The organism is Nocardia asiatica NBRC 100129 (assembly GCF_000308415.1).
Taxonomy (GTDB): Bacteria; Actinomycetota; Actinomycetes; order Mycobacteriales; family Mycobacteriaceae; genus Nocardia; species Nocardia asiatica.
This window is the reverse complement of sequence record NZ_BAFS01000214.1, coordinates 1-53,272: the sequence shown is the minus strand read 5'-3', so window position 1 is coordinate 53,272 and position 53,272 is coordinate 1. Positions and strand designations below refer to the sequence as shown.

The 53,272-nt window shown below is 68.4% G+C and carries 53 protein-coding genes; 20 read left to right on the top strand and 33 right to left on the bottom strand.

Translation table 11 applies throughout. The features are described from left to right. The 3 genes from ON27_RS21510 to ON27_RS21500 all read left to right on the top strand — a co-directional run. Positions 1-673: rhodanese-like domain-containing protein (locus ON27_RS21510; protein ID WP_043730675.1), on the top strand; the 673-nt coding region annotated here is incomplete at its 5' end. A 714-nt stretch (positions 674-1,387) separates the two neighbouring features. Then, positions 1,388-2,239: a TIGR02569 family protein gene (locus ON27_RS21505; protein WP_043730672.1), complete on the top strand. Its 852-nt coding sequence runs from the start codon at positions 1,388-1,390 to the stop codon at positions 2,237-2,239. Between the two features lie 129 nt (positions 2,240-2,368). Continuing rightward, positions 2,369-3,565 (top strand): CHAP domain-containing protein, encoded by a 1,197-nt coding sequence (locus ON27_RS21500; protein WP_157227273.1) that lies wholly within the window; start codon positions 2,369-2,371, stop codon positions 3,563-3,565. 39 nt (positions 3,566-3,604) lie between these two features. Here the strand turns inward: ON27_RS21500 and ON27_RS39995 are convergent, their stop codons facing one another. Continuing rightward, a complete protein-coding gene (locus ON27_RS39995; protein ID WP_157227272.1) occupies positions 3,605-4,144 on the bottom strand; it encodes a hypothetical protein in 540 nt (179 codons plus the stop codon). A gap of 157 nt (positions 4,145-4,301) precedes the next feature. Beyond that, positions 4,302-4,619, bottom strand: a complete 318-nt coding sequence (locus ON27_RS21490) for a hypothetical protein (protein WP_157227271.1) — start codon at positions 4,617-4,619, stop codon at positions 4,302-4,304. A gap of 279 nt (positions 4,620-4,898) precedes the next feature. On the opposite strand from ON27_RS21490, the gene ON27_RS21485 reads away from it, so the two are divergent. Continuing rightward, positions 4,899-5,774, top strand: coding sequence for a helix-turn-helix domain-containing protein (locus ON27_RS21485; protein WP_043730632.1), 876 nt, complete (start codon positions 4,899-4,901; stop codon positions 5,772-5,774). Next, positions 5,771-5,986, top strand: a complete 216-nt coding sequence (locus tag ON27_RS21480; protein ID WP_043730629.1) for a DUF397 domain-containing protein — start codon at positions 5,771-5,773, stop codon at positions 5,984-5,986. Before ON27_RS21485 ends, ON27_RS21480 begins: the two co-directional genes overlap by 4 nt. Positions 5,987-6,104: 118 nt before the next feature. Here ON27_RS21480 and ON27_RS21475 read toward each other — a convergent pair whose 3' ends face one another. Further along, complete coding sequence (locus tag ON27_RS21475) at positions 6,105-6,524, bottom strand: hypothetical protein (RefSeq protein ID WP_043730624.1); 420 nt, start codon at positions 6,522-6,524, stop codon at positions 6,105-6,107. Between the two features lie 240 nt (positions 6,525-6,764). Here ON27_RS21475 and ON27_RS39990 point away from each other — a divergent pair, with 240 nt between their 5' ends. From ON27_RS39990 to ON27_RS21455, 4 genes are read left to right on the top strand one after another with little or no spacing between them, the layout of a single operon-like run. Continuing rightward, positions 6,765-7,280, top strand: coding sequence for a DUF3558 domain-containing protein (locus ON27_RS39990; protein ID WP_051046854.1), 516 nt, complete (start codon positions 6,765-6,767; stop codon positions 7,278-7,280). Positions 7,281-7,295: 15 nt separating this feature from the next. After that, positions 7,296-7,679, top strand: a complete 384-nt coding sequence (locus ON27_RS43040) for a hypothetical protein (RefSeq protein WP_157227270.1) — start codon at positions 7,296-7,298, stop codon at positions 7,677-7,679. After that, positions 7,679-9,037 (top strand): hypothetical protein, encoded by a 1,359-nt coding sequence (locus tag ON27_RS43035; protein ID WP_051046853.1) that lies wholly within the window; start codon positions 7,679-7,681, stop codon positions 9,035-9,037. Before ON27_RS43040 ends, ON27_RS43035 begins: the two co-directional genes overlap by 1 nt. Before the next feature lie 11 nt (positions 9,038-9,048). Further along, entirely contained in the window at positions 9,049-9,822 is a 774-nt protein-coding gene (locus ON27_RS21455; protein WP_043730617.1) for an ESX secretion-associated protein EspG, read from the top strand. 365 nt (positions 9,823-10,187) lie between these two features. Here the strand turns inward: ON27_RS21455 and ON27_RS21450 are convergent, their stop codons facing one another. Beyond that, on the bottom strand, positions 10,188-11,669 hold the full coding sequence (locus ON27_RS21450) for an MFS transporter (RefSeq protein WP_043730613.1): 1,482 nt from the start codon (positions 11,667-11,669) through the stop codon (positions 10,188-10,190). A gap of 194 nt (positions 11,670-11,863) precedes the next feature. Further along, entirely contained in the window at positions 11,864-12,535 is a 672-nt protein-coding gene (locus ON27_RS21445) for a FadR/GntR family transcriptional regulator (RefSeq protein WP_043730610.1), read from the bottom strand. Between the two features lie 65 nt (positions 12,536-12,600). On the opposite strand from ON27_RS21445, the gene ON27_RS21440 reads away from it, so the two are divergent. The 6 genes from ON27_RS21440 (at position 12,601) to ON27_RS21415 (ending at position 20,689) form a co-directional block, all read left to right on the top strand. Further along, complete coding sequence (locus ON27_RS21440) at positions 12,601-13,854, top strand: MFS transporter (protein ID WP_169334524.1); 1,254 nt, start codon at positions 12,601-12,603, stop codon at positions 13,852-13,854. 296 nt (positions 13,855-14,150) lie between these two features. After that, positions 14,151-15,671, top strand: coding sequence for a nitrate/nitrite transporter (locus ON27_RS21435; protein WP_051046852.1), 1,521 nt, complete (start codon positions 14,151-14,153; stop codon positions 15,669-15,671). 29 nt (positions 15,672-15,700) lie between these two features. Further along, positions 15,701-18,226, top strand: a complete 2,526-nt coding sequence (nirB, locus tag ON27_RS21430; RefSeq protein WP_043730607.1) for a nitrite reductase large subunit NirB — start codon at positions 15,701-15,703, stop codon at positions 18,224-18,226. Between the two features lie 64 nt (positions 18,227-18,290). Continuing rightward, positions 18,291-18,692, top strand: a complete 402-nt coding sequence (gene nirD / locus ON27_RS21425; protein WP_043730658.1) for a nitrite reductase small subunit NirD — start codon at positions 18,291-18,293, stop codon at positions 18,690-18,692. A gap of 6 nt (positions 18,693-18,698) precedes the next feature. Next, entirely contained in the window at positions 18,699-19,940 is a 1,242-nt protein-coding gene (locus tag ON27_RS21420) for a uroporphyrinogen-III synthase (RefSeq protein ID WP_043730604.1), read from the top strand. Continuing rightward, positions 19,937-20,689, top strand: a complete 753-nt coding sequence (locus ON27_RS21415; protein WP_043730601.1) for a sirohydrochlorin chelatase — start codon at positions 19,937-19,939, stop codon at positions 20,687-20,689. The genes ON27_RS21420 and ON27_RS21415 overlap by 4 nt, the downstream gene beginning before the upstream one ends. Positions 20,690-20,915: 226 nt before the next feature. Here the strand turns inward: ON27_RS21415 and ON27_RS21410 are convergent, their stop codons facing one another. Then, complete coding sequence (locus ON27_RS21410) at positions 20,916-21,908, bottom strand: GlxA family transcriptional regulator (protein ID WP_051046851.1); 993 nt, start codon at positions 21,906-21,908, stop codon at positions 20,916-20,918. Between the two features lie 141 nt (positions 21,909-22,049). On the opposite strand from ON27_RS21410, the gene ON27_RS21405 reads away from it, so the two are divergent. Continuing rightward, positions 22,050-22,961: an NAD-dependent epimerase/dehydratase family protein gene (locus tag ON27_RS21405; protein ID WP_043730599.1), complete on the top strand. Its 912-nt coding sequence runs from the start codon at positions 22,050-22,052 to the stop codon at positions 22,959-22,961. 11 nt (positions 22,962-22,972) lie between these two features. Here the strand turns inward: ON27_RS21405 and ON27_RS21400 are convergent, their stop codons facing one another. Further along, positions 22,973-25,132 (bottom strand): hypothetical protein, encoded by a 2,160-nt coding sequence (locus tag ON27_RS21400; protein ID WP_043730596.1) that lies wholly within the window; start codon positions 25,130-25,132, stop codon positions 22,973-22,975. Positions 25,133-25,650: 518 nt separating this feature from the next. Here ON27_RS21400 and ON27_RS21395 point away from each other — a divergent pair. Further along, positions 25,651-25,983, top strand: a complete 333-nt coding sequence (locus ON27_RS21395) for a TfoX/Sxy family protein (RefSeq protein WP_043730593.1) — start codon at positions 25,651-25,653, stop codon at positions 25,981-25,983. 6 nt (positions 25,984-25,989) lie between these two features. Here the strand turns inward: ON27_RS21395 and ON27_RS21390 are convergent, their stop codons facing one another. Beyond that, complete coding sequence (locus ON27_RS21390; protein ID WP_043730591.1) at positions 25,990-27,693, bottom strand: metallophosphoesterase; 1,704 nt, start codon at positions 27,691-27,693, stop codon at positions 25,990-25,992. A gap of 199 nt (positions 27,694-27,892) precedes the next feature. After that, entirely contained in the window at positions 27,893-28,600 is a 708-nt protein-coding gene (locus ON27_RS21385; RefSeq protein ID WP_063711357.1) for a TetR/AcrR family transcriptional regulator, read from the bottom strand. Between the two features lie 163 nt (positions 28,601-28,763). Between ON27_RS21385 and ON27_RS21380 the strand changes: the two genes are divergently transcribed. Continuing rightward, positions 28,764-29,210 carry a cupin domain-containing protein gene (locus tag ON27_RS21380; RefSeq protein ID WP_043730587.1) on the top strand — a complete coding sequence of 149 codons (447 nt, stop codon included), beginning with the start codon at positions 28,764-28,766 and terminating at the stop codon, positions 29,208-29,210. A 218-nt stretch (positions 29,211-29,428) separates the two neighbouring features. Here ON27_RS21380 and ON27_RS21375 read toward each other — a convergent pair whose 3' ends face one another. After that, positions 29,429-30,157 carry a TVP38/TMEM64 family protein gene (locus tag ON27_RS21375; RefSeq protein WP_043730584.1) on the bottom strand — a complete coding sequence of 243 codons (729 nt, stop codon included), beginning with the start codon at positions 30,155-30,157 and terminating at the stop codon, positions 29,429-29,431. Between the two features lie 304 nt (positions 30,158-30,461). Between ON27_RS21375 and ON27_RS21370 the strand changes: the two genes are divergently transcribed. Beyond that, positions 30,462-31,319: a hypothetical protein gene (locus tag ON27_RS21370; protein WP_157227269.1), complete on the top strand. Its 858-nt coding sequence runs from the start codon at positions 30,462-30,464 to the stop codon at positions 31,317-31,319. 283 nt (positions 31,320-31,602) lie between these two features. Here ON27_RS21370 and ON27_RS21365 read toward each other — a convergent pair whose 3' ends face one another. The 10 genes from ON27_RS21365 to ON27_RS21320 form a co-directional block, all read right to left on the bottom strand. Next, positions 31,603-31,908, bottom strand: coding sequence for a gas vesicle protein K (locus ON27_RS21365; RefSeq protein WP_043730579.1), 306 nt, complete (start codon positions 31,906-31,908; stop codon positions 31,603-31,605). Continuing rightward, positions 31,901-32,116, bottom strand: coding sequence for a gas vesicle protein (locus ON27_RS21360; RefSeq protein WP_043730576.1), 216 nt, complete (start codon positions 32,114-32,116; stop codon positions 31,901-31,903). The genes ON27_RS21365 and ON27_RS21360 overlap by 8 nt, the downstream gene beginning before the upstream one ends. Further along, entirely contained in the window at positions 32,113-32,904 is a 792-nt protein-coding gene (locus tag ON27_RS21355; RefSeq protein WP_043730573.1) for a GvpL/GvpF family gas vesicle protein, read from the bottom strand. The genes ON27_RS21360 and ON27_RS21355 overlap by 4 nt, the downstream gene beginning before the upstream one ends. Continuing rightward, positions 32,901-33,287, bottom strand: a complete 387-nt coding sequence (gene gvpJ, locus ON27_RS21350; protein WP_043730570.1) for a gas vesicle protein GvpJ — start codon at positions 33,285-33,287, stop codon at positions 32,901-32,903. Before gvpJ (ON27_RS21350) ends, ON27_RS21355 begins: the two co-directional genes overlap by 4 nt. Further along, complete coding sequence (gvpO, locus tag ON27_RS21345; protein WP_051046856.1) at positions 33,284-33,580, bottom strand: gas vesicle protein GvpO; 297 nt, start codon at positions 33,578-33,580, stop codon at positions 33,284-33,286. Before gvpO ends, gvpJ (ON27_RS21350) begins: the two co-directional genes overlap by 4 nt. A gap of 65 nt (positions 33,581-33,645) precedes the next feature. After that, on the bottom strand, positions 33,646-33,876 hold the full coding sequence (locus ON27_RS21340) for a gas vesicle protein GvpG (protein WP_043730564.1): 231 nt from the start codon (positions 33,874-33,876) through the stop codon (positions 33,646-33,648). 3 nt (positions 33,877-33,879) lie between these two features. After that, complete coding sequence (locus ON27_RS21335; RefSeq protein WP_043730561.1) at positions 33,880-34,641, bottom strand: GvpL/GvpF family gas vesicle protein; 762 nt, start codon at positions 34,639-34,641, stop codon at positions 33,880-33,882. After that, a complete protein-coding gene (gene gvpJ / locus ON27_RS21330; protein ID WP_174377863.1) occupies positions 34,641-35,051 on the bottom strand; it encodes a gas vesicle protein GvpJ in 411 nt (136 codons plus the stop codon). The genes ON27_RS21335 and gvpJ (ON27_RS21330) overlap by 1 nt, the downstream gene beginning before the upstream one ends. After that, positions 35,048-36,196: an SRPBCC family protein gene (locus tag ON27_RS21325; RefSeq protein ID WP_043730558.1), complete on the bottom strand. Its 1,149-nt coding sequence runs from the start codon at positions 36,194-36,196 to the stop codon at positions 35,048-35,050. The genes gvpJ (ON27_RS21330) and ON27_RS21325 overlap by 4 nt, the downstream gene beginning before the upstream one ends. Before the next feature lie 5 nt (positions 36,197-36,201). Beyond that, on the bottom strand, positions 36,202-36,867 hold the full coding sequence (locus tag ON27_RS21320) for a hypothetical protein (RefSeq protein ID WP_043730552.1): 666 nt from the start codon (positions 36,865-36,867) through the stop codon (positions 36,202-36,204). Positions 36,868-37,184: 317 nt separating this feature from the next. On the opposite strand from ON27_RS21320, the gene ON27_RS21315 reads away from it, so the two are divergent. Next, positions 37,185-37,640: a VOC family protein gene (locus ON27_RS21315; RefSeq protein ID WP_043730549.1), complete on the top strand. Its 456-nt coding sequence runs from the start codon at positions 37,185-37,187 to the stop codon at positions 37,638-37,640. A gap of 67 nt (positions 37,641-37,707) precedes the next feature. Here ON27_RS21315 and narI read toward each other — a convergent pair whose 3' ends face one another. The 13 genes from narI to ON27_RS21255 all read right to left on the bottom strand — a co-directional run. Further along, the gene (narI, locus tag ON27_RS21310; RefSeq protein ID WP_043730545.1) at positions 37,708-38,466 is read right to left on the bottom strand and encodes a respiratory nitrate reductase subunit gamma; all 759 of its coding nucleotides are present in this window, start codon (positions 38,464-38,466) and stop codon (positions 37,708-37,710) included. Then, positions 38,463-39,143: a nitrate reductase molybdenum cofactor assembly chaperone gene (narJ, locus tag ON27_RS21305; protein WP_043730542.1), complete on the bottom strand. Its 681-nt coding sequence runs from the start codon at positions 39,141-39,143 to the stop codon at positions 38,463-38,465. The genes narI and narJ overlap by 4 nt, the downstream gene beginning before the upstream one ends. Further along, positions 39,140-40,861 carry a nitrate reductase subunit beta gene (gene narH / locus ON27_RS21300; protein WP_043730649.1) on the bottom strand — a complete coding sequence of 574 codons (1,722 nt, stop codon included), beginning with the start codon at positions 40,859-40,861 and terminating at the stop codon, positions 39,140-39,142. Before narH ends, narJ begins: the two co-directional genes overlap by 4 nt. Before the next feature lie 71 nt (positions 40,862-40,932). Then, a complete protein-coding gene (locus ON27_RS21295; protein WP_043730539.1) occupies positions 40,933-44,643 on the bottom strand; it encodes a nitrate reductase subunit alpha in 3,711 nt (1,236 codons plus the stop codon). Between the two features lie 899 nt (positions 44,644-45,542). Continuing rightward, complete coding sequence (mtnC, locus tag ON27_RS21290; RefSeq protein ID WP_043730537.1) at positions 45,543-46,232, bottom strand: acireductone synthase; 690 nt, start codon at positions 46,230-46,232, stop codon at positions 45,543-45,545. Beyond that, complete coding sequence (locus ON27_RS21285) at positions 46,229-46,804, bottom strand: 1,2-dihydroxy-3-keto-5-methylthiopentene dioxygenase (RefSeq protein ID WP_043730533.1); 576 nt, start codon at positions 46,802-46,804, stop codon at positions 46,229-46,231. Before ON27_RS21285 ends, mtnC begins: the two co-directional genes overlap by 4 nt. Further along, the gene (locus tag ON27_RS21280; protein ID WP_051046849.1) at positions 46,801-48,447 is read right to left on the bottom strand and encodes a bifunctional S-methyl-5-thioribose-1-phosphate isomerase/methylthioribulose 1-phosphate dehydratase; all 1,647 of its coding nucleotides are present in this window, start codon (positions 48,445-48,447) and stop codon (positions 46,801-46,803) included. The genes ON27_RS21285 and ON27_RS21280 overlap by 4 nt, the downstream gene beginning before the upstream one ends. 78 nt (positions 48,448-48,525) lie before the next feature. Then, complete coding sequence (locus ON27_RS21275) at positions 48,526-48,867, bottom strand: DUF1330 domain-containing protein (RefSeq protein WP_043730525.1); 342 nt, start codon at positions 48,865-48,867, stop codon at positions 48,526-48,528. 172 nt (positions 48,868-49,039) lie between these two features. Continuing rightward, positions 49,040-49,210 carry a hypothetical protein gene (locus tag ON27_RS43030; protein ID WP_157227268.1) on the bottom strand — a complete coding sequence of 57 codons (171 nt, stop codon included), beginning with the start codon at positions 49,208-49,210 and terminating at the stop codon, positions 49,040-49,042. Positions 49,211-49,734: 524 nt separating this feature from the next. Beyond that, positions 49,735-51,477: an NTP transferase domain-containing protein gene (locus ON27_RS21270; protein WP_043730522.1), complete on the bottom strand. Its 1,743-nt coding sequence runs from the start codon at positions 51,475-51,477 to the stop codon at positions 49,735-49,737. Positions 51,478-51,559: 82 nt separating this feature from the next. Continuing rightward, on the bottom strand, positions 51,560-52,315 hold the full coding sequence (locus tag ON27_RS21265; RefSeq protein ID WP_043730646.1) for a VOC family protein: 756 nt from the start codon (positions 52,313-52,315) through the stop codon (positions 51,560-51,562). A 54-nt stretch (positions 52,316-52,369) separates the two neighbouring features. Further along, entirely contained in the window at positions 52,370-52,681 is a 312-nt protein-coding gene (locus ON27_RS21260; RefSeq protein ID WP_043730519.1) for an MGMT family protein, read from the bottom strand. 4 nt (positions 52,682-52,685) lie between these two features. After that, positions 52,686-53,272, bottom strand: a 587-nt coding sequence (locus ON27_RS21255; protein WP_043730516.1) for an alpha/beta fold hydrolase, incomplete at its 5' end; no start/stop codon positions are given.

Here is a 53,272-nt window from a genome sequence, read left to right as displayed (position 1 = left end):
GGGCCAGGTCTCGGTGTTCTGGGAGGACGCGCCGGACGGGCGCGGCATCAACTACCGCGACCTGTACCCGGAGGCCCCGCCGCCCGGCATGGTCCCGTCTTGCGCCGAGGGCGGCGTGCTGGGCGTGCTGTGCGCGTCGATCGGATCGGTGATGGTGACCGAGGCGATCAAGCTGATCACCGGCATCGGCGAGCCGCTGCTGGGCCGGCTGATGGTGTACGACGCACTGGACATGAACTACCGGACCATCAAGCTGCGCCGCGATCCGGAGCGTCAGCCGATCACCGAGCTGATCGACTACGAGGCGTTCTGCGGCGTGGTGTCCGACGAAGGTCAGGCGGCCGCGGCCGGGTCGACCATCACCGCGCGCGAGCTCGAGGAGCTGCTGAGTTCGGGCAAGGAAATCGAGTTGATCGATGTGCGCGAGCCGGTCGAGTGGGACATCGTGCACATCGCGGGCGCCAAGTTGATTCCGAAGGACCGCATCCTGTCCGGCGAGGCGCTGGCCGAGCTGCCGCAGAACCGCCCGATCGTGCTGCACTGCAAGACCGGCGTGCGTTCGGCCGAGGCCCTGGCCGCGCTCAAACGCGCCGGTTTCTCCGACGCCACCCACCTGCAAGGCGGCGTGATCGCCTGGGCCAACCAGGTGGACAAGTCACTGCCGGTGTACTGAGCCCGTGAAGGCCGCCGACGCCGCGCCGGGCGTCGGCGGTGCGATAGCGCCGTGAAGTCGCACGTCGCGGTTTCGGCAGACGGCTGAGCCCGGCGGATCGAGGGTTTGTCCGTCGGATCCTCGATCGGTGCTTATGCCCGGTATGGATGTAATCGAACGCAGCTGACTCCCCCGATCGTGCTGGGTGGCGTGATCGATGACGGTGGTCCGCAGGCAAGCGTGGGGTGCTGACGCGGACTGCCGAGCTTCGGACGTGTCCACACACGCCCAACCACGTCTTTCGAGCGAAGCGAGACCGAGCATGCGCCCTTCGCGGCCCGGCTCGCGTCCGAGCGGCCGCCGCGTCCGCGACGAAGCCGCCGGGGCGGTCGTTGGGAGGCGAGTCCTGAGAGGCTGTGATCCGCAACCCGGAGGCGCTGTCAGATGGTGCGGCGGCGGTACGGCGTGCACCCGAGTAGCAAGTTCCGCACCTACGTGCCCAGCGCACCGCAACCACGTCTTTCGAGCGAAGCGAGACAGTGCATTGCCCGTTCGCGGCCCGGCTCGCGTCCGAGCGGCCGCCGCGTCCGCGACGAAGTCGCCAGCGGCGGCCGCTCGGACGCGAGCCACAAGGGGGCCGTGAACACGCCGCGACGCAGTCGCGGCCAATCCAACACCGCCGCGAACACGGCGCGCCGCAGGTGCGCCAAAATGCGCGCAGCGTACGGTACGGCCGTGACTTCTGTAGAACCTCCCGAGCACGTGCGTGCCACGTTCGGTCTGCGCGAAGTGACTCCGGTTTCGCTCGGCGACTGGGAAGGTGGCTGGCGCTTCGGTGACGTGGTGCTCAGCCCGGTCTCCGATCACGCGCGCGCCGCGTGGTCGGCGAAGACCCGGGAGGCGTTGCAGGTGGACGGTCTGCGGCTGGCCCGGCCGGTGCGGGCGACCGACGGCCGCTACGTGGTGTCCGGCTGGCGTGCCGACACCTACTTGGAGGGCGCTCCCGAACCGCGGCACGACGAGGTGGTCTCGGTTTCGCTGCGCCTGCATCAGGCGACGGCGAATCTGGAGCGGCCGCGTTTTCTCGCGCAGCCGCCGGTGGTGCCGTGGGTGGACGTCGATGTGTTCGTCGCCGCCGATCGCGCCGCCTGGGAGCCGGTGCCGCTGCGCAGTCTGCGCGCGGGCGGCGCGGCTCTGTCGACCTCTCCGGACGGGCGGCGCAGCTTGGAACTGATCGGTCAGCTGGCCACCCTCCGCAAACCCGTGCAGACACCGCCGCAGCTGGTGCACGGCGACCTGTTCGGCACCGTCTTGTTCGCGGGCGGGCAGATCCCCGGTCTCACCGACATCACCCCGTACTGGCGGCCCGCGCCATGGGCGGCGGGCGTGATCGTGGTGGACGCGCTGGCCTGGGGCGGCGCGGACGACGGGTTGCTCGAACGCTGGGCCGACCTGCCCGAGTGGCCGCAGATGTTGTTGCGCGCGGTCATGTTCCGGCTCGCCGTGCACGCGCTGCACCCGAGGTCCACCCCTCAGGCGTTCCCCGGCCTGGCGCGCACGGCGGACATGGTGCGCCTGACCCTTTGAGTCTGCGCGCGAGTTGCCAATGTCGGGAATGCCCGATACTCGCGGTAGTGCATGTGTGCCGCATGCGCCAGTGGACTCTCGCCGAGAGAGGTTACGGATGTTGTTCGTTGTCCCGCGGATGTCGGCCGTGTGGACCGCGCCGGGTGGAGGGCAGGCATGACAACCCGCGCGGATCTAGATCTCGAAGACCTTCCGCATCCGAAATATGCCAGCGCCGGTCTCAATGCGGTCGTGGACGCCGCCAACGCGTACATGCAGAATGCGGTGCTGCTGTTCGCGTCCGGTTGGGACGGCGGACAGCCGGACATGATCGCTTGGCTGGGAGGACAGAAACTGCTGAGCGCGGACGGCCGTGAGCTCACCAAAGACGGTGCCCAGACACTCGCGCCGGGATCGTCGGTGCTGACCGGAAAATACGACGACAAGCGCGGTGCGATCCTGGACAAGGCGTCGCAACTGCGATCGCAGAACAAGGGTGTGAACGAACGCGCCATCGCGAGCTTCGACACCTCGAACAAGGCGTTCCAGGATGTCAAAGGGATCGCGGCCGGGCTCGCAACCGAGCTGAGTCGCGAACCCGGGGAACATCAGCTGACCCGGCTGCCCGACGGCAACCTGCACTTGACCCCCGCCGAAGAGAACCGGTTGTTGCAGCTGATCCTGGAAGGCGTGGACCGTGTGCACAGCACGATCGAGGACGCGGACAGCGGCATGCGAAGGAACGCGGGCAATATCTACGAGATGATGCCGGATCTGCCGCGCAACCCCTATGGCAATGCGCCCGATGCCGGCTCTCTGGCTCCGTGGACGCCGACCGCGAGCAACGCCAGTTGGACCCGCGGTACCGGAACCCGGGCGGACATCCTCACGAAGGCGGAGGAACAACTGGCGCTCGGCGTCACCGAAAAGGGCGGCAACAATGTCCCGATGTTCCTTGGCCCGGACGACAAGTGGTACAAGGCTCCCTACAACATCAACGACGCGTGGTGCGCGGCTTTCACCACTTGGACGTGGGAGCAGGCCGGTTACAACGTCGACTGGACCAACCCGAACTACGTGCCCTCCATCTGGAACGACGCCAAGCACATGGGGCTGGCTGGGAATATCGCGAGTGCCAAGGCAGGGGACATGATCATTTTCGACTGGGAGGGTGACGGAACTCCCGACCATGTGGGAATCGTGAAGTCCGTGGACCCCAACACCGGCAAGATCACCACCATCGAAGGCAATTCCAGCGATCGGTTGCAATCCAACACGTATGACGGAAACGCGAGATCGCTGGTCGGTGTGGTCAGGCCGCCGTCCAACGACACCGCGAGGGTCTGACGGTTCTCCCGCGGCATCGGGCCATCCGGACCGGAGGCATCAGTGCGACCGTAGTCGAGCTATGGCGGTGTGGTTGGCGTGTGGATCCAGCGTTATCGCCGCCGCCCACACATGCGCTGCGACGGCACGCTGGTCGAAGAGGGTGATCCAGGCGTCGACGGATCGTCGGGTGTCCTTCACCCAAGTGGGCGTCGCCCCGAGTTCGGGCAGGTGGAGGTACGTCAGCGCGGTGTAGCCGCGTGCTCGGGCGTCGAAGATCGTTGCCGCGCACATGGTGTCGGCGGTGGCGCGTTCGCTCATGCGGCCCGCCGCCGCGGCCTGTATCGCGTCCGGGGGGACGCCCTCGGCGCCGGTGAACATCTCGCCCACCGTCAGGTAGGCCAGCCCGAACCCCCACATGCGGCCCGCGAACCTCCGGATCAGCCATTCGGCCGAATCCAGGACGGGGGAGCGTTCAGCGTGGGGATCGAGAACGATCGAGGTGTGGGCCGCGTCCTGCGCGGAGAAGTTCTCGGTGCGGGCGAATCCCCAGAAGTGGATGGTGTCGGCATCGGCGGCATCTGCGCGGCGTTCGGTCATCATTGCCGTGAGTAGCGCGTCGATGGTCGCGCGCCGCGGGTATCGAATGGTGGAGTTGGTCTGCTGCCGCGACTCGTGTCGCGGTCGATTGCGTCGCTTCGACATTTCCCTCTTCGGTCGTGGGTCCTGTTGATGCCGTGAATGCGGTCGAGTGAATTCATATGTGCGGTGATCGAGGCGGGGTGGTGCGTGCCCCGCTCGCGGGCAGTAACACCTCCCAGAACTGGGTGCGCACCGCATCCCACAGCCGGAAGTGGCGTGGGTACCATTCGCGAACCTGCGCCAGATCCGGAAACGCGCGCTCGTCGAAAGCGACGAACCCGTTCTGCCCCAGAGGAATCGGCACGGTGTCGCCGTTGTTGCGCAGCCGGTAGGCAGGCGTGGGGTCGGCGGCGTCGCGCATGTAGACGATCTCGATCCGATTTCCCACTACCCACCAGCCGGTCTGTACGGCTCCGAGCGTGGTTCGATGCAACCGCTTCACCCTCGCGGCGGTTCCGTCGACCGCGCCGACGCCCGACCACGCCCGCGCGCATGTCTTTGCGTCACTGCGGAGTTGGTCCTGATTTCTGTTCCGTCTTCTTCGGCCATGCGCATATGCTGCGCAGCGTGCCCACGACGGGAGGCTCGAAACGGCCGGGGCGGAGCAACCGGCGCGTCCGCGCCGAACGCTTCCCGAGTTGGGCGCACGTCGATTCTCGCCGTGGGAAAAAAGCAGGTCACACCGTGGGAAAGCAGGGGAGGACACAGCGGAATGGTGGGTACCAGGTCGGACATCAGCCGGACGACGCTGCCGCGTCGCCAGCTGGGCCGCGCACTGCGCGACGCGCGCCAGGCCAGCGGCTACACGCTCGAGCAGGTAGCCGAAGTACTGGAGATCAGCCGGTCCACACTGGGGCGGCTGGAACTCGGGCAGAACGAGAAGGTCAAGGTTCGGGATGTCGAGTTCATCTGCGAGTACTACGGGCTACCGAAAGAACGGACCGAGTATCTGAAATCCCTCGCCGAGCAGACGCGCGTGAAACCTTGGTGGGAGGACTTTCGGGACCTGGTACGACCTGGGTTCAACACGTATCTGCAACTGGAGGCCGTTGCTACTGGCCTCCACGTCTACCAGTCACTGGTAGTACCAGGGCTGCTGCAAACTGCGGACTACGCGGGAGTGGTCACGGCGGCACCCCCGCCGAACACGCCTGAAGAAGTGGAGCAGCGTGTCGCACTGCGAATGAGAAGACAGACGATCTTGACGCGCCGACACAAGCCGTTGCCCGCCGAATTTCTACTGCACGAGACGGTGTTGCGCACTGTTGTCGGATCTGACCGCGACATGTCCTGCCAGCTCCGCCATCTGGCCGACATAGGGACGCGCGACAACGTGTCGATTCGAATCGTCCCGTTCAGCGCGGGATTTCCCGCCGGTTTGGCGATACCGCCCTATATCATCCTCGACTTCCCGCGTGACGAGCCAGCTGTTGTTTATACCGAAGGAGCGATAGGAACGATGATTTTCGAGGAACCCGCTGATGTGCAGCGGTATCAAGACTTCTACGAAGACCTGCGGCGCGGCGCACTCGGAGAACAAGCATCACGAGATCTGCTGAGGAACCTAGCGTGGAGGTACCAGCAGTGACCGTAGAGAAGTTCGGCGTTCACTGGTTCAAGTCGCGGTACAGCAGCGACGGCGAATCATGTGTGGAAGTCGCATGGCTCGATGCGGACCAGGTCGGCGTCCGTGATTCGAAGAACCCGACCGGCCCGGCGTTGATATTCACACCGGGTGAGTGGGATGCCTTCACGGCGTGTGTCATAGATGGCGCGTTCACACGGTCGTCTGATCTGTGAGACCGCGAAAGTAGAGCGACGACGGCCCGGACTCCGGCATTGAAGCCGAGGCCGGACCGCCGTCGTCTCGACACTGACAGGCGTCATGCTCGATCGCCCTGTTCCGGGCGCGGCCGGTTCACCGGCGGCTGAGCCAGACCGATGCCAGCGGGTACGGTGCGATGATCGGGGTCCCTGCGATATTCACCGTTCCGGTCCAGATTCCCTGTCGAGGGTCGATGTCACGCAGGTCAAGCCCGAAGGGTATGTAGTCGAACGTCACGTATGTTTCGTCCGGGCCGACCGGTCTCTGATGCCCGCCCCGGCTCGAGGTGCCGCAGACCAGCGTCACCGACCGGCCATCCGGAAAGACCTGCAGGTCGCAGTTCTCGATCGGCGACCCGACGATATTGGAGGGACCACGGCCGATGTGATAGGTCCCGGCTGGGATCACGCCGTTGCGTGGAAACTCCGGGTCCTCGGCAGAGGCGACGGCGGGAGCAACAGAGATGGCGGCGGCGGCGAGCGCCGCACCGGCCGCGATCTTGCCGAACTTCATGGTTACAGCTCCTTCGATCATCCGACGAACTCAGTCGTATGTCCTGGCTCTCGTTCAGTTCGTTACCGCACTGCCACCCTAGACACGACCCCAAACCCGTGACAGCGCAACGCAAGAGCCGTCCTACGGTCAGACCGCGGCCCGCCCGTCGCCAGAGGGATACCGCCAGCTCTTCTGCTACGGTTGGCGCACCTGAGTCGTCGTCACAGGGTCGAGAGGGTGGGGATGAGTCGTCGAATCATGCTGACACTGCTCGTCGGCGCGTTGGCGACCGGAGTCGTCGGGTGCGGGGACACCACGAACGGATCGCCTACGACGAGTACCGGCACGACCGCCGCACAAGCTTTGTTCAACCCGTGCACGGGGATTCCGGATGATGTGTTGCGGGCGTCTGGAGTGGACCCGGCCAGCGGAGAGGCGGGTATCGCGGGGGTGCACCAATCCGGCTGGGAAATTTGCGCTTGGGATGGGCCCCGGTACTTCATCACGGTGTACTCGACCGGTCGAACTGTGGCGGAGTTCGAGCGCAAGCCCGGAAACGTCGAGTTCAAGGACGTTACGGTCGCAAGTCGTCAAGGTCGGCAATTCAAGGTCGAGGGTGCGTCGAAGAATCTCGGATGTGACGTCCTTTTCCCCGCGTCACAGGGTGTCCTGCAATTGAGCATCCTGAACCGGGCTGGCATGGAAGGTCTCGAAGACCCGTGCACGGTCCTCTATCGAGTCGGCGAGCGAATTGTGCCTGTACTACCGCGTTGATCAGGGAGGGATCGTATGGCCGAGGGCAATGCTGCGCTGTGGAGTCGGCTTGCTGACCAAGCGCGAGGGGGAGAACTGTACCTCGATGACGAGAACGCTGCTTACTACTGCGCTAAAGCGTGTGACCAGCGCATCAGTGATCTGCAGGAATTCGTGCGCCTGGCGCGTGCTACTCAAAATGTGTCGGGCTTCGGAGACTTCGATATGGCTGATGACCTGACGAAGAAGTTTCTGAAGCAATCAACGGGGGAGCCTCATTCGATCGACCAGGTAATCAACGAACACATCGAGACTGTGAAGAACATGCGCGAGGTCATGGCGATCTCCTTCAAGCGCATCACCGGTCAGGACATCGAGAACGCCACGCAGATCGCGAGCACCACCGAGCAGGTGCGCTGATGGGTAACCCGTTCGACAGTCTGAGAGCCTTCGAGCTCGACTACGGGCAGTTGGGTTCCACTGTGCTGCGCAATGTCACCAACTGGGTGTCGGGTGAGGAGTTGCAGCCCGATGTCGATCCCGCCGCAGTGCAGGACAAGTACAACCAGCAGCGCGATGGCGTGCGCAACCGGGCAGCCGGTGTCGGTTTCCAGGGCGAGTTCCGGCCGAGGGAAGTTCTCGACGCGGATGAGTTCGAGAGGCACGATGTCGCCACGTTGCGTCAAAAGGTCGATCAAATCGACTTGAAGGCGGTCGGCGACCTTGTGACCGCGTGGAACACCATCGCCGACCGGCATCAAACCTCGTTGGATACCTTCACGCAGGCGATGGCGCGAGCGACCGACGAGGGTGTATGGCGAGGCGAGGCGCGCAATGCCGCGGCGAGTGCGGTCGGTGATTACGCCGCACAAGGTGCGCAGGTCTCGAACGCCGCCCGGCTGACCAGCAGCAAGTTGGCCGAATTGTTGACGGGGCTGGAGCCCACCAAGCAGTTGGTCCCGCATGCGCCGGAACATCGCAGTGGTGTCGGCAATGCCCTGGCCTGGGTGGCTGGGCGCGGATGGCGCAACGACGACGTCGCCGAGTACAACGCGAAGGCGGAGGCGTTGCGGGTGCTGCGCACCGTCTACGCCCCGGTGGTGATGGAGTCCGATACCAACGTGCCCGTGATCCCGCGTCCGTCGCCCGCCGCGAATCCGGGGGGCGCCGACGACGGCAGCATTCCGAAGAGCACGGACTACGGCAGCGGGAACCCGTCGGGAACCTCGTCACCCAGTTCGAACCCTTCCAGTACGAACACCACTGACGATCCGACAACCCCATCGAGCACTCAGTCCTCGGATACCACCTCGGAAGCACCGGAGTCGACCAGTACTGAACCGTCGTCCACGACGCAGGAATCGACTACGCCCGCTTCGACCACACCGGCTTCGACCACGCCCGCCCCCACGACGCCCGGTCCGAGCGGAGTGCCGACTACTCCGGGCACTCCCGGAAGTCCGCATCTCGGCACGCCGGGCACTCCCGGAAGTCCTGCCAATCCCGGTGCGCCGGGCGTCTCGGTGCCTCCGCGAGCTACATCGAACAACCCCAGCGTGGCCCCGGCCGCCGCGGCGCGAACGGGTGCTTCTCCCGCTCGCGCCGGCATGGGCGGCATGGGCGGAATGGCTCCTGGTGCGCGCGGCGGCAAGTCCGAGGAAGAATCCACCAAGGGCATTCCCGACTACCTGATCACGCAGGAGCACGGCGACGAACTCACCGGGCTCGACGACCTGCCCAGGTCGGTGCCGCCGGTGATCGGTGACAACCCGCGATAAGGACGTCACCCATGCCCGAGGTACAGAACTGGCGGCTCACCGCGCTCGAATTCCGGACACTGTGGGAGTCCACCGGCCGGGACGTGCTGCCGTATCCCTTGCAGCACCAGCACACGACGGAATTCCGGTCGGAGAGTCTGCGGCTGCGGCAGACGGCGGCTCGGTCGCTGCGCCCGCGCATCGATGACGATTTGTTGCGCGCGGTGGAAGTGCTGCTGGCGCCGGAAGCCCGAGTCGAAGTGGCCGGTTTCGCCGGACCGAGCCGGAACCGCAGGTTGCGGGCGCATGCGGGAGTGCACGACCAGCACGGTGCGGTGGCGGTGCAGGAACCGGGGCCGGACCCGGAACGCGGCGGTGACGTGGTGCTGACCTTGCTGTCCGCCGGTGAGGTGGCCCGGGCTGTGGTCGACGTGTTCCCCGTCTGCGCCCCCGGGCAGGGGAAGCAATTGCAGGCGTCTGCGGAGGAGTTGCGGCGGCCGCGCCCCCCGGTCCGCGACGCTTGGCGGCCGACTCCGCGTGAAGAGTTCGAACGATTCTTCACCCGTGCGATGACTTTGATCGGTCACGTCGGCGTCTACGCGATGGGCAGCGTCGACAATCGGCATACGCACGGGCGCAAAGATTTCCAGCTCAACGACGTCGAAGACGATGGTCGCTACGTCACGTTCGGCGCCGATGTGCTGACGATCAAACCGACCACCGCCGAGCGGATCGTCACCACTCTGCAACAGATGATCGCCAGGACGGTCAAGGAAGTGCGAGACGGGGTCCACCTACCGTACTGATCAGAGTGACGGCACCGACCAGAGTGTCGGCGTGATAGGCGTTCCGCTTCTTCGAGATGACGCAACCGCATTCGCTCAGGCGTTCCGCAAGTCCAGCGCGATATAGGAGCCCTTTTCCGTGGCCCGCGATGCTCGCAGACACTCCAGCCGTGCCAGATGCCCAGCGGACGCTCACGCTCCCCGGCTCTACACGACCGAACGCCCGCCCGTCGTCCCGGTGCAGGCCGGGACCCGTTGCCGGACCCGGGGTTTCGACCCGGGCGACAGGCGGACGTTCGATAGCGGTGGGCCGCTGCACCGGAGGGGGACGGCGCAGCCGGCGCCCGTGTCCCGCGGGGTCCGGACCGCGGGACACGCTGTGGCGGTCAGACGTTCGCGTACGCCAGCGAGGGAACGCGCTGGATGGCGAACGAGGACCGCAGATAGAACCACCAGGTGACGGCGGCCATCACCAGGAAGGTCGCGGCGTAGGCCCAGAACGCGGGAGCCATGCTGTGCAGGTGCGTGTTCGACAACCGCAGCGCTTGCTGCAACAGCCAGCCGCCGGAGGCGCCCACCGCGCCGATGACGCCGATCGCCGCGCCCGCCTGGCGCTTGGCCGAGGCGGCGGCTTCCGCCGGGTCGAGACCGTGCTCGGAAGCGTACTTCTTGGACTCCGCGCTGAAGATGGTCGGGATCATCCGGTAGGTGGAGCCGTTGCCGATGCCGGTCAGCACGAACAGCAGCAGGAATGCGACCAGGTACAGCGGGAAGCTCTTCAGTTCCAGCCCGGCCATGATCAGCGCGACCGCGATCGCCATGCCGCCGAACACGTACAGGGTGATCTTCGCTCCGCCGACCTTGTCCGACACCCATCCGCCGAACGGCCTGCTGAACGACCCGACCAGGGCGCCGAGGAACGCGAGGTTACCGAGCGTGGTGATCCAGCCGATCTTGGCCAGGTCGGGGAAGTTGGCCTTGATCAGCGTCGGGAAGGCGAAGGAGAAACCGATGAACGAGCCGAAGGTGCCGATGTAGAGGACCGCCATCACCCAGGTGTGCCGGTTGGTCAGCGCGCGCCGGTAGGACTTTCCGTCGGACTTGGCGGTGCTGATGCTGTCCATGTACCGCAGCGCGCCGAACGCGGCGACCAGGATGAACGGCACCCAGACCAGCACCGACAGCGTGATGCCGAAGCGGTAGCCGCCCGGGTCCTTCGCCATGAGGTGCGTGCCGAAGGTGATCAGCAGCGGCAGGATCAGCTGGGTCTGGGCGACGCCGAGGTTGCCGCCGGCCGCGTTGATGCCCAGCGCGGCGCCCTTCTTGCCCTCGGGGAAGAAGAAGTTGATGTTGGCCATCGAGGAGGAGAAGTTGCCGCCGCCGACGCCCGCGAGTGCGGCCAGCACCAGGAACACCCACATCGGCGTGCCCGGCTGGTTGACGAAATAGGCCAGGCCGAGCGTCGGAATCAGCAGCATCGCCGCGCTGAACACGGTGAAGGCCCGGCCGCCGAACCGTGGGATGGCGAAGGTGTACGGAATGCGCAGGGCGGCGCCGACCAGGGTGGGGGTGGAGGTCAGCAGCAGCGCGTTGCTCACCGCGGTGGGGTTGCCCTTGCCCAGGCCTTCGAGGAAGCCGAAGCCCGCCGCGCCCATGCTGGTCACCACGGTGCCCCAGATGACCCAGACGCTGAAGCCGAGATTCTCGGCGAACACGGAGAAGATCAGATTCTTGCGCGCGGTTCGCGCGCCGCCGGACGCCCAGAACTTCGGGTTGTCCGGATCCCAGTGGTCGAGCCAGCGTCCACGTTTCTGGTATTCGAAAGTCGTTGTCTGCGACTGCTGGCCGGTGGCTGCTACGGCGGTCATCGGCTTCCTCTCGATTCGGCTCGACCGGCCCTCATCGCGGCGCAGTGCCGCCGGCGGCTGTCGAGTGCCTAGCTACGGTCGAGACAAAGGTATGAGCCGCTTGTTGCGTCCCGGTGGCCCTCGATGACGTTCCCGGCAATTCCGACTCACATCGCGCGGGTTCGTATGGTGACCGCTTGGTTACCTGTCGCGATTCATCGCGCGTCCGGATATTCCGCGATGAGCGAGTTGAGGAAGCAGCGCGTGGCCGAGGCGGCCCGTTCGGGATCGCCGTCGATCACCGCGTTCACCAAGGCCGCGTGTTCCTCGGGGTAGGAGTCTTCGGATTTCGCCGTCCGCGCGCGAATGACCTGTTCGATGATGGGCAGCAGTGAGTCGTAGAACTCGAGGTAGACCGCGTTGTGGCTCGCGACGACGATCGCGCGGTGCAACTGGACGTCCACTTCGATCGAGGCGACCGGGTCCTCGTCCCATTTCTCGTCGCGTTCGGCCAGCAGGCGCAGCAGATCGGCGATGTCGGTGTCGTCGCGGCGGCGCGCGGCCAAGGCGGCGGCGGTGACGTCCAGCGCGAGGCGCAATTCCAGGACGTCGCGCTCCTCGGCGTCGGCGAAATATTTGCCCAGGGTGCCGCCGAGGTCGGAGGCCGCGATGACATAGGTTCCGGAACCTTGGCGGCGTTCCAGCATGCCCGCGTGCACGAGCGCCTGGACGGCCTCGCGCACCGTGTTGCGGCCGGTGCCGGTGAGCTCGGTGAGCTCCGGCTCGGTCGGGATGCGGGAGCCGATCGGCCAACGGCCGGAACGGATTTCGGCACGCAGCTGTTCGGTGACCTGGGCGATGAGGCTGGTGCGCCGGACGGGTTGCACCTCGACAGAGTACCGCCCATCACAAATCGTTGCCGCGCATCATCCGGTCATCCTATGATTCCTCGGTGACTGCCACCCTCCCGGAAACCGCGGCTGCCCAGGAATCCGTCCTGGTCGAGCGCCGTCGACGTGCGCTGACCGAGGGCAGCCTGCTGGTTCTCACCGCCATCGTGATGTCGGCGCTCACCCTGCGGGTCGCGGTCACCGCGTTCAGCCCCCTGGCCGAGCGGATCGGCGCCGAAATCGGTTACGGCGCTGCCGTCGTGGGTGTCTTCGGGATGATCCCCACCGCCATGTTCGCGCTGTCGGGGCTGCTCACGCCGGTTCTGGCGGCGCGGCTCGGGCTGGAGCGCACCGCGCTGACCGCCATGCTGATGGCGGGCAGCGGCATGCTCCTCCGGGTGCTGATGTCGGGCACCGCCGAACTGCTGGTCTTCTCCGCGCTCGCGCTCGCGGGCATGGGTATCGGCAACGTGGTGATTCCGCCGCTGGTGAAGCGCTACTTCCCGGATCGCCTCGCCGTGATCAGCTCGCTGTACATCGTGATGGTGCAACTGGGCACCGTCGTGCCCGCCTTCGCCGCGGTCCCGGTGGCGGAGGCGTACGGCTGGCGCGTGTCGCTCGGCGTTTGGGGCCTGCTGGGCTTCGCCGCGGCGGTGCCCTGGCTGGCGGTGCTGCGCGGCCGGCGCGGAAATGACGGCGCGGACCGGACGGCGGTGCCGGAGCGGCCGGATACCGGGCGCGTGTGGCGCTCGCCGATCGCGTGGGGCATGGCGGGCATGTTCGGCATGACCTCGCTCACCACCTACGCGATGTTCACCTGGTTGCCGAAGATCTTCGCCGAGGCGGGCGCCGGCGCCGCGTTCGGCGGAGCGATGGTCGGGCTGTTCGCCGTGGTCGGCCTGGTCGCCGCGCTCACCGCGCCGACCGTGGTCGCCCGGTTCCGCAACCCCTTCCCGGTCGTGGTGGCCTGCGCGGTGCTGTTCTTCACAGCGTTCGCGGGTCTGCTCGTCGCGCCGATGGCCGCGCCGATCCTGTGGGTCGTCGTGCTCGGTCTCGGCCCGAGCACCTTCCCGATGGCGCTGACGCTGATCAACTTGCGCACGCGCACGCCCGCCGGGTCGGCCGCGCTGTCCGGATTCACCCAGGGCGTCGGCTACGCGGTGGCGTGTGTGGGCCCGCTGCTGTTCGGTGTGCTGCACACGGCGACGGATGGCTGGCTCGTTCCGTTCGCGATGCTCGGGGTGGCGGTGCTGGTGCTGCTGGCCGGCGCCTGGCAGGCGTGCAAGCCGCGCGTGCTCGAAGACACCTGGAACTGAGCCGCGCCCGGCTGGAATCTCACAGTTCCGGTTGCGCGGCTGTGCGAACCGAGTCAGGATGTGCGCATCCGATTCGAGAAAACGTAGCGCGCATCACATCTCACCGGCCGTCGATTTCCGGATCGGCCTTTTCGTGACGCGCGGAAACGCTTGTGTCACACGCCTGAAACATTCACGCGGAACTCACCCCGATACACCGGTAATCGTGAGCAACCGTTGATTTGACGGTCATTTCGCGCAGCATTTCGGCAATACCCATTTCCTACCGTGGGGCCAACCGACTTTGGGAGGCCCCGTTGAGCACGCTGACGCGTAACCGTTTGGGAGCGCTGGGACAGACGAAGATCCGCAGGCCGCACATCGAGCACTGGGATGCGGAGGATGTCGCCGCTTGGGAAGCGGGCGGCAAGGACATCGCCCGCCGCAACCTGATCTGGTCGGTCTTCGCCGAGCACGTCGGCTTCTCCGTCTGGTCGATCTGGTCGGTGATGGTGCTGTTCATGCCGACCGACAAGTTCGGCATCGACCCGGCGGGCAAGTTCTTCCTGGTCGCCATGCCGACCCTGATCGGCGCGTTCCTGCGCATCCCGTACACCGTCGCAACCGCGCGGTTCGGCGGGCGCAACTGGACGGTGTTCAGCGCGGTGATGCTGCTGATCCCGACGCTGCTCACGCTGTACTTCATCAACCAGCCCGGCACCTCGTACACCACGTTCCTGGTGGTCGCGGCGTTCGCCGGATTCGGCGGCGGCAATTTCGCCTCCTCGATGACCAACATCAACGCGTTCTACCCGCAGCGGCTCAAGGGCTGGGCGCTGGGCCTGAACGCGGGCGGCGGCAACATCGGCGTTCCGGTGATCCAGCTGCTGGGCCTGCTGGTCATCGCGACCCTCGGCAACGGGTACGCCTCGCTGATCTGCGCGGTCTACCTGGTGCTGATCGCGGTCGCCGGCGTGGGCGCCGCGCTGTACATGGACAACCTGCCCGGTCAGAAGGCCGATCTGGCCTACATGATCACGGCGCTGAAGGTGCCGCAGTCCTGGGCGATCGCGTTCCTCTACATCGGCACGTTCGGCTCGTTCATCGGCTACAGCTTCGCGTTCGGCCAGATCCTGCAGATCAGCTTCCGGGCCGGCGGCGACAGCGTCGCGCAGGCCGCGCTGCACGCCGCGCAGATCGCGTTCATCGGCCCGCTGCTGGGCTCGCTGGCCCGCCCGTACGGCGGCAAGTGGGCCGACCGCATCGGCGGCAGCCGGGTCACCCTCTACGTCTTCGGCGCGATGATGGCGGCGGCCGTGCTGGTCACCGTGGCCAGCACGATCGCCGACCGTAACAACGGCGTGGCCGGCGGTGCGGTGATGACCGCCCTCGTCGTCGGCTTCATCGCCTTGTTCGTGCTCTCCGGCATCGGCAACGGTTCGGTCACCAAGATCATCCCGTCGGTGTTCGAGGCCAAGTCCAGGAGCATGGACGCGACCCCGGCGCAGCGGTCGGCGTGGTCGCAGAACACCTCCGGCGCGCTGATCGGTTTCGTCGGCGCCATCGGCGCGCTCGGCGGCGTGGGCATCAACCTGGTGCTGCGCTCCTCCTACGCCTCGACCAACTCGGCGACCACGGCGTTCTGGGTGTTCATGGGCTTCTACGTGCTCTGCGCCCTGGTGGTCTGGGCGGTCTTCCTGCGCCGTCCCAGCGCGCGGGTCGTCGCCGATTCCGATGTCGTGACCGAAGCCGAGACGTTCGTGCTCGAAGCCGAAGCAGGCCGCTCCCCGGACGGGAGCGCTTCGTCCCAGTCCGCCGGCTCCTCGGCCCGCGCCTGAATCCCGATCCAGTCCAGGAGGACCAACAGATGAACCCCACAGTCGCTCGCAAGACCGCGGTGGTCGTCGGCCATGGCATGGTCGGGCACCGGTTCGTCGAGGCGCTGCGCTCGCGCGACACCGAAGGCCGCTGGCAGGTCATCGTGCTCAGCGAGGAGCAGCTGCCCGCCTACGACCGCGTCGGCCTCTCGGCCTACGTCGGCAGCTGGGATGCGAGCGCGCTCGCGCTGCCCGGCAACGAGTACGCCGGTGACGAGCTGGTCGAGCTGCGGCTGGGTCAGCGCGCCGAATCGATCGACAAGGCCGCGCGCAAGGTGACGACCTCGGCGGGCGACATCCTCGCCTACGACGCGCTCGTGCTGGCCACCGGTTCCTACCCGTTCGTGCCTCCGGTGCCCGGCCACGATCACCCCGAGTGCTTCGTCTACCGCACCCTCGACGACCTCGACGGTATCCGCGCGGCCGCCGAAGCCGCCGGTCCCGGCGCGGCGGGCGTGGTGGTCGGCGGCGGCCTGCTCGGCTTGGAGGCCGCCAACGCGCTGCGTCTGCTCGGGCTCACCCCGCACGTGGTCGAGTACAACACCCGGCTGATGCCCGCCCAGGTCGACGAGGGCGGCGGCGCCATCCTGGAGCGGCTGGTCACCGACCTCGGCCTGCAGGTGCACACCGGGGTGGGCACCTCCGCGATCGAGCAGATCGGCACGGGGCTGAAGGTCACGCTGTCCGACGAGACGGTGATCGAAGCCGGGCTCGTGGTGTTCTCCGCCGGTGTGCGCCCCCGCGACCAGATCGCCCGCGACGCCGGACTGGAGGTCGGCCCGCGCGGCGGCATCATCACCGACCTCGGCTTGCAGACCTCCGACCCGAACATCTGGGCCATCGGCGAGTGCGCCGCCGTCGAGGGCGTGTGCTACGGCTTGGTCGCGCCGGGCTACAGCACCGCCGAGATCGTCGCGGACCGCCTCCTGGGCGGCGCGGGCGAGTTCCCGGGCGCGGACATGTCGACCAAACTCAAGCTGCTGGGTGTCGACGTGGCCAGCTTCGGCGACGCGCACGGCGTCACCGAGGGCGCGCTGTCGGTCGTGCTGCACGACGCGGCCAAGGGCACCTACGCCAAGCTCGTCGTCTCCGACGACGCCAAGATCCTGCTCGGCGGCATCCTGGTCGGCGACGCCACCGCCTACTCGGCGCTGCGTCCGCTGGTCGGCCGTCCGCTGCCCGCCGAACCGGCCGCGCTGATCTCGCCCGCGGGCGCCGAGCTGGGCGCCGACTCGCTGCCCGACGACGCGCAGATCTGCTCGTGCAACAACGTGTCCAAGGGCGCGATCTGCGGGGCGATCGCCGAGGGCGCCTGCGACGTCCCGGCCATCAAGAGCTGCACCAGCGCCGGAACCTCCTGCGGCGGTTGCGTTCCCATGCTGAAGAAGCTGCTCGAGCAGTCCGGCGTGGAGATGTCCAAGGCGCTGTGCGAGCACTTCGAGCAGTCGCGCGCCGAGCTGTTCCAGATCGTGCAGGTCACCGGCATCCGCACCTTCTCCGGCCTGATCGCCAAGTACGGCAAGGGCGCTGGTTGCGACATCTGCAAGCCGACGGTGGCGTCCATCCTGGCCTCCACCTCCAGCGATCACATCCTCGACGGCGAACAGGCCGCGCTGCAGGACACCAACGACCACTTCCTGGCCAACCTGCAGAAGAACGGCACCTACTCGGTGGTGCCGCGGATGCCAGGCGGCGAGGTCACCGCCGAGCAGTTGATCACCATCGGTGAGGTGGCCAAGGAATTCGGCCTGTACGTGAAGGTCACCGGCGGCCAGCGCATCGACCTGTTCGGCGCGCGCGTGGAGCAGTTGCCGCTGATCTGGAAGCGGCTGGTCGACGCGGGCATGGAATCCGGCCACGCCTACGGCAAGTCGCTGCGCACCGTGAAGAGCTGCGTCGGATCGACGTGGTGCCGCTACGGTCAGCAGGACTCGGTCGGCATGGCGGTGCTGCTGGAGAAGCGCTACCGCGGCCTGCGCTCGCCGCACAAGCTGAAGCTGGCGGTCTCCGGCTGCGCCCGCGAATGCGCCGAGGCGCGCGGTAAGGACGTCGGCGTGATCGCCACCGAGAACGGCTGGAACCTCTACGTCGGCGGCAACGGCGGCCTCACCCCGAAGCACGCGGTGCTGCTGGCCGGCGAACTCGACGACGAGACGCTGATCAAGTACATCGACCGGTACCTGATGTTCTACATCCGCACCGCTGACCGTTTGCAGCGCACCGCCCCGTGGCAGGAGGCGCTGGAAGGCGGCATGGACTATCTCAAGCAGGTGATCTGCGAGGACAGCCTCGGCATCGCCGATGATCTGGAAGCGGCGATGGCTCAGCATGTCGCCGGTTACCGCGACGAGTGGGCCGCGGTGCTGGATGACGAAGAGAAACTGTCTCGCTTCGTGTCGTTCGTCAACGCCCCGGAGGAAGCCGATCCGACGATTTCCTTCGACGATTCCGGGGAGCGGAAGGTTCCCGTACTGCTGGGACTGCCGGAAGTTCCGGTCGCCACGCAGGGGAAATGACCGCTTAACCGCTAGGAAACAGAACGTCGGTACCAATGAGTAAGGCGTTTGGAGGATGACACCGATGACCGTGATCGATACCCCCGGCATTGCCACAGCTACCACCACCGGGTGGACGCAGGCATGCCGTCTCGACTACCTGATTCCCGGCCGCGGCGTTGCGGTGTTGCTGAAAGGTGGCCGACAGGCCGCCCTGTTCCTGCTCGACGGCGGCATGCTGTATGCCGTAGGCAATATCGATCCGTTCGGCCGGGCAGCGGTCATGTCGCGCGGGATCGTCGGCGATCGCGGTGGGGTGCCCGTCGTGGCCTCGCCGCTGCTGAAGCAGGCGTTCTCTCTGGTCGACGGGCGTTGCCTGGACGACGAATCGGCGATGCTGCCGGTGTACGCGGTGCGCGTGGACGACGGCATCGTTTCGATTTCCAACGAGCCGGTCGCCACCGGGCTCGCGTCCTCGGATGGATGAACGCCAATGACAACTGTTGACGCGGGCGAAAGCCTGGCCGGATTCACGGTGGGCATCACGGCGGCCCGGCGGGCGGTGGAGTTCGCCACTCTGCTGGAACGACGGGGCGCGACCATCGTCTCGGCGCCGGCGATCCGGATCATTCCACTGGCCGACGACAACGAGCTCGAGCGCGTGACCCGGCAGCTGGTCGCCGATCCGCCGCAGATCACCGTGGCCACCACGGGAATCGGCTTCCGCGGATGGATGGAAGCGGCCGAGGGCTGGGGCCTCGCCGAGGACCTGCGCGAGACTTTGGGCACCACCCGGATGCTCGCGCGCGGCCCGAAGGCCAAGGGCGCCATCCGCGCGGCGGAATTGCGCGAGGAATGGTCGCCCGCCTCCGAGTCGTCCGCCGAAGTGCTCGATCACCTGCTCGCCGAGGGCGTGGAGGGCGTGCGGATCGCCGTGCAGTTGCACGGGGCCACCACGGAGTGGGAGCCGGTGCCCGACTTCTGCGAGGTGCTGCGCTGCGCGGGCGCGGACGTCGTGCCGGTGCCGGTGTACCGCTGGGTGCCGCCGGACGACCAGGGGCCGATGGATCACCTCATCGAGGCGATCGTCACCTCCGGCATGGATTGCGTGACGTTCACCAGCGCTCCCGCCGTGGCGTCGATGTTGATGCGCGCCAAGGAAACCGGGCTGCTGGAAGGACTGCTGTACGCGCTGCGCGGCCGGGTGCTGCCCGCCTGCGTCGGTCCGATCACGGCGGCGCCGCTGGAGGAACTCGGGGTGCCCACCTCGATGCCGGGCCGGGCCAGGCTCGGCGCGCTGGCCCGCCACGTCGCCGAGGAACTGCCGCGGCGTGCCAACCGGATCCACGCCGCCGGGCACATCATCAGCGTGCGCGGCGCGTGCGTGGTGGTCGACGGTCAGGTGCGTCAGCTGGCGCCCGCGCCGATGGCGCTGATGCGCTCGCTGGCCCGCCAGCCCGGCCGGGTCGTCTCCCGCGAGGACCTGCTGGCCGCCCTGCCCGGCGGCGGGGAGGACACGCACGCGGTGGAAACCGCCATCGCCCGGCTGCGCGCCGGGCTCGGCACGCCGAAGGCGATCCAGACCGTGGTCAAACGCGGGTACCGGCTCGCGCTGGACCCGGCGGAATGTACCGACAACAACCCACGGCCCACCGCGACAGGAGGCCCCCAGGTGCCCGGCGTCGGAATTCCGACCCGGGCACCTCGGCACATCCAGACTGCGGGGAGCTGGTGACCGCCCCGGCCTTGGTGCTGGTGGCCCACGGCACCCGCAGTACCAAGGGCGTGCAGATGATCGCCGCGCTCGCCGAGGCCGTGACGAAGGAACTCGGCGCCGGGATCTCGGGGCACGGCACCGGGGAAACTCCCTGGGTGCGGACCGCTTTCGTCGACGTGCTCGGCCCTTCGCCCTCCGAGGTGCTGCGCGGTCTGGTGACGCCGACCGGCGAATCCGTTCCCGCCGTGCTGGTCCCGGCCTTCCTGGCCTCGGGGTATCACGTCTATCAGGACGTGCCGCGGGAGGTGGCCGAGAGCGCCCATCCGGCCGTGGCGGTCACTTCGGCCATGGGTCCTGATCCGGCGCTGGCGCGCATCATGGCGATGCGTCTGCGCGCGGCGGGCTGGACTCCGGGTGACGCGGTGGTCTTCGCCGCCGCGGGTTCCTCCGACGCCCGTGCCCGGCAAGATGTCCGGCGCGCGGCCGCGCTGCTGGCCGAACGCCTCGGTGCGCCGGTCCGCATCGGATATGTCGCGACCGGTGCGCCGCGCGTGCCGGACGTGGTCGCCGAACTGCGCGAGGCGGGCGCGGGTCGCGTTTTCGTCGCGTCGTATCTCCTGGCGCACGGTCTGTTCCAGCAGCGACTGCACGAGGCGGGCGCCGACGGCGTCGCCGAGCCCATCGGCGTGCACCCTGCGGTGGTCCGGTTGATCGCCCAGCGTTACCGCGTCGCCGCGGGCGAGATGGTGCGGGCGCGGGCTCGCTGAACCTCGGGTGGTTCCCGCCCGGTGCCTCGGAGCTGTGCCTCACGCCGAGCGGTACATGTCCCGCTGTCCCCTGGCTGCGGTGGTGTAGGGGCACCTACAGCCGGGGGGATCGAGCGGGACCCACCCGGTGCCGCTCCTCGTCATCGTCGTCGTGTGATAGGTACCGCCACCGGCGTCGCCGATCGGTCCACTGCGCCCGTGCTCAGAGAGGCGGAGCCGAGGATCATCATGGTCGACTCCGGGACGCCGCTGTTCCTTCCCGCTGCGGCCGTTCCGGCGCGCGGGTGAACGACGCGCGGTAACTGCTCGGTGGCACCCCGACATGCCGGACCATGTGCTGGCGCAAAGACTCCGCGGAGCCGATGCCGCTGTGCCTGGCCACCTGGTCCATCGGCAGTGTGGTGGACTCCAGCAGCTCCCGCGCGCGTTGCAGGCGCTGGTGCAGCAGCCATTTCCGCGGGCTGAGACCGGTTTCCTCGTGGAAGCGGCGGGTCAGCGTGCGGACGCTGGTGCGCGCGTGGGCGGCCAGGTCGTCCAGCGACAGCGGTAGGTCCAGTCGGCGCAGTGCCCAGGCGCGGGTATCGGCGAGCGTCACGCCGTTCTCGGCGGGCAGGGGCGCGTCCACGAACTGGGCCTGCCCGCCGGGCCGTACCGGGGTGACCACGGCGGTGCGCGCGGCGGCGTTCGCCACCGTGGCGCCGTAGTCGGCGCGGATCAGGTGCAGGCACAGGTCGATTCCGGCCGCCGCGCCCGCGGCGGTGGTGAGCGGGCCGTCTTCGATGAACAGCGCGTCGCTGCGGACCGTCACGTCGGGGTGGTTCGCCGCCAGTTCGTCGGCCAGAGCCCAGTGTGTGGTGGCGGTGCGGCCGGACAGCAGGCCCGCCTGCGCCAGGACGAACGCGCCGCTACAGATCGAGGTGACGCGCTTGCCCGCGGCCACCGCGCGACGCAGGGCGCTCAGCGTGGCGGTGTCGGCGTCGGCGCGGCTGCCGGTGCTCGGCACGATCACGATGTCCGCTTCCTCGATCGTCTCCAGCCCCCGGGAGACCACCACGTCGAACCCGCCCAGACCGGCGGGCAGCACACCGGGCGCGGCGGTGCACACCAGGACGCGGTAGCCGGGTTCGCCGTCCACGACCGCAGCGCCGAGCACTGTTTCCGGCATGGACAGGTCGAAAGCCTTCACCGGGGGGACCGCGACGACGGCGACAGTCAGCATGGCTCGATCCTTGGGATAGTTGGCAATCCGGCCAGTAGCCTACTCGCTTTCCCGACGGCAGGCTGATCAGCACGCGACGGCGAACGGCACTCGAGGCGAATGCCGATCGCGCGAACAAGACTGTCCCAGAGAGGAATTCACATGCCTTCGCATGTCATCGTCGGCCGGGGCGCCACCGCTTCGGCCACCGCGGCGCTACTGGCCGAGTCCGGCGACCGGGTGCGCGTGGTCAGCCGAAGCGGCGCGGGTCCCGAGCACCCGAACATCGAGCGCGTCGCGCTGGACGCGGTCGACGCCGCCGCGCTGGCCGTGCTCGCCGAAGGCGCCGACACCGTGTTCAACATGGCCATGCCCGCGTATCACACCTGGCCGCAGACCATTCCGCCGCTGTTCGGCTCCATCCGGGCCGCCGCGGAACAGGCGGGCGCGACCTATGTGATGCTGGGCAACCTGTACGGCTACGGCCCCGCCGACGGGCCGCTCACCGAGCAGTCGCCACTGGCGGCCACGGGACCGAAAGGACGCGTACGCGCCCGGATGTGGCAGGAGGCCGAACAGGCCCACCGAGCGGGCCGGGTGCGTGCCGTCGAGGTGCGGGCGGGGCAATTCATCGGCCCCGGCGCGATCTCGCTGTTCTCGCTGATCGTCCAGCCCGCTGTCCGCGACGGACGGTTGGCGCTGCTGCCGCAGGCGCTCGACCTGCCGCACGCCTACACCGCGGTCGGTGACGCCGCCGCGGCGGCGGTCGCGGTCGCGCGTGACGAACGCGCTTGGGGCCGGGCCTGGCATGCGCCCACCATCACCGCGACCGTGCGCGAGCTGGCCGGACGGTTCGCCGCGGCGGCCGGGGCGCCCGAGCCGCGACTGGCGGTGATGAGTGATCGGGAGCTGGCGCTGCTGGCGATCACCGATCCGTTCTGGCCGGAATTGTTCGAGACCTACCACATGTCGCACGCGCCCTTCACGGTCGACGACTCGGCCGTTCGCGACATGTTCGGCCTGACGGCGTCCGATCCGGACGAAGTGTTCGCGGAACCGGTGCGCGCTGCCTGAGCACCGGCCCGCTACGGGTTCCAGGGGTCGAGTCCGCCATCAGGGTCCAGGTGATCGAGGTTGGCTACTCGCCTGGCCGATCGCATCAGGGCTTCGCGGTTGATATCGGTCGGGTTCTCGTAGTACGTCCGGGCCGCGTCCTGGTGCATGGTCGCCACCCGGTGGCCGATCGCCCAGCGGGTGTCGCGGCCCGCGTTGTCCCACTCGTCCGGTGCGATCGCCGCGCGCAGCGCGCGGTCGGAATGCCAATTCTGCTCGACCCGCCGCACGAACGCCTGGTCGATGGTGGCGCCGGGGGCGGGCGCGTTGCTGTGCCGGACGAAGCTGTCGGCCGAAATGACGGCTTGAGCGGCGAAGGCTTCGTGCGCTTCGTGGCCGACATGGTTGTCGACCGCCCACGCCGCCGCGATCGCCTTCTGCAACGGCGCGAAGCTGTAGGGATTCTGCGACGCCGTCGATTCTTGGACGGAGTACGCCGTCAGCGCGTTGGTGACCATCTCGTGGGACGCGCCGGAGGAGAGCAGGACGGCATGGATGCGCGAATCGGGAACCTTGTTGTCGCGCAGCACTTTGAAGGCACGCGAGACGCCGAGCTGCGTGTTGATGCCGCCCACTGCCGTCGCCGCGTTGACCGCGACACCCCGCCAGTTCGTGCGGGCCAGCTGATGCTCGATGTATCCCTCTTCGCGGCTGGTCAGGATTCTGTTGGTGGAGCGCTCGATCCTGCGTCGCGTGCTGGCCAGCGGGTTCAACGGATTGACCCGTCCGCCGGCCAGCCATGCCGTCACCGGCGACGCGTTGATGGCGTTGAGCGTGGTGAGCGTGCTCACCAACCCCATCCCGGGTGCGCTCTTGGCGCTGCCGCCGACGCCGCCCATGCCGAGGGCGGTGCCGCTGCCGTCGGCCGACTTGCTGGAACTGCCCTGGATCGCGAGACCGAATCGGTTGGCGATCCAGTCGTTGCCTCGGCTCAGGCCGCTGCTGAGGCGTTTGAGCTGGAATACGGCGACGATCTCGACGGTGCCCGCGATGATGATCACCGCCATCACCTGGCCGCGAGCCTGCGCGAACAGGTTGCCCATGAACAGTATGTAGACCCCGAGGAATATGGTGTACGCCGTCATACGCGCCGCCGCGACGAAGCCGTCCACCACATTGCGAACCAGGAACGTCTGCGTGGGGCCGTACACGAATCCGCCCGCGGCGAAGCCGAAGATCGACATGAAGCCGTGATAGATCGTGTCCAGTGCCGCCTTGATGACCTTGAGTCCGAGATACATCGCGAAGATCAACAGGATGCCGCCGCAGGTCAGCAGCATGAGCCCGGTGGCGACCTGCCCCATGGACGGATTCTCGGCCTTCGCGTGCGCCGCGCTGTCGCCACAGGCCTTCAAGCCGCTGATCACCCGGGCGTCGTCACCGGCCGCCACCCCGGCCGACCACGCCGATCGGCAGGACGGCCGCTGGTCGACGGTATGCCCGAAGTTCCAGACCTGGAGCGGCTGCCGGGCGAAATTGTCGGCCAGGTCGCTCTGCATGGTCACCACCAATTGGGTCGGATTCGGATCCGAGTTCCCGTTCAAGCCGGCGGCCACCGAGATGCCGAGATTGCGACCCTGAGCCAGCAGCCCGTGCGAGGACAGCACTTCCGCCAAGGGCTCGGCCAGGAATATCGGCCCCAGCAGCGCCACCCCCACCATCGTCACCACCTGCATGGTGGCCTTGGCGTGGTAGCCGCGAGCGATGAAGTACGCGACGAAGAACGCGCCGATGGTCGCCGCGGTGAGCAGCATGATCGGGGTCGCGATCTGGGCGGTCAGAGCGTCGGCCACGCCGTGCAGCGCCGCGCTGAACATGTCCAGCCACCGGAAGCTCAACGCGTAGCCGATCAACCAGATCGCCGTGGTCACAATGGCGATGTAGCCGATGAATTCCAAGCCCAGCACCGCCCACAGGATGGTGGCGCGCGGCTTGAACAGGCTCTCGTCGCCGGTCGTGAAGCGATAGTCCGACAGCGGGATGCCGGAGGAATCGCGGATGTTCATCCAGCTGAGTCCGTCGATCTGGGAAGTCCCCGGTGTGGCTCCCGCCGCGTCCTGGGCGACGGCCAGCGCACCGACGAAGCCGGGAAAGACGACGAGGGCGAAGAGGGTCAGCGCGATCCAGGCCACCCGCCTGCGCCAAGCGCTCGCTCCGAAGCGCGACCACCAGTGCGACAGGCCGCCGGGAAGGAGGAATCCGGGGACTCGAATCGGATGCCGCCTGGGCGAACGATGGCGGACGGTGCGTGATCGCACCGCTGGGGGGCAGATGTGCACGGAAGAGTCCTCAGTCCCGTCTCGGGGGCGCAGCCGGCTGCGACCTCTGAAACTGGTTGCGCGCGAGAGGCATCGGCGATGCGTACCCCCGTCTCATGCCTCGTATTACAGACAGGCACGGAAACATCCGCTTGAACGTCCAATGACATCCAGGCGGCTCGAGAGTGTACGTACGTAGCTTCTGCGTAACATTCGTAGGATGTCAATCCTGCTGTGGTGCAGTATTTTTCAGTAAGGTGCGGTCACTCGATCAGTGGCCGCCGACGCCCCGGAACTGCGCAGATATCGGCCACCTCGCGCGCGGGGAGGACACGGGGCCGGTCGGGTAGCGGAAACGCGAATCCGTCGTACCCCAGGTGGAGAATGCCGCTATGGCATACGACGAGGAGTTGGCCGAGCGGATCCGCGAACTGATCCCGCCCGGCCCCGAGCTCACCGAGCAGAAGATGTTCGGCGGCCTGGCCTTCCTGATCGGCGGCAATATGGCAGTCGCCGCGAGCGGGCAGGGCGGCCTGCTGGTGCGGGTCGACCGCGACGAGAGCGAACGGCTGCTCGGTGACACGGCGCAGCCCATGGTCATGGGCGGGCGCGAGATGGTCGGCTGGCTGCGGGTCACCGGCGTCGACGACGACGAAGCGCTGCGGGAATGGGTCGAGCGCGGCGTCGCCTACGCCCGGACCCTCCCGCCCAAGAAGAAGAAGTAGCCCGGCTCAGGGCCGGACTTGCCGCCGGAACAGCAGGCGGTCGAATTCGCGGCCGTACTCGTCGACCGCGACCACGTCCATCTCGCTGGCGAAGACGCCCGGCCGGACGTCGACGCGCAGGAACGAGTAGTTCCGGAAGCGAACCCGTGACCATGGCGCGGCTTCGTCCTGCTTCCCGCCGTCCGGCGTCCAGACGTAGCTGTTCGGCACCGTGGCGTCGGGTAGCTCGTTGCCTCGGAAAGTCTCGCGCGATCCGGGCTGGAAATCGTAGCGCGGGCGTCCGCCACCGCCCACGGTGTAGTAGACGGTCCCGTCGGTCTCCGGGTAGACGATCGAGTTGTCGCCGGCGACCTTGGTCGCCTGTCCGCCGCGGATCGGGTCGGTGCGCTCGTAGACGTGGTTGTGGCCTTGCAGCACCAGATCCACCTGGTAGCGGTCGAACAGCCCCACCCATGCGTCCCGCACGCCGCCGTCGCTGGCGTGCGCTTCGGTGGTCGAGTACGCGCAGTGATGGAAGAAGCAGACGATGAAGTCGATGTCGGGGTCGGCGCGGTAGGCGGCCAAGGTGCGCTCCACCCACGTGGTCTGCGCCCCACTGGAATAGCCCGTGTTCGCGCGGATCTCGTAGGAGACGTCGTTGGCGTCCAGGGAGAGCACCGCGAGGTTGCCGTAGGTGAACGAGTACGCCGCCGGGCAGCCTGCCGGGCCGTTGCCGGGCAAGTCCAGCCGCGCCAGATGTCCGCCGTAGCCGTGGTCGCCGTAGGTCGCCTCCATATCGTGGTTGCCGGTGGCGAACATCCACGGCGTCTGCGCGGCGCTCGGCTCGATGGCGTTGAAGTAGACGTCCCAGACGTAGGGGTTGTACTTGTCGAACCCGCTCGCGAGCCGCGCTCCGTGCGCGACGAACTGGCCCGGCTTCCCCGCGCCGGACGGGTCGGCATAGGCGATGTCACCGGCGAGGATGTGGAAATCGGGACGGGCCGCGGCGATCTGGCGCAGCACGTTGCTCGCGTGCGGCGCGGCCGGATCGTTGTCGGCCTTGTAGTACTTGTCGTCGTAGTCGCCGGGAGCCACGCCGTCCGGCAGCGCCGGGGTCTCGTCGGTGCCCTGGTCGCCCATCATGGTGAAGCGGAAAGGAAGGACCGCGGGTCGAGCGGAGGACATCGCGGGCGCGGCGGCGCGGATGTCGCCGGCGAATCCGTCGGAGGTGCGCCAGCGGTAGAAGTGCGGCACCCGGCCGGGCAGGCCGTCCACCGGGGCGTGCACGTAATACTGCTCCGCCGCGAGCACGCCGCCGTCGGCCGTGGGCACTTGGGTGAGCAGGTTGCGCACTTCGGCTTCGACCGTGGCGCCCAGCGCGGGCGTCGGTCCGTGGTCGAGGTACACCGTGGCGCCCGCCGGGCGCCGGGACAGTTGCGCCGCGAAACGCAGCTGGCCTGCCGCGTCCGGACCGAAGGCGACGCGCCGTCCACCCACCGCCAGCTGCGCCTCTTCGGCATAGGCGCGCCTGCCGAACGGCGATGTGCCGATCGCCGCCACGGCCGCGGCCGCCGCCGCGCCCCGCAGGACGTTGCGCCGCGACACCGGATGCCGGCGCAGGTAGGCGCGATGCCATTCGTGCTGCTCGGCAACGGTCATGTGGGCAGCGAGACGGCCGGGTATTCCGGTGTCGGGAACGTCGCCTGCTGGATTCAGCGGTGTGGACGGCATACCGCCGATGCTGTACCGGTCTGGTGCGCCGGAGCAACTCGATGCCGCACCGCGGGCGGGAATACCCGGTGCACAGCCGGACTCGTCATCGCGCGCCACTCGGCGGTATGGGCGGTTTGTCCGAAATAGGTTTGTTCTGGGCATGTTTCGCGTGCGCGTGCGTCGGATCCGGCGTTCGCACTGAGGTTCTCGGATCTTTTTATCTCTGCGGCGGCTGACTCGTGGCGCTCGACGGGGGCGGCTGTTCGGGGTCCGTAGGTGGGCCGGGGGAGAACGGCGAGACCAGCGAAGCGCTCCACGGAAAGCTCGTCACGCCCGGCCGCGCTCGCCCTGCGACAGCTGCCAGCGGTTCGTTGTTCCCGGTCAACCTGTGCACGGTTCGCTCCATGGCGGGCAGGATCTCGGCGATGTCGAGATCGTCGTTCACAAAGCGGCCGATCAGCGCGTAGATCATGTTGGTCAGCACGAGCGCCAGGTCCGCGGCGTAATCGGGATCGATGTCGGTGAACAAGGCTCCGGCGGCGGGCAGCACGGCATCGAAGCCTTGGGCGTCGAGTCGCCGGCCCCCAGGGGTGGATCGCGCGCGAAAGTAGGCGTCGAGCATGCGAGGATTTCGTTCCCACGGCTCGAATACATAGCGCAGCAATCGGATCAGGCCATGGGCCAGCGACTCGCCTTCCACCGACGGGGCGGCGGTGGCATAGGTGTTCGTCGCCATCCAGCGCTCGACCGCAGCGAGCATCAGCTCGTCGCGGGTGGGGTACCGCTTGTAGACCGTCGCCAGGGAGACATGCGCCTTCCGGGCCACCGCTCGCAGTTGGACCGCGTCGTAGCCGTCCGACTCGAGCATCGACACCACGGCATCGATGATCTTCGCCGCCGAATCCTCTTCGTCTGTCCGGACCACCTACGTACGGTATCCCCTGCGCTGATCGTGGATACTCACCATGACGGGAGCGTTGCCGGGCGGCATGTCGCTCCAGCGAGGCGGCCGCGGTCGCCGAACGCGGAGATCGCCCTGGCGGCGAAGATCCGTTCCGGTGCGCCACCGCCGTGGCTAGGCTGCGGGGATGACGCTCTTTCTCCGCGTCGCCGCGGTGCCGGTCGTCCTGGCCGGCGCGCTGGTGAGTGCGGCGCACGCCGACGCGACGCCCGGTAGCGACATCACCGCCGTCACCCTCGGTCAGGCCCGGATTCCCGCCGGACTGCTTCCGTTCGTGGCGGGCACCGATCTGGTCGTGCGCGAGATCACGATCGGCCCCGGCGGCTCCACCGGCTGGCATTACCACCTCGGCCCGGTCTTCGGTTTCGTCCGCTCGGGCACGCTCACCCATCCCGGCCCCGACTGCGACGCTCCGGTCTATCGCACCGGCGAGTTCATCTACGAGCCCGCGGGCGAATGGAACGTCCACGTCGGTCTGAACCTCGGCGCCGAACCGCTCGTGCTCGATGTCGTCTACGCCCCACCCGCCGGTCAGCCATTGTTCGTCGACGCACCCGCCCCGCCTTGCGCGTAGGACGGGCTCCTCGCCAGCGCCGGTCCGGTCGGATTCTTCGCCTGCACGCCGACCTGACCGCCGCCGCCGTCTGCTCGAGGGTCTCGTACTCGCCGTGTCGCCGGGGCAGACGAGCGACCGGGCACCCCACGGTCCGCTCGGCTTCGCCGCTGGCAGCCGGTGCCCGCCCCCCACCTGCGGCGTAGCACCGACTCAGCGTCCGGCTTCGGAGCGCGATCTCAGCTGTCCGGCTCCAGAGCGCGATCCGGCACTGCCGCGCGCTCGCGACGTGCGCCGCGCCAGCTCCGATATCCGCGGTGTGCCGCCAAGGCTCCGATGACGGCGGTGGCGCACCACACCGCGATCGCGGTGTAGGCCAGCGGGCCGGACAGGTCGCCGATCGAGGCGCCCAGCGCGGTGTAGACGAACGCGCGCGGCGCCGAGCCGATGAACGCGCCGACGGCCATCTGCCACAGCGGAACCCCGAATGCCCCGAACACGTAGGAAGCGAGCGCATCCGAGATGCCCGGGACGAAGCGCTGCCCGACCACAGCCCACAAGCCGCGCCGCTGGAGCTGCGCGTCGATACGCTCGGCGCGTCGTGCGCCGAGCAGCCCGCGCGCGCTCTCGCGGCCCGCCCGCCGCCCGAGGGAGCTGGTGATGATCGCCGTGCCCACCGCCGAGCCCAGCGTCACGAACGTCCCCACCAGCGGCCCGAACAGCAGACCGCTCCCAGCGGCCAGCAGCGGGCCCGGGACGAAAACGGCCCCGAGCGCAGCCGACGCCACCACATACACCAACGGCGCCACCGGCCCCGTCGCCGCGACCACGCCGCGCACACCCTCGACGTCGATCACCCGTGCGACGGCGACGAGATAGAACATCCCGGCCAGGAACGCCGCGAACAGCACGAGCCGTGCGATGTGCAGCCGTCTGGTACCCGGTGATAGATCGTCGTTGCCGGTCATGATGACCCCAATCCTGCCGCATCTGGACCATGCCTCGGGATTCGACTCGGATCCACGCGATCGGCCGACAGACGCTCGGCATCTAATCCGGGGGACCAAGAACTCGAGCCCTCGTCGACCCCGATATCAACGGCACTTCTCGGAGGGCCTTCGGCCCGGTAGTTCGTCGGTGATCAGCGCGTTCGCGGTCGGCTCGTTGCGGACAACTGCGCTGAAGTCCGGCAGAATACCCGGCGGGCTGCGGGGAGTCTGCCTTCGGCCGTGGGCGCAGAGCCCCGAATGAGTCGCAGCAAGAGGGGGATCAGTGAGCAGAGGTGGCCCGGCGCGGGGCGTGATGGTTCGATTTCGAGCCTTTCGCGAGTACGAGGAGCGCAAGGCCGAGGCCAACAACGCGATGATGGCGCTACTCGCGGGCGCTCAGTTGTCAGCTCATCTGCTGCGGCTGACCGAGGGGTCGGATCGGCTACTCCCCGAGGTGTTTCCCGCGGTCGATCACATTCAGCGGTTCAACCTGAAGTCCGATGACGCCCGCCTGATCCTTCTCGGCGCGGATGCGCATCTGGGCAAGATGGCCGTCCCATATGTTCTGTCGCTGCATGAGGACTACATGCGGACATGCATCGAGATGCTGGCGCAGAACAATCTGTGCTCGAAGGTGCTCGCGAAGGGCAATCTGGTCAGCCTACATCCGGATTTCGAGCGCACGACCGGACATACGTTCGACACCGACATGATGTCGTACATGACGGTGCTGCGGTTGATGCGCAACGCCGTGATTCACAACGGCAGCACAGTGACGCAAGTTCTGCACGATGAGCTCGCCAAGTGGACGGCTTCGCAGGAGCAGGGCTGGTTCGACCTCGCCAAACGCAATCCGCGAGCGCTCCGGATCGGTGACCGGATCGATTTCGGGCACGGCGAGATGATCGCCGCTCTGGCGATCACCAAGCGTCTCGACAGAGAGGCCAATCTCGGTTTGCGAGCGGCCCTTCCCAGAACATGCTGGGCTGCGCTGGTGGTCGATGAGATCGTTGCCGACCAGCCCAAAGTGCTGCATGACATCAAGGTCGCACTGCGAAAAGCGCGGGGAGTGGCGCGGCATCATTACGGTGTCATCGGACTGACGGATGCAGAGTTGAGTTCCGAAATAGCGATGAGATAGCGAGATGGGCAGCCGCACAGGCTGCCCAGCAAGATTACAAAGCGGGGCTCTACTGTTTGAGCTATCGGCTACAGCCGACCGGGGCGTGAATCCCGAATCTCCTCGCTTCTGCGGAAACCCCGGTTGCGAACCGGCAGGGCCTGAACCCAGCTTCCTACGCCTCTTCAGCGCGCCTCCAACTGTACCAGACCAGCTGATTCCGAGATCAGCGGAACACGGTGGAGAGTCTTCGGGCGGATTCAGGCGGCGGATGCCGCAGCGAGGGTGCCGTTGATCGCGACGATCATTCGGAGGGCGGGTCGCGGGGGAGGAGGGTGCCGAGGGGGCCGAGGTCGATGTTGAGGTCTTCGGGGGTGAGGCCGAAGTGGTCGCGTAGTTCTTCCATGCGTTGTTCGAGGAGCATCAGGGTGGTGCCGATGCGTTCGATCTGGGTGTCGGTGAGGTCGCCCGCTTCGACTCGGCGGAGCGCTTGACGCTCCATGAGTTGCCGCAGGAGTTCCACCAGGGTGAGGACGAGGCTGACCAAGCCGCGCTCGACGGATTCGGGTTCGGTGTCGATACGCGGCGGGATGCCGCCGAATTCAGTCATCGCCGGGCGCTTCCGGCGCGCGGAGTGGCCCGGACAGCGTGCTGATGGAGGAGATGAGCGCCCGCAACGAGATCTGCACCAGGTCGACGTCCGCGATGGCGAGTTTGATGTCCCCGGAGATGATCACACCGCCGGCGAGCACCCGGTCCAGCAGGTCGACCAGCGCGACGCGGCGCTCGCCGTCGACGTTCTGGGTGACCCGGCTCATGCCGGTTCTCGTTCCACGCCCGCGAACGAATACGGCGGCCAGGGGCCGGTGAGTTCGAGCCGGATGCCGGGAAATTCGGCGCCGAGCGCGGTGACGGTCGCGGCGAAGTCGTCGGCGCGATCGTCGTCCACGAGATAGGTCCCGTTGAGCACCAACCAGTCCCGGCGGCCACTCAGTGCCGGATCGGTCAGCGCCTGACGTCGTCCCGCCGCGGCGTGGTGCACCAGGCGAGTGTGGATCGCCTCGGCGCGCTCCGCCGCGTCGCGTTCCACGGTCTCCTGCGCGGACAATTGCGCGCGCCTTCTGGCCAGGTACGCCGCGCCCGTGCCTTTCGCGCTGCCTTCCGCGGCGCGGGCCTCGGCCACGGCTGCGGTGAGTGCGGCGCGATCGCCGTACGCTTTCACCCCCCACTCGGTGCGGCCGCTCACCAGCGCCAGCGCCTCGGCGAAGTCCGCCCGTCGCTGCTCGAGCAGGTCGCGCACCCGGTCGTCGCCGAGGAAGACGGTGGCCAGCCGGAGCGGGACGGTCGGACCGTGGCGCACCAGGGCCGACACGACGGCGTCGTGCGCGCGGGCCGTGCCCTCCAGCCAGTCGAGATCCTCCAGATGCCGCCGCAGCGGCTGTTCCCCGAACACTTCCAGCGGCACCGAGCCGACGACCGCGGTCAGATCGTCCGAGACCACCGAGCGCACCGGCTCGCCGGCCACTCCGGTCAGCTCGCCCAGTTCCGCCGACCCGCCTCGACCGGACGTCACCGCGTACAGCCAGACCCCGAGCCCATCGGTCACCGTCGATCTTCCCTCGGCTCGCGGCGGCGTTCGATGGGTTCGCGGCGTTCGCCGCCTGCCTCCAGTTCGGCGATCCGGTCGCGCAGTTGCCGATTCTCGAGTTCGAGATCGCGGTCCTGCCGCTCCAGCGTGTGGGCCTTGCTGTTGAGCCAGGGGTCGGTCTCCCACCAGTCGATCCCCACCGCTTTGGCCGTCTCCAACGACGCGATCACCAACCGCAGCTTGATCGTGAGCAGTTCGATGTCGAGCAGGTTCACCTGGATGTCGCCCGCGATCACCAAGCCCTTGTCGAGGACCCGCTCGAGGATGTCGGCGAGGTTCGTCGAATGATGCTCGCCGCCGAACGGCTGCGGTGCGGACGATCCGCCGCCGACCACCGTCATCGCTGCGCCCTTCCGAGGTCGGTGCTGCCGCGGGCATAGCGTCTGGTCCGGCGGTAGGCCAGCAGATCACCGTCCACATCGATCTCGACCTCGTAGAGCGCGAGGATGTCCGCCGACGACGGGATCCTGCGATCCTCGAGCACCTCGATCTCCACCAGCCAGCCGTCCTCCGTCGGTTCCATCGACGTCACGCCCTCGACCTGCTTGGACGTCAACTCCACCAGGTGGGCGACCGCTGTCGCGGCGGCCCGGGTCGGTGTGCTGGAAGACGATTCGCCCGATGCCGACCGCACATCCTCCGAGTCGTCGGAAGTGGTCTTGCGTGCCACCGCGCGTCACTCCTTCCGGTCGATCGCGCTCATGTCCGCGGGCCGGTCATTCGATCCAGGACCGCCTGCTGGGCTTGTTTGCGCTCCTCTTCCGACAGCTGACCCGCTGCCGCGGCCGCATCGATCTCTTCGAGTTCCCGCCGCATGTTGGCGGGATCGTGCATTTGCTGCTCCACCTGGTCCTGGATCACCTCGCCCAGCCAGATGACGCCGCGAACCGGCGCGATGGGCAACGTCAAGATCGTCGAGAGCAAGCCCATGCCCTACTCCTCGGGTGTGCGTTTGGTGACGAAGTCGTAGGCGGCCATGGGGCCGAGCAGGTTCAGCTCCACGCGCCCGTCCCACTCCTCGCCGAGCCGACGCAGCGCTTCCTCCAACTCTTCTTGCCGGGCCAGCTCCACCAGCACGGCGACGTGGACCGCTTCCTCCTCGTGCGTGGGTTCGCGCTGGTTGATCAGTGGCTCGAACTGCTCGATCTCGGCGACCACCCGGCGGGTGTCCTCGGCTCGCTTGGCCTCGATCGCCTGATTGATCAGCTCGCCGAGCGCGATCCTGGCATTGCGAGTGGCGTCCTCGGGTTTATCGCGGATCTCGTCGCGCAGCTGGGCGGCCTGGGCGTTCTCATCGAGCAGTTCCCGCAGGATGGTGTCCTCGACGTAGCGCCCTCTGATCACGAACTGCGCACGGCCTTCGAGCTGCTCCAGCGCGGAGCGGAACTCGTCCTCGTTCGCGCCGAGCAGTTCGTTCTCCACCGCCTCCGCGTCGGTCATGACCGCGCCGAACCGCAGAGGCAGCACCGGAGCGACGGCGGCCGAGCCGTCCAGCAGCTCGGCGTGCGCGGTGAGGTCGTCGGGCGTGCCCAGCGGCCGATCCGATTCGAGCGTGCTGATCAGCGCGGCGATCTCGCCGTGCCGCACCACCCCGACCTCGCCCGGCGGGTCGCCGACACCCGTGGCGTGCGGCTCGGGCTCCACGTCGGCGGGCACGATGCCGTAGACGTACACGGCGGCTTGATCGGTAGTCATCAACCCTCCCTGCGTTTCGGACGATTCGCGGTCTGGCGCTTGTCCTGCACGTCACCGAGGAAGTCCATGACCTTCTCGCCCGCGGCCTCGAGCGCGCCCTGCGTCTTGTGCTTGGCCGCGCCTTGGGTGACGTCGCCGACGATGTCGGTCAGCCCCTTCGGCTCGCTGGTGGAGATCTCCAGCCGGTTGACGGCCTCGGCGAAACGCAGATAGGTGTCGACGCTGGCCACCACGACGCGGGCGTCGATGGTCACCAGTTCGATGCCGACCAGCGACACGCGGGCGAACGCGTCGATGACCAGGCCTTTGTCGAGAATCGTGTCGATCACGTCGGCCAGGCTGGAGGAATTCGGGCGGGCCATCGTGCCTGCTCCGCCACCGCCTGCGCCTCCTGCGGGTTCGATGGTCATGCGTTTGCTCCTCGCTTTTCGCGCGACCGGCGGGTCACCGTGGTGCGGCGGCGAGCGGCCGGTCGACGGCGCGGCCGCTGATCTTCCTCCGGCTCGTCCTCGTCTCGCTCGTCCGCGTCCTGCTCGTCGGTCTCGTCTTCTTCTTCCTCGTCCGGCTCCTCTTCGTCCGGCTCGCGGTCGGCTTCCTCGTTCTCGTCGGTCTCCTCTTCCTCGCGTCGTGCGGTCTCGTCGTCCTTCACGACTTCGCTGTCGCGGATCTCGCCGTGCCAGCCCACCACGTCGTCCGGGTGCAGCACGGCCTCGGTCATCACGTGCCGCTGGAAGTGCTTGAGTTCCAGACGGCATCGGCGGCCCGCCGCGCGCCACATGTTGGCGGTCTTCTCGAAGAAGCCCTTGGGGTGGTACTCCAGCACCACGAGGATGCGGGTGAGACCCGGCGCGATCTCGTGGAAGCTGACCGCGCCGTCGATGTAGCCCTTGTGGCCCTTGGAACGCCAGACGATCCGCTCGAACGGCACCTGCTCGAGAATGGTCGATTCCCAGGTGCGCCTGGACCAGAACACTTTGCCGGTCCAGCTGAGCTTCTCGTCGGACACCTGCTCCACCTGCTCGAGCTTCTTGGTGAACTTCGGGAAGTCCGCGAACTGGGTCCACTGGTCGTAGGCCAGGTCGACCGGAACGCCCACGTCGATGTGCTCGACGATATTGGTCAGCTTGATCTTCTTGCCGCCGCCCTTGCCCTTGCCGCCGGTCAGCGACTCCTTCACATTCTCGAACTGCTCGCGCAGCGAGTGGCCCAGCTTGCTCTTGCCCGCGCTCATGGCCGCCTGGAGCGGCGAGGCGCCGCCGGCGAGCTTCTCCACCCCCGTCACCGCCGCCAGCAGATTCCCCCCGCCGCCTTCGGCGTAGTCGGTCAACCGTCCCGCGGTCTTCGACACCTGATTCGTCAGTCCCGCGACCGCGCGTTCGGTCAAAGTTCCGGCGAGGTTCTGCATCGACTGTTGCAGCAGCCCGGTGGGTGTGGGCGGCGGGGCCTTCTTCTTGGCGGCCGATCCGGCCCCGGTCGCGGCTTTGGTGGCCCGGCTCGCCGTGTCGGTGGCGATCTTGCCGACTCCGGCTGTCGCATCGCGCAATGTCTTGGCCATGGGGCTCAACTCCTCGTTCGGCGCACAGGCGCTTCGTCGGCACCGGCGCGGCTGCGGCGAGTACGGGAGCCGGACGGCTTGCGGTCCGCGGAGCCGGACGAACGGTCCGCGCTCCGGGAACTCGCCGTACGCCGAGTGGCGGTATCCGGCCGGCGCGGGCGCCGACGCGCGGCGGGCCGCTCGTCCTCGTCCTCGTCCTGGTCGGACCGGTCCTCCTCGTCCTCGTCCTCGAGTTCGTCGTCTTCGGCGGCCTGCTCGTCGTCTTCGGACGCTTGCTCGTCGTGCTCGGGAGCTTCGTCCTCGGGAGCTTCGTCCTCGTACTCGTCCTCGTCGGAATCCGTCTCCGCCGAACCGCGCCGATCCTTGTCCGCCAGCAGCGTCGAACCCTGCTGCAATCGGTCGTTCAGCGCGTCGAGGCGGTTGCTGGCCGCGGTCACCGCGGCGGACCGCGCCGCCGTGAACAACTCGTCGCGCACGGTGTCGGTGATCCGAGACAACTCCGGCGACTGTTTGAGCAGCGACGTTCCGCGCTCGAGCAGATCCCCCGGCGTTCCCGCGGACCGCCGGGCCATCGCGGCGCCCGCCAGCGACAACGCGAAGCGCATCTTGCGCGTGCGGCCCAGCAGGTACCCGATACCCACCCCTAATGCAATTCTTCCTCCACCCTTCATCGCTCACTCCTTGCTCGCCTCGACTGCCACCGCACCGGCGAAGCCGGGCGCCGAGACTTGACGTCCCCAGAAGCGGGGTAGACCACATTGCGGCGGCCAAACCTCAGCGTATGCCTGGTTACCTCAAGCGTCGATGGGTTCTGCCTGCGAAAAGCTCGGAGTATCCGCACGTCGAGACGCTTTCAGCGACCATCTAGCCGGGGGCGGGGGACGCTGCCGGGAAAATCTTCCGGAAAATTTCGCGAAGTATGTCGAAGACGAACCGGCGGTTCCGACCGGTAGGTGACAGCAGGACACCACACACATAGGAGCGCCACATGTCCGTCAACACGTTCTTCTGGTTCGACAATGCCGCCGAGCAAGCCGCCGCCTTCTACGCCTCGGCGATCCCGAACTCGCGGGTGGTCGACATCTCCCGCAACTCCGATGGTTCGGCGTTCGTCGTCTCGCTGGAACTCGACGGCCACGCGGTCACGCTGATGAACGGCGGACCGGACCACCCGCTCACCGACGCCGCGTCGCTGCAGGTGGTCGTGGACACCCAGGAGGAGGTCGACCGACTGTGGGACGTGCTCACCGCGGACGGCGGCGAGCCGGGGCCGTGCGGCTGGCTGAAAGACCGCTTCGGCCTGTCCTGGCAGGTGGTGCCCGCCGCGCTGCCGAAACTGATGGGCGGCGACGATCCCGCCAAGACCATCGCCGTCGGCACCGCCCTGCGATCGATGTCCAAACTCGACGTGCGCGTTCTGCAGGACGCCTACGACAACGCCTGACCCACCGGCGTCGAAGACCCCGCCGGGACGCCGTTGTCCGGGCGGGGTCCCGCGCTCGACGACGCCGTCAGCGCCAGCGTTCGGGGGTCACGGGAGCGTCCCACGCACGGGCGTAACGGCGCTTGTCGGGAGCGTCGTATTCCTTGCTGCGGTAGACCACGTACGGCCGGACCAAGTAGCCGACCGGCGCACTGAACATGTGCACCAACCGGGTGTAGGGCCACAGTCCGATCAGCGCGAGCACGACCAACCCGTGCAGCTGGAAGGTCCACGGCGTGTCCACCATCAGCTCGGGCCGGGGGGTGAGGGTGAACAGGCTGCGGAACCAGGGCGACACCGTCTCGCGGTAGTTGTAGGTGCCCCACAGCAGGTTGCTGCCCCAGGTGTTGAGCAGCCCGGTGACCAGCGCGGCGGCCAGCAGCCCGTACATCATCTTGTCGTTGCCGGTCGTCGCCTTGCGGACGGCCGGAACGGTGAAACGCCGGTAGAGCAGGATGGCCACCCCGGCCAGCACGGCGAGCCCGGCCACCGACCCCGCGCCCACCGCGATCAGGTGATACAGGTGCTCGGAGATCCCGACGGCGGCGGTCCACGACTCCGGGATCAGCACGCCGAGCACGTGACCGCCGAACACCCCGAGCATGCCGAAGTGGAACAGCGGGCTGCCCAGCCGCAGCAGGCGGCTCTCGTACATCTGTGAGGACCGGGTGGTCCAGCCGAACTGGTCGTTGCGGTAGCGCCACAGGTGCCCGAGTACGAACGAGGTGAACGCGACGTACGGCAGGATCAGCCACAGCGCGGTCGGCAGGTTCGGCGTTGCGTTCATCGTCGGCCTTCCGATCCGTCGAACAGGGAGGGGTCCATCGCGAAGGGCTCCAACCCGACCTCCTCCTCGGGCGGGCCCTGGGCGGCGAGTTCGGCGATGCGCCGCCGGTCCGCGGTGGTTGGCGGGGGCAGCGTCGCACCGATCGCCGCGAGCACGCCGGCGTAGGGAGAGCCGTTGTCGGACAACGACAGGCGCAGCAGCTCCAGCACCGGAACGTGCTCGCCGAGCAGCCGTTCGCCGCCGATGGGATCGACGGTGGCGGCGAACTCCAGCAGCACCGGCAGGTGATCGGGCAGTTCCTCGTCGCCGAGTTCGACGCCCGCGTGCCGGTAGGCGTGCTTGAACCGCAGCAGCGCCATCCCCCGCTTGCGGGTGTCCCCGTAGGCGTAGAAGGTCAGGTGCAGGCTGGCGCGGCGGCGCATGTCGAAGGTCGCGACATAGTCCGCGGCGAGGTCCAGGGGCGGGGTCGTGCGCAGGTAGTCGAGGCATTCGCTCAGGTGTGCGCGCACCTCCTGCGGCAGACCGGCCGCGGCGGCGGCCAATTGGTCGACCATCGCCAGCGTCTGCTCGCTCGGGTAGTCCAGCAGCAGCGCGGCGATCCGCCAGACCAGTTGCCGGTCCCGCTGGGCGAGTTCGACCGCCGGTTCCGGGCGGCGGCGAAGTTTCAGCAGGCTCATCGGCCTGCTCCGGTCGAGGCCGGGTCGCCCGCGACGGTCGCGTTGCCCGTGCCGTGCCCATTGCCGGTGCCGTTCGCGTATTCACCGTTGGCGTGTCCGTTGGCGCGCCCGTTGCCCGTGTCGTTCGCCTGCCCGTTCGTCGGGACCAAGCCCTTGGTGCTCTTGCCGTCCCAGTTCAGCAGATTGATCCGGGACGACTTCTCCTGCGGCGCGGCGTCGTTGCTGTCGGTGAGGTGGAACTTCTCCACCATCTGGTCGAACGCCGTCATACCGGGGCCGCCGTCGGTGTCCAGGCTGCATCCGGTGGCGAGCGAATCCAATTCGTGCGCACGGGCCCCCGCGCCGGTCGGGATGACGTAGCGGTGCTCGTACTTGGCGATGGCCAGCAGCCGGTACATCGCCTCGATCTCTTCGGGCTCCAGCCGCACCGACGGCGCGATCGAGGGATCGGGCTCCTCCCCGAGGTTCACCGACCGCATGAACGAGCGCATCGCCGCGAGACGCTGCAACGACGCGCGCACCGGTCCCACGTCGCCCGCGGTGAACAGCTCGGCCAAGTACTCCACCGGAATGCGCAGCGCGTCGATGGCGCCGAACAGGTTCGACGCGTTCTCGCCGTCGTGGCCGGTCTCGGTGAGCACGTCCACCACCGGCGACAGCGGCGGCACGTACCAGACCATCGGCATGGTGCGGTACTCCGGATGCAGCGGCAGCGCGATCTGGTAATCGACGATCAGCTTGTACACCGGCGAATCCTGGGCTGCCTGAATCCATTCCGGCGAGATCCCGGCCCGCTCCGCTTCGGCGATCACCCGCGGATCATGGGGGTTGAGGAACACGCCGAGCTGGGACGGGTAGAGGTCCTTGTCCTCGGTGACGGACGCGGCTTCGAGCACAGCGTCGGCGTCGTAGAGCATGACGCCGATGTAGCGCAGCCGCCCCACACAGGTCTCCGAGCACACGGTGGGGATGCCGACCTCCACGCGCGGGTAGCAGAAAGTGCACTTCTCCGCTTTGCCCGTCTTGTGGTTGAAGTAGATCTTCTTGTACGGGCAGCCCGACACGCACTGCCGCCAGCCCCGGCACTTGTCCTGGTCCACCAGCACAATGCCGTCTTCGGCGCGCTTGTAGATCGCGCCGGAAGGGCACGAGGCCGCGCACGACGGATTCAGGCAGTGCTCGCAGATCCGCGGCAGGTAGAACATGAAGGTCTCTTCGAACTCCAGTTTCACCTGATCGGAGAGCTTGGCCAGCAACGGGTCCCGGCCGACCTGCTCGGGGCCGGAGCCGAGGTCGTCGTCCCAGTTGGCGCCCCAGGTGACGTTCGTGTCCTCACCGGTGATCAGCGACTTGGGCCGCGCGACCGGCGTGGTGTCGGTGGGCGGGGAGGACAGCAGGTTGTCGTAGTCGTAGCTCCACGGCTCGTAGTAGTCCTCGACCGTGGGCAGATCCGGGTTGGCGAAGATGTTCAGCAGCCGCTTGAGCCGGGACCCGGACTTCAGGGTCAGCTTGCCGCGCTTGTTCAGCGTCCAGCCGCCCTTCCACTTCTCCTGGTCCTGGTACTGCCTCGGATAGCCCTGCCCGGGACGGGTCTCCACGTTGTTGAACCAGACGTACTCGGTGCCGCCGCGGTTGGTCCACGCCTGCTTGCAGGTGACCGAGCAGGTGTGGCAGCCGATGCACTTGTCCAGGTTCATCACCATGGCCAGCTGTGCCATGACGCGCATGTCAGTACCGCCTTCTCGCGTCGGTAGGTGCGTGGGGTGCGCTCGTGCCCGCCTCGCTCATGTCAGTACTCCACTTTCTGCGAGCGTTTGCGGATCGTGGTGACCTCGTCGCGCTGATTCCCGGTGGGGCCGTGGTAGTTCAGCGCGAAGGACTGCTGCGCGTAGCCGCCGATGAGATGCGAGGGCTTGATCATGATGCGGGTGAGCGCGTTGTGGATGCCGCCGCGCTTGCCCCTGCCCTTGGTGTCCTCGCCGAGGCCCTCGATGCGCGGCACGTCCACCGCGCGGTCCTGGGCGTGGTACATGAACACGGTGCCCTCCGGCATCCGGTGACTGACGATGGCGCGCGCGACCACGATGCCGTTGCGGTTGATCGCCTCGATCCAGTCGTTGTCGGCCACGCCGATCTTCGCCGCGTCGCGATCGGACATCCAGATCGACTGCCCGCCGCGCGAGAGCGTCAGCATGTGCAGGTTGTCCTGGTAGGCGGAGTGGATCGACCACTTGGAGTGCGGGGTCAGGTAGCGCACCGTGACACCCTTGTCGCCGACCTCGCCGACCGACGGCTCGTGGAACAGCGCGGTCATGTCCAGCGGCGGACGGAAGATCGGCAGCTGCTCGCCGAGCTCGATCATCCAGTCGTGGTCGAGGTAGAAGTGCTGCCGCCCGGTCAGCGTGTGCCAGGGCTTGAGCCGCTCGGTGTTGATGGTGAACGGCGAGTACCGGCGTCCGCCCGTCTCGCTGCCCGACCACTCCGGCGAGGTGATCACCGGGACCGGACGAGCCTGGGTGTCGGCGAAGGTGACCCGTTTGCCCTCGTGCTCGGCGGCCAGGTCGGCCAGCTGGGTTCCGGTGCGGCGTTCCAGGGCGTGGAAGCCCTCCACCGCGAGACGGCCGTTGGTGGTGCCCGACAGCGCGAGGATCGCCTCGGCCGCGTGCGTGTCCTTGGCCAGCGACGGGCGGCCCTGCGCCACACCGGACACCACCGTGCCGTTCATCCCGGCGAGGTACTCGACCTCCTGGTCGGGGTAGGTGGTGACGCCCTTGGTGGTGACGCCGAGCGTGTCGACCAGCGGCCCGAGCGCGGCCATCTTCTCCGCGAGCTTCGGGTAGTCGCGTTCGACGACGACCAGTTTCGGCATGGTCTTGCCCGGGATCGGTTCGCACTCACCGGCTTTCCAGTCCAGCACGCGCCCGCCCGCCTGGGCCGTCGCGTCCGGCGAGTCGTGCTGCAACGGCACGGCGACGATGTCCTTGCGCTTGCCCAGGTGCTTCTCGGCCATCCAGGAGAAGCCGCGCGCGATCCGGTGGAAGGCGTCGAAGTCGGTCTTGGCCTCCCAGGGCGGCGAGATGGCCGGGGAGAAGGCGTGCACGAACGGGTGCATGTCGGTGGAGGACAGGTCGTGCTTCTCGTACCAGGTGGCGGCCGGCAGCACGATGTCGGAGAACAGCGTGGTGCTGGTCATCCGGAAATCCAGCGACAGCAGCAGGTCCAGCTTGCCGGTGGCCGCGGTCTCGCGCCAGTTCAGCTCTTGGGGCCGCACGCCGGTGGCGTCGGTGGTCTGCAGGTTGGAGTCGGCGCCGAGCAGGTGGCGGTGGAAGTACTCGTTGCCCTTGCCCGACGACCCGAGCAGGTTCGCCCGCCACACGGTCAGGCAGCGCGGGAAGTTCTCCGGCGCGTCCGGGTCCTCGCAGGCGAACCGCAGGTCGCCGGACTTCAGCCCGTCCACCACGTGTTCGGGCGCGGTCTTGCCCGCGGCTTCGGCCTCGTCCACCAGGTCGAGCGGGTTGCGGTCGAAGGTCGGGTAGCTCGGCATCCAGCCGAGCCGGGTGGCCAGCGCGATATTGTCGGCGGCGGTGCGTCCGGCGAACTTGCCCGTGCCCAGCGGCGAGGCGAACGATTCCGCGGTGAACGGGTCGTAGCGCCACTGATTGTTGGTCAGGTACCAGAACACCGTGCCTTGCATCTGCCGCGGCGGGCGCTGCCAGTCCAGGCCGAAGGCCAGGGTGGACCACCCGGTGACGGGGCGGCACTTCTCCTGGCCGACGTAATGCGCCCAGCCGCCGCCGTTCACGCCCTGGCAGCCGGTCAGCAGGGTGAGCGTGAAGAACGCGCGGTAGATCTGGTCGGAGTGGAACCAGTGGTTGGTGCCCGCGCCCATGAGGATCATCGAACGGCCGCCGGAGCGGTCGGCGTTGTCGGCGAATTCGCGCGCGATGCGCTCGGCCTGGACGGCCGGCACGCCGGTGATGGCCTCCTGCCAGGCCGGGGTGTACGGCTCCGAGGCGTCGTCGTAGCCGGTCGGCCACGTACCGGGCAGTCCGTCGCGGCCGACGCCGTACTGGGCCAGCAGCAGATCGAAGACCGTGGTGACGCGCTTGCCCGCGACCGTCGTGGTCGGCACGCCACGGGTGAGCACGCCGGGTGTGTCGCTGTCGAAGCGGGGAATCTGTACGGCCGCAGCGTCGTCGGTGCGGCCATACAGACTCAGGAGGGGATCGACGTCCCCGAGATCGAGGTTCCAGCGCCCGGCGCCTTCGTCGCCGAACCGATGCCCGAGCGACCCGTTCGGCACCACCGGTCGCGCCTGCTCGTCCAGCAGCACCGTCTGGAACTGCACGCCTTCACCGGTGTGTCCCAGGTCGGCGGCGGTGAGGAACTTCCCCGGCACGTACTCCCCGTCGCGCTCGTCCAGCGTGATCAGGTACGGCAGATCGGTGAAGCGCTTGATGTAGTCGAGGAAGCGCGGCGTCGACCGATCGATGAAGAACTCCTTCAGCACCACATGACCCATCGCCATGGCCAGCGCCGCGTCCGTGCCGGGACGCGCGGGCACCCACTCGTCGGCGAACTTGGTGTTGTCGGCGTAGTCGGGGGAGACCACCACCACCTTCTGGCCGCGGTAGCGCGCCTCGGTCATGTAGTGCGCGTCCGGTGTCCGGGTGACCGGCACGTTCGAGCCCCACATGATGAGGTATCCGGCGTCGAACCAGTCCGCGGATTCCGGCACGTCGGTCTGGTCGCCGAACACCTGCGGCGAGGCCACCGGCAGGTCGGCGTACCAGTCGTAGAACGACAGCATGGAGCCGCCGAGCAGCGAGATGAACCGGGCGCCGACGGCGTGGCTGACCATGGACATCGCCGGAATCGGCGAGAACCCCGCCACCCGGTCCGGGCCGTACTGCTTGATCGTGTAGACATGTGCGGCAGCGGCGATCTCGGCCGCTTCCCACCACTCGGCGCGCACGAATCCGCCCTTGCCGCGGGCGGCCTTGTAGCTGCGCGACTTCTCCGGATCCTCGACGAGTTCGCCCCAGGCCAGCACCGGGTCCTTGAGCCGGGACTTGGCTTCCCGGTACAGCTCCAGCAGGGTGCCGCGCACGTACGGGTAGCGCACCCGTGCGGGCGAGTAGGTGTACCAGGAGAACGACGCGCCGCGCGGGCAGCCGCGCGGCTCGTACTCCGGCTTGTCGGAGCCCACCGAGGGGTAGTCGGTCTGCTGCGACTCCCAGGTGATCACGCCGTCTTTCACGTAGATCTTCCACGAGCACGATCCCGTGCAGTTCACGCCGTGCGTGGAGCGCACCACCTTGTCGTGCGACCAGCGATCGCGGTAGAACTCGTCGGCGCTGCGCCCGCCGACCTTGTGCAGGGTGCGCTGATCGGCCGAGACCTCGCCCCGGTGGAAATATTTCCCCAGCCGCAGGAGCGCGTCCCCGGCGTCGGTGGCCGGAGCGGAGGGTACGCGACCCTGGGTACGCGAATTAACCACGACGTCCCCTTCGAGCTGTGCGATCGGGTGGATGTTCCGACTGTAAAGAGGCGCGCACGACTGGCCAAACATCTCTCTCACAGCCCATTCGCGGGCCTGGTGAGTTGTGAGATCGGCGCAACGTCACGGTCACGGCAGCCCGTCGCGTCCGGGCGTCGGTCCGGGTGCCGACCAGGGGAAATATGCTCTGAACTGTACGGAATCGGATTCGGAACCGCCGCCTGCCGTACCCTCGGTGATGCTTTGGAAACGACGGGTTCTCCAGTGGTTTACATTTGTTAACACATCCGATCGGTCGTCTCGGGCGTCTTGTTCACCGGCTCCGCGGCGTTTTCGCACCGACTTCCGCGCGACGTATTGTAAGGCTAATCACAATTCGCCGAAAATTGTCTGTTGCCGATGAATTCAGTGCCCGCCGGATCGAGGGGGCCGCCTCTGGAATTCACTCGATCGGGTCGCTGTCCACTGGCGCACCGCCTGCCACCCTCGACTGGACCGGGCTGCTCCTGGCATGAACGGGGTCGGTCTCGGTATCGGCAACGCGGTCGTGGAGCGGCTGGTGCTCGCGGACACGCGGTGGTGGCCGAGCGCGACGCCGATTCCGCTGTCCCGGGTGGGTCGCCGTGGCCGTGGGAGACGCGGCTGCGGAGGTCACCGAACGGGCTGCCGATCGCGGGTAGGAAGCGGGCACGTTCGCCGTTCGGTCACGATCCGGCAGCCTGTGTGCGTGCGGTGCCCGGGCGCGGTCGTCGCCTTGAAGCTCATCGCACCGGGCGATCCCGGTGTCGCGGGAACGACAGCGCTACTGCCGCAACGGCTTGCGCCCGTCGACCGGCTGTGCGCCACAACGACGGGCCGGTCGATCCGAAAGCGATGGCGGCACAGGCGTGTGCGGCGGGTCAGGCGATCGCGGCGGGATCGATATCGGCGAAGGTGTCGACCCAGCGGTGCGGCGGCCGTGGCGGATTGGGCTCGCCGGGCCGGGCCAGTCCGACGACCCGCCACCCCGCGGCGACGGCGGCGTCGAGTTCGTCCGGGTGGTCGGACAGGAACAGGATGCGTTCGGCGGGCGCGCCGACAGCTCCCGAGATCTTGTCGTAGGAGGCGGGTTCGCGCTTGCCGCCCGCGGTCGACAGATCGAAGTATCCGCTGATCAGCTCGCTCAGACTGCCGCCGCGGGCGAACGCGAACCAATCCTGTTGATTGCGTACCGATCCCGAGGAGTAGACGTACAGCGCGAGCCCGGCGGCGTGCCAGGCGGCGAGCGCCGTTGGCACGTCCGGGAAGAACTCGCCGTGCAGCGCGCCGCTGCGGAAACCTTCGGCGCAGATCAAGCCCTGGGCGGTCTTGAGCGGCTCGGCTTTCACATCGGAATCGAGCCATCCGCGCAGGATCGCGGCGGCCTCGGCCGGCCCCGCGTCCGGCTGCCCGGCCAGCTCCCTGGTCGCGGCCAGGACGGTGGCCGCCGCCGGGCTCTCCTCGGCCAGCCAGCCCGGAAGCCGCTGACGGGTATAGCCGTACAGGTCTTCGCGAACCGAAGCGGTGGGGCTGGTGGTGCCTTCGATGTCGATGACGACGGCGCCGATCACTGCGCGGTCAGCAGCTCGTCGAGGGTGGGAAAGCCCGCGCTGATCTTGTCGCCGGTGAAGTTGCCGACCCAGCCGTCGGCCTCCTCGAAGAAGCGGATGGCGATGAAATCCGGGCGCGCGCCCATGTCGAACCAGTGCAGCGTGCCCGCGGGCACCGACAGCAGATCGCCGCCTTCGCACACCACCGCCAGGACCTCGTCGCCCAGGTGCAGGTAGAAGCAGCCACGTCCGGCGGCGAAGAAGCGCACCTCGTCCTCGGCGTGCCGGTGCTCGTCGAGGAACTTCTTGCGCGCGCCCTCGGCGATCTCCGGCCACTGCGGGTCGGCGTCGTCGGGGTGGATGCGGGCGATGTCGATGTGCTTGTAGCGTCCGGACTCGTTCAGGTCGGTGACGTCCTCGGCGTAGTGCGCGAGCAGCTCGTCGGAGGACACCGACGCGGCGTTCGCCACCACCGGCCAGCGGCCGAAGGTGATGCCGTGCTTCGCCAATTCGGTGCCGATGCGCTCGTCGTCGGTGGTACGCACCCGCACGTCGGCCGCGTTGTCGGCTGCCATCACCTGTAGCAGGGTCATGTCGGTCCAATCTCGAGGAAGTCGTCGCGCGGGCCGATCGCCGCCGGACTACCGGTGCGCGACACCAGCTCACACAATGCTTCCAGGCATTCGGCGCGATCGCGCGCCTGGGCGAGGTTCGCACCCCACGCGGTGATCCCGTGCCCGGCGATGACCAGCACCGGCAGCGCGCCGGGATGGTCGAGGAGGTAGCGCTCGATGTCCGCGCCGATGCGCGGCACCTCGGGCCAGTTCGGGAACACCGGGATGTCCGCGACGGCCGGGTCGTCTCCGCCGAGCCCTTTGATCAGCTCGTAGTCGGTGATCCGCAGCATGCCGAGCGTGCCGGGCGCCGCCGAGCGGGTGGCCAGCGCCGTGGCGAACGGCGGATGGACGTGCACGACCGCCTGGGCCGGGCGGGTCCGGTACACGGCGGTGTGGATCGTGGTCTCCGCCGAGGGTCTGCGCCCGTGGTCGGACACCGGCGCCGAATCCGCCACGCGCACGGTCACCATGTCTCGCTCGGTGAGTTCGCCCTTGGACAACCCGCTGCCGGTGACGATCGCGGTAGCGCCGGTGCGCACCGAGATATTGCCCGCCGTACCCGGCATCCACCCGCGCCGGTACAGCTCGTGAGCGATGTCCGCGACGGCCGCGCCGGGCGAGCGATCGGATCGGTGCACCACGCCGTGCTCGGTGACCACGGCGGTCACCAGTTCGGCCGGGGTCACGTCGAAGGCCGGGTTGAAGACCTCGGTGTGCGCGGGAGCCGTCGCCACGCCGCCGAATCCGGTCACTTCGGCCGCCGCGCGTTCCTCCACGACGATCTCCCGACCGGTGGCCATCGCCAGGTCGCGAGTGGATTCCGGGGCGACCACGACGAACGGGATGCCGTGGTGGCGGGCGGCCAGCGCGAGACCGTAGGTGCCGATCTTGTTGGCGACGTCGCCGTTGGCGGTGACCCGGTCCGCGCCGACGAGCACGCAGTCGACCTGCCCGGTCGCCATCGCCCAGGCGGCGGCGGAATCTATGGTCAGCCGGTGCGGGATACCCGCTTCGGCGAGTTCCCAGGTGGTCAGCCGCGCGCCCTGCAACAGCGGGCGGGTCTCGTCCACCAGGACCTGCTCGATCGCGCCACGCTCGGCCAGCACCCGCAGCGTGCCGATGGCGGTACCGAACGCGCTGGTCGCCAGTCGCCCGGTGTTGCAGTGGGTGAGCACCCGCAGCGGCCGGTCCGGACACAGGCGCTGCACCAGGTCGGCGGCGTTGCCGGCGGCGGCCCGGTTGACCCGGCCGTCCTCGGCCAGCATGTCGAGCGTCTCGGCCAGGACCGCGTCGGCGCCTCGGCTCACCTTCGCCCGGACCCGCCGCACGGCCCACGCCAGGTTGACCGCCGTCGGCCGCGCCGCGGCGATCCGGTCCGCCTCGGCCCGCACCGCCGCCTCGTCGACGACGCCGTCCACGGTGTGCGCGGCGGTGGCCATGACGACGCCGAACGCGCCCGCGATGCCGATGGCGGGCGCGCCGCGGATGGCCAGCGCCTTGATCGCGTCGATGACCTGGTCCACCGTGCTCAGTCGCAGCTCACGTACCTCGTGCGGCAGTCCGCGCTGGTCGATGGTGACGAGCGCGCCGTCGTCCCAGACCAGAGAGCTGTCGTCCATCGGGCACATCCTTATCGCGTCGAGCCGTGTCGTGCCTGGTCAACGCTATCGGACGGCGGATAGCGGGCGGAAATCGCGTCAGGCCGGTTCGGCGCGCAGGTCGGCGGCGCGTTTGCGCGGGTCGTAGTCCGGGCCGACGCCCTCGATCAGCAGCAGATCGCCGTCTATGTGATCGGCGCGCAGCGGCAGGATCTCCTGGTAGGCGGGCGAGCGGTACCACTCCCGCGCTTCGGTCATGCCGGGGAACTCGATCAGGACCATGCTCCCGGGCCAGTCGCCTTCCACGACCTCGGCCGGTGGCCCGTGGATGACGAAGCGGCCGCCGAACGGGTCCAAGGTGGCCTGGATGCGCTCCAGGTATTCGAGGATGTCGGGATGGGGCCTGCGACTGCGGAGGTGGGCGAAGCCATAGGCGGACATGATGTTCGGCGTTCCTTCGTTCGATGACACCGGGAATGGCGTCGAACCGACGGTAGGTCCGCCTCGCGCGGGGTGACAATTACCCGCGGGGTAAGCACACCGGTCTTTGGACGACCGCAGCCGCCGGTCCCGGGAGGAGTTGGGGGCCGGCGGCGCGGGTGGCGCAGATCAGCTACTGGCGGCGGTCCTGCTCGCCGCGCCGGTCGGGCATCTCGGACCTGGTGCCCCGACGGCCTTCCATATCCGCGCCCTCGCGCATGTCCTGCTCCTGGCGCTGTTGCTGCTGCTGCCTCGGCATCTGCTTCGGCATTTTCTTAGGCGTTTTCTTCGACTTTTCAGCCATCTCCACACGGTCCTTTCCGGGGGATTGATATTCGCCTAACGAACAGCCTAACGAACTCACGATAGCGAGCGGGTATGGCTTTTGGAAGGGGAAATGGAAAATATGGCCTGGAGCGGCTGTATGTCTCATTACCGCAGGTAGAGGCGCTATTGAAGGCGAGTTTCAGTGGCGAATACGCCTGGGTGCCAGTGTGCGGCTATATTCCGGTGGCCGGTTGGCGGGCGGCTCGGAAGGTGGCAAACCGACATGCGCGCATATGTTCGATATCGGTGCGGATTCGTGTCTCCGCGGTTATTCCCGATGAATTGTATTCCGCTGCGTGAAAGCGCGCGTCGTGGCGAGTGGGTCGGGTCGTGCTCGTGAAAGTCGCTGTGCCGCAGAGGTTATTCGTGCCGTCCGGGACTCGGCGCCACACTCGCATCGTGGGGTCACGCCCTGCTGGTGCCGTCAACGAGTTGCACCCCAACAACTTTCGCGGCAAGCGACGAAGCGCGATCCCTCGGGACGAGTCGTGTCGCTCGACCTCAGCCGCGCAACGGCAGGAACTCGACCAGCGCGCCGTCGACGGCGCCGGGCGGAACCACGACCAACCCGTCGCGGTCGACCAGACCGCCGAGATGGGCGGTGCGGATGGCCGGGTCGCCGACCCAGCCGCCTGCCTCGACGGCGCGAGCGGGCACCACACGGGTCACCTGGGCCGCGATCTCGGCCGCGTTGTGCAGCGGCCCACGCAGCGGGCGGGCCGCGGACGCGCCGGTGCGGCCCTCGACGATCGCGGGCGCGAGCGCCATGAGCGTGGCGACGGCGGCGAACGGGTTTCCGGGCAGGCCGAGTACCGTCGTGCCGGCGGCGAGTTCGGCGACGACGGTGGAACCCCCGGGACGCAGCCGCAGGCGCGGCACCACGATCCGGGCTCCGGCGCGGGCCAGGGCGGCGCGAAGCTGGTCGGCGGCCCCGCCGCCGGTCGCGCCGACGATCACCAGCAGGTCGTGATCCGGCGCCACGGTGAGCACCTCGTCGAATCCGTGCGGAGTGTCGCGCAGGTGCGCTCGATCGGCGGTGCGAATGCCATACCGGGACAGCAGATCCGGCAGGACCGGGCCGATCGAATCGCGGGTCTGGCCCGCCTGTAGCGGCCCCTCGCTGCGGATCTCGTCACCGGTCATGACGATGCGCGCGCGTACCGGGCCGCGTACCGCCGCCGCGGTGACTTCGACGCTCGCCGCCGCGGAGATCAACGCGGCGGTGACCGGCGTGCTTTCCGGGGCGACGAGATCACCGGCCTGCCGGTCCTCACCACGGCGGCGGATGTCGTCGCGCAGCGGGGTGTCCGGCAGGCGGTACAGCGTCTCCGCGGCGACGTGCGCGAACTCGTCGCGCAGCACACCCGTGGTGCCGTCTGGGACGTGCGCGCCGGTGGCGATCCGCACCGCTTCGCCCGGCAGCAGCCCCACCGGCCGCCTGCCGCCCGCGAAGCCGATATCGCGGCGCAGACGCCACGGGCCGTCACCCGCCACCGCGTAGCCGTCCATCGCGGAGACGTCGAAGCGGGGCAGCGGTCCGGCGGCCGTCAGCGGTCCGGCGAGCGCGGCCCCGATCACCGACCGCAGGTCGGCTTCGTAAGCGGTGAGCCGGGTCAGATTGCCGCGCAGCAGCTCCCGCGCCTCGTCGAGATCCAGCGGCGGGTGCCGCCGCGGCGCGTCGACTGTGGCCCTGGCCTGCCGCACCTGCTCCTCGGTGTCGCAGTCGCCGACGCCGGGCAGCGGGATGATCGCGGCGGCGGCGGGCACCAGCGCCTTCATCGGCTGGTTGATCAGCGGGCCGAGCCCCTCCAGCGCGGCCGCCAGCGCCGAGCGCCGCCACACCCCGATCAGATACTGCGGGCGTCCGGACTCGTCGGCGGCGAACACCGCGTCCGCGCCGGATTCGTTGGCGTGCCGGATGAGTTCGGCGACCGCCCAAGGCGCCAGGAAAGGCAGGTCGGCGGCCAGCACCACGATCAGCGGCGCGGCGGAGCCGAGCGCGCGCAGTCCCGTGTCGATCGCCGCCACCGGACCCGACCCCGGCGGCACCTCACGCACCTGGAGCAATTGCGGCGGCAACTCGGGCCGGTGCGGTCCCACGACCACCGTGTGCCCGCACGAAGCGACGGCGGCGAGCGCGACGTCGAGCATGGAGCGGCCGCCGATGACGATGGCCGGTTTGTCCACCCCGCCCATCCGGCTGGCCCGGCCGCCCGCGAGCACGATGGCGTCGGCGGCGGTCATAGGCCACGGCTTCGCGCTGGGTACACCATGTCCGTCATGCTAATTCGTCACGGCCGGGAAGCCGCGGACCGGACCGCGTCGATCAGGCGTTCGACCAGAACCGGGCCGGTGGCAGCAGCCGGAACTCGTTGAGTTCGGGATCGGCGAGCACGAGGTCGGTGTCGCGGTCGGCCGCCGGGGCCCCGCGGTCGACCGTGGTGGCGCCCGCGGCGTGCAGCCTGGCCACCTCGGCGGCGCGGTCGTCGGCCGGGAACGAGGTGAGGTCCAGGCGCAGTCTGGTCCGGCCGGTCCCCGCGTCGGGCGTGCGGACGAACTCCAGCCAGGAGCCGAGTCCGGTCGGCGAACGCAGCCCGGCCAGCCGCTCGCCGCGGCGCGCGGACGGCCAGCCGGTGGCGACCGCCCAGAACTCGGCGAGACGCTCGGGGTCGCGCGTGTCCACCACCACCGCCGCGACGGCTCCGGTGTCCACGTACTCCTCCCTGGGTTCGAGCACGCAGAACTCGTTGCCCTCCGGATCGGCCAGCACGGCCCACGGCACCGCGCCCTGGCCGATGTTGACCGCTCGCGCGCCCAAGGCCAGCGCCCGGTCCACCTGGGTGCGCTGATGCTCCCGCGAACGGGTGGCCAGATCCAGGTGCAGGCGGTTCTTGCCGATCTTTGCGCGCATCGCGGGCAGGAAGGTCAGGGCGAGTTCGCCACCGTCGGCGTCGGGGGCCGCGACGTTCACCTCGTCGGGCCGGTCGAGCGTCACACTCCAGCCGAGCAGTTCGGCCCAGAAATCCGCGACCGAACGCGGCCGGTCGGCATCGAACACGACACATGCCAGGCGGGTGGGCATCTGTCCACGGTACTGGCCGCCGATCCAGCTCGGAGCCATTTCCGGAAGCGGCGCTCAGCCTGCCGGAGGATCGGGCAGCGGGAAGCGCGCGGCGCGCAGGTCGACGCGTCCGTCCCGGATCGGCACGCCTTCCTCGGCCAGCAGGCGCAATTGACGCCCGGCCAGGTGCGCGGCGGGCCTGCCGCTCGCGCCGAGCACGCGATGCCAGGGCAGATCGGCCGCGTCGGTGCGCATGATCCAGCCCACGGTGCGCGGCGTGGACAGCCCAGCGGCCGCGGCGATGTCGCCGTAGGTGACGACCCGGCCGGGCGGGACCGCCGCCACCAGGGCGCGCACCTGCTCGATCTGGGCGTCGCTGGTCGGCATCGGCTCAGAGCACCGAGCGCACGAGTTCGCCGGTCTCGGCCGGATACGCCTGAGCCACCATGTGATCGCAGTTCCATTCGAGCACGGTCAGGTTCGCGCCCATGTGCTCGGTGAGCGCCGCGCGGAACTCCGGGGTGACGAACGGCGGGTGCACCTTCATCGCCTGCACCAGCACGGTGGGCAGGTCGGTGGGCGGCAGCACCCAGTGCCGGGCCAGCTGGCCCCAGTAGGAGTTGACGGCGGGCAGGCTCATCCGCCAGCCGAAACGCCCGTCGGCGGTGGGCATCAGATGTTCGTCGAGTTCGGCCTGCAGCAGCCGCGGCTCGACATCGCCCCAGCCGGTGTCCAGCTTGTCCTGGCGCGCGTGGTCGACGCTGTCGTAGTCGGCCGACACCAGCGTGGACAGCGCGATCTCGTTGAGCCATTCCGGTTCCAGCGCGATGGCCGGATCGAGCAGCACGAGCTTGCGCACCAGGTCGGGATGCCGATGCGCCAGGTGCAGCGCGCACGCGCCGCCGAAGGAGTGCGCCACCACCACCACCGGCCCGTCCGCCTCGGTGGTGACCAGGTCGACCAGGTCGTCGACGATGG

Bases quoted from the DNA above. Each gene is read 5' to 3' on its own strand.
- gvpJ (WP_174377863.1), bottom strand. From the start codon at position 35,051: ATGACCATCGAACCCGCAGGAGGCGCAGGCGGTGGCGGAGCAGGCACG.
- ON27_RS21325 (WP_043730558.1), bottom strand. From the start codon at position 36,196: ATGGCCAAGACATTGCGCGATGCGACAGCCGGAGTCGGCAAGATCGCC.
- narI (WP_043730545.1), bottom strand. From the start codon at position 38,466: ATGAACGCAACGCCGAACCTGCCGACCGCGCTGTGGCTGATCCTGCCG.
- ON27_RS21390 (WP_043730591.1), bottom strand. From the start codon at position 27,693: ATGCCGTCCACACCGCTGAATCCAGCAGGCGACGTTCCCGACACCGGA.
- ON27_RS21405 (WP_043730599.1), top strand. From the start codon at position 22,050: ATGCCTTCGCATGTCATCGTCGGCCGGGGCGCCACCGCTTCGGCCACC.
- ON27_RS43035 (WP_051046853.1), top strand. From the start codon at position 7,679: ATGGGTAACCCGTTCGACAGTCTGAGAGCCTTCGAGCTCGACTACGGG.
- narH (WP_043730649.1), bottom strand. From the start codon at position 40,861: ATGGCACAGCTGGCCATGGTGATGAACCTGGACAAGTGCATCGGCTGC.
- ON27_RS21315 (WP_043730549.1), top strand. From the start codon at position 37,185: ATGTCCGTCAACACGTTCTTCTGGTTCGACAATGCCGCCGAGCAAGCC.
- ON27_RS21365 (WP_043730579.1), bottom strand. From the start codon at position 31,908: ATGACTGAATTCGGCGGCATCCCGCCGCGTATCGACACCGAACCCGAA.
- ON27_RS21420 (WP_043730604.1), top strand. From the start codon at position 18,699: ATGACAACTGTTGACGCGGGCGAAAGCCTGGCCGGATTCACGGTGGGC.
- ON27_RS21335 (WP_043730561.1), bottom strand. From the start codon at position 34,641: ATGACTACCGATCAAGCCGCCGTGTACGTCTACGGCATCGTGCCCGCC.
- ON27_RS21410 (WP_051046851.1), bottom strand. From the start codon at position 21,908: ATGCTGACTGTCGCCGTCGTCGCGGTCCCCCCGGTGAAGGCTTTCGAC.
- ON27_RS39995 (WP_157227272.1), bottom strand. From the start codon at position 4,144: ATGACCGAACGCCGCGCAGATGCCGCCGATGCCGACACCATCCACTTC.
- ON27_RS21270 (WP_043730522.1), bottom strand. From the start codon at position 51,477: ATGACCGCCGCCGACGCCATCGTGCTCGCGGGCGGCCGGGCCAGCCGG.
- ON27_RS21450 (WP_043730613.1), bottom strand. From the start codon at position 11,669: ATGACCGCCGTAGCAGCCACCGGCCAGCAGTCGCAGACAACGACTTTC.
- ON27_RS21285 (WP_043730533.1), bottom strand. From the start codon at position 46,804: ATGACCCTGCTACAGGTGATGGCAGCCGACAACGCGGCCGACGTGCGG.
- ON27_RS21265 (WP_043730646.1), bottom strand. From the start codon at position 52,315: ATGCCCACCCGCCTGGCATGTGTCGTGTTCGATGCCGACCGGCCGCGT.
- ON27_RS21360 (WP_043730576.1), bottom strand. From the start codon at position 32,116: ATGAGCCGGGTCACCCAGAACGTCGACGGCGAGCGCCGCGTCGCGCTG.
- ON27_RS21340 (WP_043730564.1), bottom strand. From the start codon at position 33,876: ATGGGCTTGCTCTCGACGATCTTGACGTTGCCCATCGCGCCGGTTCGC.
- ON27_RS21395 (WP_043730593.1), top strand. From the start codon at position 25,651: ATGGCATACGACGAGGAGTTGGCCGAGCGGATCCGCGAACTGATCCCG.
- ON27_RS39990 (WP_051046854.1), top strand. From the start codon at position 6,765: ATGCTGACACTGCTCGTCGGCGCGTTGGCGACCGGAGTCGTCGGGTGC.
- narJ (WP_043730542.1), bottom strand. From the start codon at position 39,143: ATGAGCCTGCTGAAACTTCGCCGCCGCCCGGAACCGGCGGTCGAACTC.
- ON27_RS21380 (WP_043730587.1), top strand. From the start codon at position 28,764: ATGACGCTCTTTCTCCGCGTCGCCGCGGTGCCGGTCGTCCTGGCCGGC.
- nirD (WP_043730658.1), top strand. From the start codon at position 18,291: ATGACCGTGATCGATACCCCCGGCATTGCCACAGCTACCACCACCGGG.
- ON27_RS21485 (WP_043730632.1), top strand. From the start codon at position 4,899: ATGGTGGGTACCAGGTCGGACATCAGCCGGACGACGCTGCCGCGTCGC.
- ON27_RS21275 (WP_043730525.1), bottom strand. From the start codon at position 48,867: ATGTCCGCCTATGGCTTCGCCCACCTCCGCAGTCGCAGGCCCCATCCC.
- ON27_RS21280 (WP_051046849.1), bottom strand. From the start codon at position 48,447: ATGGACGACAGCTCTCTGGTCTGGGACGACGGCGCGCTCGTCACCATC.
- gvpJ (WP_043730570.1), bottom strand. From the start codon at position 33,287: ATGACGGTGGTCGGCGGCGGATCGTCCGCACCGCAGCCGTTCGGCGGC.
- ON27_RS21475 (WP_043730624.1), bottom strand. From the start codon at position 6,524: ATGAAGTTCGGCAAGATCGCGGCCGGTGCGGCGCTCGCCGCCGCCGCC.
- ON27_RS43040 (WP_157227270.1), top strand. From the start codon at position 7,296: ATGGCCGAGGGCAATGCTGCGCTGTGGAGTCGGCTTGCTGACCAAGCG.
- nirB (WP_043730607.1), top strand. From the start codon at position 15,701: ATGAACCCCACAGTCGCTCGCAAGACCGCGGTGGTCGTCGGCCATGGC.
- ON27_RS21320 (WP_043730552.1), bottom strand. From the start codon at position 36,867: ATGAAGGGTGGAGGAAGAATTGCATTAGGGGTGGGTATCGGGTACCTG.
- ON27_RS21375 (WP_043730584.1), bottom strand. From the start codon at position 30,157: ATGACCGGCAACGACGATCTATCACCGGGTACCAGACGGCTGCACATC.
- ON27_RS21455 (WP_043730617.1), top strand. From the start codon at position 9,049: ATGCCCGAGGTACAGAACTGGCGGCTCACCGCGCTCGAATTCCGGACA.
- ON27_RS21260 (WP_043730519.1), bottom strand. From the start codon at position 52,681: ATGCCGACCAGCGACGCCCAGATCGAGCAGGTGCGCGCCCTGGTGGCG.
- ON27_RS43030 (WP_157227268.1), bottom strand. From the start codon at position 49,210: ATGGCTGAAAAGTCGAAGAAAACGCCTAAGAAAATGCCGAAGCAGATG.